Genomic DNA, 55,895 nt, shown 5'->3' with positions numbered 1-55,895 from the left:
CTTACCGATAACGTGAACTTCATGGCGTCCAACCTGACCGGCCAGGTGCGTAACATTGCCGAGGTGACGACGGCGGTGGCGAATGGCGACCTGTCCAAGAAAATCACGGTGGACGTGAAGGGCGAGATTCTGGAACTGAAAGACACCATCAACGTGATGGTGGACCAGCTCAGCTCATTTGCGTCGGAAGTAACGCGGGTGGCGCGCGAAGTCGGTACCGAGGGTAAATTGGGCGGCCAGGCTTTCGTGAAAGGCGTGGGCGGCACCTGGAAAGATCTGACGGAAAACGTCAACTTCATGGCGTCCAACCTGACAGGCCAGGTGCGTAACATCGCCGAGGTGACGACAGCGGTGGCGAATGGCGACTTGTCCAAGAAAATTACCGCCGACGTGAAGGGCGAAATCCTGGAACTGAAGAACACCATCAACGTGATGGTGGATCAGCTCAGCTCGTTTGCGTCCGAAGTAACGCGGGTGGCGCGTGAAGTGGGTACCGAGGGTAAGCTGGGCGGCCAGGCCAATGTGCCGGGTGTGGCCGGTACCTGGAAAGATCTGACCGACTCGGTGAACTCGATGGCGGGTAACCTGACTTCGCAGGTGCGTAATATTGCCGATGTGACCACGGCGGTTGCCAACGGCGACTTGTCCAAGAAAATTACCGTGGACGTGCGCGGCGAGATCCTCCAGCTGAAGGATACGATTAATACCATGGTGGATCAGTTGCGCTCTTTCGCATCGGAAGTGACGCGGGTAGCGCGTGAAGTGGGTACCGAAGGACGGCTGGGCGGCCAGGCCAATGTGCCGGGCGCATCCGGCACCTGGAAAGATCTGACCGATAACGTGAACTTCATGGCGTCCAACCTGACCGGCCAGGTGCGTAACATCGCCGAGGTGACCACGGCGGTGGCGAACGGCGACTTGTCCAAGAAAATCACGGTGGACGTGAAGGGCGAGATTCTTGAGCTGAAAGACACCATTAACGTGATGGTGGATCAGCTCAGTTCATTTGCGTCCGAAGTAACGCGGGTGGCGCGGGAAGTGGGCACCGAGGGCAAGCTGGGCGGCCAGGCGCAAGTGAAGGGCGTGGGCGGCACTTGGAAGGATTTGACCGAGAACGTCAACTTCATGGCGGCCAACCTGACTGAGCAGGTGCGCGGTATCGCTGGCGTGGTAACGGCGGTGGCAAACGGCGACTTGAAGAAAAAACTGACCGTGGCCGCACAGGGTGAAATCGCGTCGCTGGCCAATACGATCAATGAGATGACGGATACGCTGGCGGTGTTTGCCGATCAGGTGACAACAGTGGCGCGCGAGGTCGGCGTGGAAGGCAAGCTGGGCGGCCAGGCCAGTGTGCCGGGTGCATCCGGTACCTGGAAGGATTTGACGGAAAACGTCAACCAGCTCGCGGCCAACCTGAGTACGCAGGTGCGCGCGATTGCCGAGGTTGCAACCGCGGTGACCCGGGGTGACTTGTCGCGCTCCATTCAGGTGAGGGCGCGGGGGGAAGTGTCCGACCTGAAGGACAATATCAATGAAATGATCCGCAACCTGAAAGAAACCACGCAAAAGAATGCGGAACAGGATTGGCTGAAAACCAACCTGGCGCGCTTCACCCGGCTGCTGCAAGGGCAAAGGGATCTTGGTACGGTGACCAAGCTCATCCTGTCCGAACTGGCCCCGCTGGTATCGGCGCATCATGGCGTGTTCTACATGATGGATTCGTCCAACGATACCTCTTTGCTGGAAATGATCGCCAGCTATGGTTATCGCTCCAGTTCCAAATTGCCTACGTCTTTCCTGCCCGGCGAAGGCCTGGTCGGCCAGTGCGCGGTCGAAAAAACAAGGATATGGCTGACCAATGTGCCGCGCGACTATATCAAGGTCTCTTCCGGCCTGGGTGCGGCGCCGCCGACCAATATCGTCGTATTGCCTATCCTGTTTGAACAACAGGTGAAAGCGGTGATCGAGATTGCATCGCTGGACAGGTTTACGCAAACGCATATGGGCTTCCTGGACCAATTGATGGAATCGATAGGCGTGGTGCTGCATACGATTGAGGCCAACAGCCGTACAGAAAGCTTGCTGACACAGTCGCAGTCTCTGGCGCAGAAACTGCAGCAGACCAATCAGGAGTTGGCAGAGAAAGCACGCTTGCTGTCCGATCAGAATATCGAGGTGGAGCGCAAGAACCGCGAAGTGGAGCAGGCCAAGATCGCGCTGGAAGAGAAGGCCACACAGCTTACGCTATCGTCCAAATACAAATCAGAGTTCCTGGCGAATATGTCGCATGAGCTGCGTACGCCATTGAACAGCCTGTTGATACTGGCGCAGCAATTGAGCGACAATCCGCATGGAAATTTGTCCGGCAACCAGGTGGAATATGCAAAGACGATATTCGGATCCGGTAGCGACTTGCTGACGCTGATCAACGATATCCTTGATCTGTCCAAGATAGAGTCCGGCACGGTGACGCTGGAACTCAGCGAATCACGTTTCCCCATCCTGGCTTCTTATGTGGAGCGTACTTTCCGCCACATGGCCGAAGCGAAGAAGATCGATTTTTCCATTGCTCTCGATCAGGGTTTGCCTGCGTCCATGCGTACCGATACCACGCGCTTGCAGCAGATTCTTAAAAACCTGTTGTCGAATGCCTTCAAATTTACCGCGCATGGCGAGGTAAGGCTCAGCATCGGTGTCGTGCAGTCGGGCTGGACGCCAGATCACCCGCAATTAAGCCATGCCGATGCCGTTTTGGCTTTTTCAGTCACCGATTCCGGCGTGGGTATCGCCAGCGATAAACTGCAACTGATCTTCGAAGCCTTTCAGCAGGCAGACGGTAGCACCGCCCGCAAATACGGCGGTACCGGCCTTGGATTGTCCATCAGCCGCGAACTGGCACGTTTGCTGGGAGGGGAAATCCGCGTCACCAGTACGGTAGGGATGGGCAGTACCTTCACCTTGTTCCTTCCTTATAGCGGTGGTGGAATTATCAGTTATGTTCAGCCGCAAAATGCGATGGCGGCCCAGCCCTTGGCGCAAACCAGGGAGCTGGAAAACCACGCGATACCTGCCGGCCATATTGCCAAAGGTACCGGCAATGAAATGCTCTCGATCGCATCAAGTTATGAAGAGGGGGAGCCGGCGCAGGACGACAGGAATATCATCGCCGCCGGCGACCCGGCCTTGCTGATAGTCGAAGACGATACCCGGTTTGCCGCCATATTGCTGGCCTATGCCAGGGAAAAAGGCTTCAAGGGCATCGTCAGCCATAGCGGTGATGCCGCACTGACGCTGGCGCGCGACTACACGCCGACTGCCATCCTGCTGGATATCGATTTGCCGGACTGCGACGGATTCACGGTACTGGACAGATTAAAACGCGATCCGGGAACCCGGCATATTCCCGTCCATATCATGTCCAATTCCAACGAGCGCGAGCGGGGGTTGCAGCACGGCGCCATCTCTTACCTGACCAAGCCGATCAAACGCGAGCGGCTGGAAGAGGAGTTCAACCGCATCCAGCAATTCCTGGCGCGCGGAAAACGCAGCCTGCTCGTGGTGGAAGACGAAGATTTACAGCGCCGCCGCATCATCGAGCTGATCGGCGAGAATGACGTGCAGATCACTGCAGTGGAAAGCGGCCAGAAAGCCCTGGATGCGCTGAAATCGACGCATTTTGATTGCATGGTACTGGATTTGACGCTGCCGGATATCGACGGCTTTGAATTGCTGGAAATGATCAGCAAGGACAAGAAGCTGAGGGACTTGCCCGTCATTATCTATACCGCCAAGGAGTTGTCTCGCAAGGAAGTGACCAAGATACGCAAGGTTGCGAAGACGATCGTGGTCAAGGATGCGCGCTCGCCGGAACGCCTGCTGGATGAGACGGCATTGTTCCTGCACAGGTCTCCGGCCAATCTGCCGGAACTGCAAAGGCGCATGCTGGAAGATATGCATGCGTCCGAAAGCGGCCTGGCCGGCCGTAAAGTGCTGGTGGTCGATGATGATTTGCGCAATATCTTTGCGCTGACCACGGTGCTGGAAAGGCAGGACATGCAAGTCGTTTTTGCTGAAAACGGCAGGGATGGCATTGAGCTGCTGCAACAGGATCCCGAGATAGAAATCGTGCTGATGGACATCATGATGCCGGAAATGGATGGCTACGACACGATGCGCGCCATACGTAAAATCCCCGAATTCAAGACCATGCCCATCATTACACTGACGGCCAAGGCGATGAAGGGTGATAGGGACAAATGTTTTGAGGCCGGAGCGTCCGACTATATTACCAAGCCGGTGGATAGCGCCCAATTGCTGTCCTTGATGCGAGTCTGGCTCACAGAATAGGTTGCCGCCGATGAATGCATCCGTGGTGGAAGAAATAGAGCTGGACCTGTTGCTGGAGGCGATCTATCGCTGCATGGGAGACGACTTCCGGGGCTTTGACCGCGCCGTGCTGATGGCCAAGCTCGGCAAATTCATGAGGGGCCATGACATAGCGACAGTTTCAGCGCTGCAAAACATCATTTTGCATGATGGCGGAAAGAGAGAACTGCTATTACGCAATCTGGTCTTGCGGCCGACTGCCTTGTTTGATGATCCGGCTCGCCTGCTGTCGCTACGGCAGCAGGTGCGGCCCTGGCTGAGATCGCACGCGCTGCCAAGGATATGGCTGGCCGAATGCGCCAGTATCGAAGAAGTGTACACGCTGGCCATTTTGCTGGAGGAAGAGCATTTGTATGACAGAACGCAGATTTATGTGACCGTAGCGAACGAATGCCTGCTTCAGGAAATCAGAAGCACAGGCTTTGCGGCTGACAAATTGGCCGCATATGAAAAGAACTACAGGGGCAGCGGCGGCCAGCACAGCCTTGGCGACTATCTGACATTGGAGGATGGCCGCTTTTTATTGAAAGAGCCGCTGCTGAGAAACATCACATGGTCTCAGTTCAGCCTCGTCACCGACACGTCTTTCAATGAATTTGAACTGATTATCTGTTGCGAAACTTTAAGCGATTTCGGTATCGGTTTGCGGTGGCGCGCGCTACGCTTGTTTACCGATAGCCTCACAGCCTTTGGCATGCTGGCCCTTGTGCCGGTCAAAGGAGAAACAAGCGAACTCGAGACCGTTCCCTTTTCCTTGACTTATAAGCCGCTTGTGGCCGAGCACGGCATCTACAGGCGGAACGGCTAACCGGACCGGTGCAAGTGCTTTTTTTAAAAGAAACCATGAGATATTTTTATTTCGGAGTATCCCGACAATGAACCCTAAGGTTGATGCGTTCTTGAGTAAGTCGAAAAAATGGAAGGAAGAGTTTGAGGCCTTGAGGGAAATCATTCTCGGCTGCCAACTGACCGAGGAATTGAAATGGGGCGTCCCGTGCTACACCTTCCAGGATAAGAACGTGGTGTTGATTCACGGGTTTAAAGAATACTGCGCAATCCTGTTTTTCAAAGGGGCATTGTTGAAGGATGCCAAGAATGTCTTGATCACGCAGACCGAGAACACACAGGCGTCACGCCAGATACGCTTTACCAGTGTGCAGGAAGTGAGCAAGCTGCAAGCCGTGCTGAAGTCCTATATAAAGGAAGCCATTAAAGTAGAAAAAGACGGCTTGCAGGTTCCTTTCAAGAAAACCGAGGAATTCAATATGCCTGAAGAATTTCAGCGTAAATTGAAGGAGTTTCCAAAGTTAAAAACCGCTTTTGAGGCTTTGACACCAGGAAGGCAAAGAGCTTATCTATTACATTTTTCCGGTGCCAAGCAATCCAAGACCAGGGAGTCCAGGGTGGAGAAATGCATGCCGCAAATTCTTGAGGGAAAAGGCCTGGACGATTAGTTGTTGCGTTTCCTCCATTCCTACAAGGTGGAGTGAATTTGTCTTATCTACTTCACTTTTGCCGTGTCCTAAGCTGAATATTTCGGTTTATAGGTGTTGCCACTTCGTGAGCGGCACTTTCTGAGCTGAAACCAGCCAAGGAGATCATCATGCCTAGGAATGCGTGGAGTAATAAACGGGAACGCCAGTATCAGCACATCAAGCAAAGCGTCAAGGAAAGAGGCGGTAGCACCGAGCGGGCTGAAGAGATCGCCGCCCGCACAGTCAACAAGGAACGTGCGCAGCATGGCGAATCCAAAACCGCCAGCAAATCCAGTCTTGACGATGTATCTGCGTCGCACAGGGGCGGCAAGCGCTCGCACACCGGCGCTGCCGGACGCACTTATGCACAGCTATATAACGAGGCCAAGAGCAAAGGCATCAAGGGCCGTTCCGGCATGAACAAGGAACAACTGCAGCATGCGGTCAATAAGAAATAGACGTACCGCAATACTCAAGGTTTTCGAGGTTCCCTTTAAGCCGCAACGACCGCAGGCGTGCGTACGACCAACGCCTCCTTGATAGGCAGATTCACCAATGCGGCCAGCAGCGCCAGCGCGATATCGGCGTACCACATCCAGTTATAGTTGCCGCTCTGGAAGCGGGCAATGCCGCCCAGCCATGCGCCGAAGAAGCCGCCTATCTGATGCGACAGCAGGGTCAGCCCGAACAGCGTGGCCAGGTAGCGCAGGCCGAACAGCTTGCCGACCAGGCCGGCAGTGGGCGGCACCGTGGCCAGCCAGGTGAAGCCCAGCGTCGCGGCGAAGATATAGAAAGTCAGCGCAGTTTTCGGCGCCAGCAGATAGGCGACGATAATGACTGCGCGGCTGAAATACATCAGCGCCAGCAGCGACTTCATGCGGTAGCGTGAACCCAGCGCGCCGGCTGTCAGGCTGCCCATGATATTGAAGAGGCCGATCAGCCCCAGGGATGTGGCAGATACGCTGGCCGGCAGGTTGCACAGCGCCACTTCGCCCGGCAGATGCGTGACCAGGAAAGCAATGTGGAAGCCGCAAGTGAAAAAGCCTGCATGCAGGCACCAGTAGCTGGGGTTGCGCAGCGCTATCCTGATTTGCTCGCCCAGCCCGATTCCGGCGGCGGCAGGTACGGCCGCACTTGCCGCTGCAGGCCCGGGCACGGCAACTGCCTGCGGCTTACGCAAGGCCCAAGTCATCGGTATCGTCAGCAGCGTGCTGGCAGCCAGCGTCAGCATCGCCGCGATCCATCCTGCGCTGCTGATGATGGCCTGCATCAAGGGCGCAAACACAAATTGTCCGAAAGAGCCGCCGGCATTGATGAAGCCGGAAGCAAATGCACGTTTTTCGGGTGGCAGGCGTTGCGCAGTCGCACCAATCAGGATGGAGAAACTGCCTGCACCGGCTCCCGCCGCGCTCAGCACACCCATCGCCAGCAGCAGCGACCATTCAGAGCGCACAAAGGGCGTCAGCGCAGTGCCGGCCGCCAGCAAAAATGCACCGACGATGATTACCTTTACCGGCCCATACTTGTCGGCGATCGCGCCGCAGATGGGCTGCGCCGCGCCCCACACGAACTGGCCAATGGCGGCAGCGAAACTGATTGTGACTATGCCCAGGCCGGTGGCGGTATTCAAAGGCGAGATGAACAGGCCGGTCGTCATGCGCGCGCCCATCGTAATCATAAGGATGGCGGCAGCAGAAACTATCAGCAGCCAGCCGGCGTTGGGTTGTACCGTGATTGCTGGGGAAGGGGCGGGGGAGGCGGTGAGGCTTTCTGTGTTGGTTTGCATGGTCTCTTCCATCTCTGGGGTTTGTTATAACTTATCTGCTTAGTTATCTGCTGATTTTGGACTCTTCTTTTCTATTTTCTCTATCAAAGGATGCAGTTGCTCCAGTGCAGTGTCCACGTCCAGGTGCAGCGCGCGCACCATGTCCATGCCCAGCGTTTGCTCCAGTTCTGTTTGCGCCACGCGCCAGGCTTGCTTTGCGGCTTTGATGCTGCTGCGGCCTGTATCGGTGATGGTAACGATGCGCTGCCGCGCATCCTGGCCCGGTAGCAGTGTCACCCAGCCTGCGTCTATCAAAGGCTTCAGGTTGCGTGTCAACGTGGTGCGCTCGGCACGCATCTGCAGCGCCAGCTCGGCGACCGGCAGCGCCTGGTAAGCGACATGCCGCAGCAAAGAGTATTGGGTCGTCTTCAGGCCAGCCTGCAGCATATGAAAATCATATAGCCGCGTGACCGTACGCGTCAGCTTGCGCAATGCAGAGCAAGTACAGCCCGGCGAGGATAATTCAGTGGCGCTAGGCGTGGCGATGGGCATGGTGGCTGAATTGTGGGCGGGCGTGTCATGGAAAAGGTTTGATTAAATTATAGTGTATATGCACCTAATTTCCAGCAAATCCGACGCGATGTTGCGATTCCGTCTGTTCCCGCGCATAACGTGTTGGCGGCAGCCCGACATGGCGGGTAAATGCAACGCTGAATGCGCTTGCCGAACTGTAGCCGACGCGTTCCGCCACTTCGGCGACACCAGCTTGCTTGCGCCACAACAGGTTCTTGGCCATTGCCATGCGCCAGGCGATCAGGTATTCCATCGGTGCCACGCCCACAGCACGGTTGAAACGCTCGAAGAAGGTCGAGCGTGACAGTGCGGCCTCTTTCGCCAGTTGCGCAACCGTCCAGCGCCGGGCAGGGCTTTCGTGCATGCATTTTATTGCAAGCGCCAGGCGTTCATCGGCAAGCCCGCGTGACAGACCCGGCGACGCCGTAATGCCGGCCATGGATCGAAGGGCTTCAATCAGAAGCACTTCCAGCAGGCGCGCCAGGACGACATCTCGCGCGGGTTTTAGTGTGCGTGATTCTTCACCTACCAGTTGCACGATGGTGGTCAGTCTTTTCTCGCCGCGAACATGCACAAGTTGCGGCAACAGCGAAACCAGCAAGGCTGCATCTGGCGAGCCGAAGACGCAGTGACCCACCAGCAATAAGATATCAGGCGGCACATTTTGCGTCCCGAGCCTGAACTCCCCGTGAAGCAGCGCAACTGGGGCAGTATCGGCTTCCTCCGCTGGGGCGGGCTCCAGGCTGGACATCGTGAAACCATATGCCGCAGGGATTAGTACAAAATCTCCATCCTGGAGCGTGATCATTTCATGCCCATCAACCGCCAGGCTGCATGAACCGTCGAGTATCACGCAGTAAAAGGGCTGTCCGGCTTCCGAGCGGCGCACCCGCCAGGAACCCGCGCCGCTGACGACCTTTGAGAATGAAGCTCGTGGCTGGAGGAGGCCGACAACCTCTGCTAGCGGGTCAATCATATTCGGACTCCTGCGAATGAATTCTGGATTGTGGATTGTAGCAAGTCCGGCTTTGGCAATCTATAGTGGCTGTGTCGCAAATTACATGGAGATTTAATGAAAACGGTTTTAATCACGGGATGCTCGTCCGGTTTTGGCCTCGACGCTGCCCAATACTTTCTCGATCGCGATTGGAAGGTCATCGCCACGATGCGCACGCCGCGCGAAGAAGTCCTGCCACGTTCAGAGCACCTGCGCGTGCTTGCGCTTGACGTTACTGACGCGGATAGCATAAGGCAGGCGGTAGAAGCTGCCGGCCCCATTGACGTGCTGGTCAATAATGCAGGAATAGGCGTACTTGGGGCGCTGGAAGGCACCTCAATGGCTACAGCCCGCGAGATTTTCGAAACAAACACCCTTGGTAGTATGGCGATGGTACAAGCAGTATTACCTCAATTCAGGCAAAGGAAGGCTGGCGTTATCGTCAATGTCACATCCAGTGTCACGCTGAAGCCACTCCCGCTGCTGTCGATATACACGGCCAGCAAGGCGGCAGTCAATGCGTTCACGGAGTCTCTTGCGCTGGAATTGCAGCAATTCAACGTGCGGGTGTGTCTGGTGCTGCCGGGACGGGCTCCAGATACACGCTTTGGTGAAAATGCACAGTCGCGTATGCAAAATGGCATCCCCGAAGCATATGTCGACCTGGCGCAGAGCGTCTTTAAGGAGTGGGGGCAGTCGACTGTTGTTACCCGGATGCAGGATGTGTCAGAAGCGGTGTGGCGTGCCGCTACCGATCCATCATCTCCGCTGCGCATTGCTGCCGGCGCTGACGCTGTTGCACTGATGTAAGCGGGCTAACTCGTATTCCTGTTCCAGCGTTTTGTAGATTCTTGGTTGAAATTCACAAATCCTGAATTGTTCGTGAATATCTTGATCATTGTTGCCGGTGTTTGTGAAGCATATAGTGGCTTCACACACCGGGTGTCAGGACAAATACCTCAGCCTGGTTTGCCGCTGCAGCCATTGGGCTCTGGCGCACCATCTTCACCGACCAGAAAGAGGAACATCATGAATCGCTTAAATGGAAAAGTAGCCATCATCACCGGCGCCAGTTCAGGCATAGGCCGTGCAACAGCCAAACTGTTTGCGCAGGAAGGCGCCAAGCTGGTAGTGGGTGCACGCCGCCAGGCAGAGTTGGATAGCCTGGTTGCCGAGATCGTTGCTGCCGGCGGCAGTGCAGTGGCGCTGGCTGGCGATGTGCAGTCTGACGCTTATGCACAAGCATTGGTGGAATTGGCTGTCAGCAAGTTCGGCCATCTGGATGTTGCGTTTAATAATGCCGGCACTCTGGGCGAAATGGGACCTAGCACCTCCGTGTCGGCAGAAGGCTTTATCAATGCACTGAATGTGAACCTGACCAGCGGTTTCCTGGGCGCCAAGCATCAGATTGCAGCAATGCGAAAGAACGGCGGCGGTTCCATCATCTTTACCTCCACCTTTGTCGGCCATAGCTTTGCGTTTCCCGGTGTGGCAGCCTACGCAGCGAGCAAATCCGGCCTGATCGGCCTGACGCAAGCACTGGCAGCGGAGTTCGGTCCGCAAGGCATACGCGTCAATGCAATATTGCCGGGCGCAGTGGATACCGACATGTATCGCGACATGAACGACACGGCGGAATCGCAAGCCTTCATTACCGGCCTGCATGCCTTGAAACGCGCAGCGCAACCGGAAGAATTGGCGCGCTCGGTCCTGTACCTGGCGTCCGATGATTCTTCTTTTGTGACCGGCACGGCGTCGCTGGTGGATGGCGGCGCTTCCATTACCCGCACTTGAGAAAAGTAGAGGTAAGCAAGCTTTGCATCTGCACGTATCCTGCGTGAGTCCTGCAAAAGGATGGACGCAATGATAAAGTGCAGCTTGCCGACGCAAGCTTGCTCAGCATGGCGGCTGGTCCTATAGGATCAGTCGCCTGTTTGCATTCACAACGACCACCTATTGTTTATTCCCAGAGAGCCCTTATGCCTCGTTCCCTTTCCCTATTACTTTCCAGCCTGTTGCTGGCAGTATCCTTGTCCGGCGCGAATGCGCAGGCACAGTCCTCCGCTCAGGCAAGCGCCTCCAGTCCCTCCTATGGCATTGAGCTACAGGGCTTTGCCTATCCTTATACCTTGAAGAGCTATGAGTTCGACAGCCAGGGCCAGCACCTGAAAATGGGTTATATGGATGTCGCTGCCGCAGGCACGGCTAATGGACGCACGGTTGTGCTGATGCACGGCAAGAACTTTTGCGGCGCCACCTGGGAAGAGAGCATCAGGCAACTGAGCAGCGCCGGTTACCGCGTAGTGGTGCCGGACCAGATCGGCTTTTGTACTTCAACCAAGCCCGCCAGCTACCAATATAGCTTCCAGCAACTGGCGATCAATACTCATGGTTTGCTGGCGCAACTGGGCGTACAGCGCGCCACCGTGCTGGGCCACTCCACCGGCGGCATGCTGGCTGCGCGCTATGCACTGATGTATCCTGAACAGGTAGAGCAACTGGCGATGGTCAATCCTATCGGCCTGGAAGACTGGAAAGCGCTGGGCGTGCCGCACCGCAGTGTGGACCAATGGTATGAGCGCGAGCTGAAGCTGTCTGCGGATGGCGTGCGCAAGTATGAACTCGGCACTTACTATGTAGGCCGCTGGAAGCCGGAATACGAGCGCTGGGTGGATATGCTGGCCGGGCTGAACCAGGGGCCGGGCCACAAGCTGGTGGCATGGAATTCTGCGTTGATCTATGACATGATCTTTACGCAGCCTGTCGTGTATGAATTCCCTCTGCTGAAAATGCCGGTGCTGCTGCTGATAGGCGATGCCGATACGACCGCGATAGGCAGCGATATCGCACCGCCTGCCATCAAGGAAAAGGTGGGGCGCTACAATGTGCTGGGCAAGCAGGTCGCAAAAATGATACCCAATGCCAAGCTGGTAGAGTTCCACGGCATGGGGCATGCGCCGCAGATAGAAGATCCGGCGGGCTTTCATAAAGCCTTGCTGGCGGGTTTGCAGGAGCTGAAATAATTGTCGTGGCGGCGCGTGAAACGGTAAGCGGTTTTCTATGGTCTGATGCTTGAGTAGTTAAATTTCTCGGAGCTTGAATGGACACAAGATACGATGCAATCGTGATAGGCACCGGCCAGGCCGGTCCTTCTCTGGCAGTAAAGCTGGCCAAATCCGGCCGCAAGACGGCGATCATAGAAAGAAAATTATTCGGCGGAACCTGCGTCAACGTCGGCTGCATACCGACCAAGACCCTGATTGCCAGCGCCCGCGCGGCCCATATCGCGCGCCATGCTGCCGATTATGGCGTGCAGATAGACGGCAGCGTACGGGTGGATATGCAAAAGGTGAAGGCTCGCAAGGATGCAGTCGTACGCGACTCCAATCAGGGCGTTGCAAGCTGGCTCAAAAACACACCCAACCTCACGGTGATAGAGGGCCATGCGCGCTTTATCGGCCCCTATGCGCTGAGCGTGGACGCGGCGCATACGCAATTCCAGATGCATGCGTCGGAAATTTTCATCAATGTAGGCGGCAGGGCGCTGGTGCCGGATATTCCCGGCCTTGCCGAGATCGACTACCTGACCAATTCCAGCATGATGGACGTGGATTTTCTGCCGCCGCACCTGCTGATCATAGGCGGCAGTTACATAGGTCTGGAGTTTGCGCAGATGTATCGCCGCTTCGGCAGCCAGGTGAGCGTGTTTGAAAACGGCTCGCGCCTGATCAGCCGCGAAGATCCCGAGGTGTCGGCTGCAGTGCAGGCCATACTGGAAAAAGAGGGTATCGCCGTACATTGTAATGCCAAGAATCTGCAATTGCGCAAGAATGGAAAGGACGTCGTGCTCAGCTATGCTGCCGATGGAGCCGCAGTGCGCAAGGAAATCAGCGGCTCGCACATGCTGCTGGCGGTGGGCCGCGTGCCGAATACGCAGGACCTGGGGCTGGATAAGGCCGGCATCGCCACCGATGCGCGCGGCTTTATTACCGTGGATGATCAGTTGCACACCAATGTCACCGGCATCTGGGCGATGGGCGATGTGAATGGCCGCGGCGCATTCACACATACTTCGTATAACGATTATGAAATCGTGGCCGCCAATCTGCTGGAGCAGGAAGAGCGTAAGGTGACCGACCGCATCCCGGCCTATGCCTTGTTTATAGATCCGCCGCTGGCACGGGTGGGCATGAACGAGCAGGAAGCGCGCGCCACCGGGCGCAAGATACTCAAGGCTAAGATGATGATGACGCGGGTAGGGCGGGCAAAAGAGCGCGGCGAAACCCAGGGCTTCATGAGCGTGCTGGTGGATGCCGCCAGCAAGAAGATACTGGGCGCCAGCCTGCTCGGCATAGAAAGCGATGAGGCGATCCACTGCATCATGGATGTGATGTATGCGGGCGCGCCGTATACGACCATCACCCATGCAATGCACATCCATCCCACCGTGTCCGAGCTGATTCCTACCATGCTGGGGGATTTGAAGCCGCTGGAGTAATGCCGGCGGCTAGGCTTATGTAGCTGATTGCTCTGCAAGCCGGGAATCGCGCCGGTACTGGCCGGGACCCACGCCGAAGCTGCGCTTGAATACCCGGTTGAAGGCCGCCTCGGATTGGTAGCCGACCGCTTCTCCAACTTCACCCACGGAACGCCGGCCTTGCGCCAGCCACTGCGCCGCCTGCGCCATGCGTATCTGTAGCAGCAACGTGGCCGGCGTGATGCCTGCCACCTTGTTGAATACCCGCGCAAAGGTAGCGCGCGACATGTGGCAGGCTGCCGCCATATCCTTGAGTTCCCAGGGTTTTTCCGGTGCGGCCAGTATCTCCTGCAGCAAGCCCTGCAGGCGTTCTTCGGCCAGCACCGCCAGCAGGCCGGATGCGGATTGCGCCTGCTCCATCCAGGCCCGTATTACCAGCGTAAAGAGCGCGGACGACAATTGCGATACCACTGCGGTAGCGCCGGGCCGCATCGCTTCGGTTTCCACGCGCAGCATCGTCATCAATGTCTGCAGGCCGGCAAAATCCGGCCGCTGTGCGGTGCGCACCAGCATCACATCGGGTAGGGCATTCAATAGCACTGCCGAGGCCTCGGCATCAAACCTGAATTCGCCGCACAAGATATCGGTGGTCGGGCCCTGGCCTGTATTGCTGATATAGGTCACGGATTGCGATTTATCCGGCTCGTGCCATGGCGCTCCGCCTGCTTCGGCATCCATGTGCAGCCGGTGCGCATCTCCTTTTGGAAAAACAATGATGTCGCCGGGCTGCAATGCAATGCCTTTTTCTCTGGCCGCATCCAGCCAGGCCGTGCCACTGACAATCAGGTGATACGGCGCAATTCCCAAGAGAACCCCATCATGATCCAGTATCCAGGGAGCTTTGAAATGGCAGCGTACGTCCAGAGCAGTGCGCAGGGGGTAGAGCGCCAGCAAGTGGCTTAAAGTATCCATAATGAGTATGTTTGAGACGTTTGAGCAAATTATAGCGCTTTTCAAGCATTAAAAAATACATGGTCCTTGCCTATACTTCCTCCATGCCAACACGACGTTGACATCGCAAAACTCTCAAACTTTTTAAGGAATTATCATGACACGTCTTTTCAACCAACCTGTATCCGAAGCCACTGGCCAAGCTGCTCAATTGTTTGGCGCGATTAAAAGCGCAGTCGGAATGGTGCCAAATGCCTACGCTTCTCTGGGCAACAACAGCCCGGTTGCACTGGAAGCGGTATTGACACTGGATGGCGCTCTGAAAAAAAGCAGCCTCAATGCCAAGGATATCGAAGTGATCAAACTGGCCGTCAGCGAAGCAGTGAATTGTGATTATTGTATTGCTGCCCATACCGTATTCGGTAAAAAAACGGGCCTGAGCCGCGAAGCTATCCTGGCAATCCGCCATGGCCAGCCTTCTGGCGATGTGCACAATGATGCGCTGGCAAGTTTCTCGCGTTATCTGATCACTGCCCACGGTACTGTGCCTGTAGAAGTATTGGCTGCCGTCAAAGCGGCTGGTATCAGTGATACGCAGATTGCGGATACCTCCATGGTTATTGCTGCCATCACCTTCACCAATATCTTCAACCGCATCAATGATACTACTCTTGATTTCCCAGCGGCTGACTAAGCTGATTGGGCTGATTAGGATGACTAATGCATGACAAGAACACATCCGGGAGCAGTGTGACCCTACTTGCACCGCACCCGGACATGGCTTGATGAAATTAATGGAGGATATATGGAAACCACAGCAACAGTAACCGTCTACAGCACCAACACCTGCCCTTATTGCGTGATGGCCAAGCACCTGCTGGGCGCCAAGGGCGCTGCGATGACCGAGATTGATGTCGGCAGCGACTATGAGCAATTGCAGCAAATGATGGCCCGCAGCGGGCGCCGCACCGTGCCGCAGATCTTTATCGGCGATGTGCATGTCGGCGGCTATGATGATCTGCTGGCGCTGGACAGGCAGGGCAAGCTGGACACGATGCTTTGATTTGACTAGGATGTGGGCGCCACTTCAGGCTATCCGATAGCCGGCTGATACATAAATACACAAGTCCCATCCCGGTCTATAATCTTTCGCACCAACCCGGCTCATGCTAGCAAGCAGATGCCGGCGAACCTAAACGCGAAAGAGCAGGCCAGCATGAACGCAGCAATAGTAATCCTCAGCATCAGCGGCGCCATCACGATAGGCGCGATGAGCCCCGGCCCCAGTTTTGTGATGGTTGCGCGTACCGCAGTCACCTCCGCGCGCGCCAATGGCCTGGCGGCAGCGCTGGGCATGGGCATAGGCGGCAGCCTGTTCGGCACTGCCGCGCTGCTGGGCATGCAAACCTTGCTGGCTTCAGTGCCGGTGCTGTATATGGTATTGAAAGCTGCCGGCGGTGTTTACCTGGCTTATCTGGGTTACCGGATCTGGAAAGGTGCCAATGCACCGTTGACGATGGCGGCCGACGGTGAACAGGTGCCGCGCAGCAGTGCAAAACGTTCCTTTCTGCTGGGCCTGGGTACGCAGCTCAGCAACCCCAAAACGGCCATCTACTATGCCAGTATCTTCGCATCGTTGTTGCCTCGCGAGGTACCGCTGGCGCTGATCCTGGTACTGCCCGTTATTATTTTTATCATCGAAGCCGGCTGGTACAGCATCGTCGCGATGGTGCTGTCGTCAAGCTCACCGCGTGATGCCTATCTCCGCTATAAGGCATGGATAGACAGGGTGGCAGGCGGCGTGATGGGTTTGCTGGGCTTGCGGCTGGTGGTGACGGCTGCAGAAGTTTAGCTTTGATAGACTGAGAATCCTTCAGGCGTAATACGACTGTATTCAAAGATTTTATTTTCGAGTTATTGATGTAGGACTCGATAGGTACCCAGTTTAGTCATACTTTCATTCTCAAAATTTGCAACAAACTTATATCCCTTATACCTATGAATAAAAAATTGAAATTATTCCTTCCTATGCCAGATGGCAGTGGGAATAGAGAAATTGAGCACAATGGATCTGTGGTTATAGTCGGTGCTAATGGTTCCGGTAAGAGTCGTCTAGGAGCATGGATAGAAAAAAATCCCCCGGAGGGTGTAATTGTTCACCGAGTTTCTGCACAGAGGGCACTGGATTTACCCGAATTCGCAATTGTTAAATCTTTGGAGCAGTCTGCTAACGATTTGTTATGGGGGAACGAAGACCCAAGATTCGCGAATATTCAACATAAGTGGGGGCATCGATGGGGAAACCGTCCAGAAACTCATATGCAAAACGATTATGGGAAAGTTCTCTCGACTTTATTTGCGCGGAATGCAGACAGAGATCGGAGACATACTGCTGAAACCCGTGAAAAACAACAATATGTACCTGTGCCTGATGGACCAATTGAAAAATTGGTGGATCTTTGGAGCGAAATCCTTCCTCATAGAGCGTTAAAGCTCGAAGACGGAAAGGTTAGCGTTAGGCATGTAGCACTAGGCCAGGAATATCACGGCAAAGAAATGAGTGATGGGGAACGGGTTGCCTTGTATTTAATGGGGCAATGTTTATGTGCACCACCTGATTCAATTTTAATCATCGATGAGCCAGAAATTCACCTTCATTCGTCAATAATGCAATCGTTGTGGAACAAGCTTGAAGAGGCGCAGCCTGATTGTCTGTTTGTATACATCACTCACGATTTGAATTTTGCTTCTACTAGAATAAGTACGACCAGTATTTGGATTCGAGAGTTTGACGGAGGAAATAGATGGAGCTGGGAGGTGGTGCCGGAAATTGACGAGTTCCCTGAAAGTCTTTTGCTCGAATTATTGGGGAATAGGCGGACTATTGTCTTTGTAGAGGGCGAAAAAGGAGGAAAAGATCATTCCATTTATCAGTCGATATATAGAAACCATCATGTGGTTCCGAGAAACGGCTGTCAAAAGGTGATCGAGTCTTCAAGAGCCTTGCGTCTTAATGCCGCATTCCATCATATAAACGTATTCGGCCTTATTGATAGAGACTACAGAACTGATGACGAAATTAAAGGATTGGCGGAATCAGGCGTGCACTGTATCAATGTAGCCGAGATTGAAAACATTTTACTTAGTGAAGAGATTTTACGTCTTGTCGCAAAAAATCAACTTATTGATCCAGATGACGTCGTAAAACGAGCGACTGAAATGGCGAAAAAACTTCTTGAGAATGACGTCATGCGACAGGTGTCTCAAAGAACCTATCGCATCGTTGAAGATAAATTGAGGCAAATAAATACGAAAATAGAAGGTTTGGACGCCATAAAAAAATCTATAGCTGACTCAGTAGCTTCGATTAATGTAGATGTTATATTTGAAGAGAATTTAGTTCTTTACACAAATTTGGTCGCTAACGGCAATTTGAATGAAATTCTGAAGTATTACAATAATAAAGGATTAGTTTCGAGTATTAGTTCAATTTTCGAATTAGGTAAAAATGGGTATGAAAAACTTGTGCTGCGGATGTTGAATTCCGATGAAAGAGAAGATGTGTTGGCAGGTATGAAGCAATATGTTCCCCAAATATGAGGTTATGATTTAAACATATAAGATTCGTAAACGGTTTACGGATCCGGTTCATCCTGAACCAGAGACGCATCCAGCACTTTTTCAAACTCTGCCGTTCTCTCCACCATGGGCACATGGCCGGAGCCGGGGATAACGGTCAGTTCCGCATTGCTCAGCAAGGCTTTCAAGTGCACTGCCTGCGATAGCGGCGTGATCGTGTCTTCCTTCCCCCAGATCAGGTGTACCGGAAATTTCACTGCCAGGTAAGAATCCAGCTTGTCGCTAAGCCAGGTGCCCCGCTCGGCCAGCAATTCAGGCAACCATAGTGCCACTGCCTGGTAAGTGCCGGACAAGGAGAGTGGTTGCTGGTAAACCTCCACCCAGGCTGGTGTGATCTTCTCCTTGTCGGAGACAAAGGATTTCATCAGCGTGCTGGTAAATGCCGGGTTGGTCAGCATCGCGGCGCTCAGCGTCTGCGCCAGCCATTGATGGCGCAGCGCATGTTGCAAGCCAGTGTCGGCGCCATCGGTTTGCTCCGTATCCAGGCCCAGCGCGGCGCAGATCAGGATCAGTTTGTTGACCCTTTGCGGTTCGCGCAGCAGGGCTTCCATCAGCGGGGCGGAGCCTATCGAGTGCGAGACAAACACGGCCTTTTGCACGCCCATGCTGTCCAGTGCGGCGAGAATGCGGGTGGCTTGCGCGCCTTTGTCATATTTGCCGGATGCCGGCGGCACGGAATAGCCGAAAGGCGGCAAATCAATGGCGATGGCGCGATAGCCGCGCCTGGCGGCAACCTTCATTGAATTGCGCCAAATCTCGCTCCACGCGCCGGTGCCATGCACAAACACGATGGCGGGCGCATCTTCTTTACCCATCGTCTGCACGAATATCCTGGAGTCTGCGGCGGCCACGTAAAAGCCGCCGACAGGCTTGCTTTGCTGCCGGTCTTCGCTCTGGTGCAGCATGCTGTAAGTGACGGCGAGCAGCACCAGTGCGAAGAGGGAAAACATCAGGAGCAGCACCGTTGCTGCAAGTATTCTGCCTATTTTTCGGGTAGAGGAAATAGCCGCTTTATTCAGTTTGGCACCATGCTGGTATCTTTGAGGATGTTTATCCGGTAGATTTTACGTGCAATTTTACGGGCAATGCTAGAATGTTGGTCTACATTGCCGGCACGCCCTCAATACATATCAATTTGCCTTCAAAGCCCGCTTCAATATTTTCCCGGTTGCAGTCATCGGCAATGCAGCGACTACTTCTACTATCCGTGGATATTTATAGGCTGCCATTTTTTCCTTGCCCCAGGCCAGCAGTTCTTCCGATGTAGCCTGCATGCCGGGTTTCAGTGTGACCACGGCCTTGATTTCTTCTCCGTGCGTATCATGCGGCACACCGATGACGGCGACCTGGGCCAGCGCAGGGTGGCTCATCAGCACTTCTTCCAGCTCACGCGGATAGACGTTGAAGCCGCCACGGATGATCATGTCCTTCAGCCTGTCTACCACATAGAAATTACCCTGCTCATCGGTCTTGCCGATATCGCCGGTATGGAACCAGCCATTGCGTATCGCCTCGGCAGTTGCTTCCGGCCGCTTGTAGTAGCCCTTCATCACATTGTGGCCGCGCACGACAATCTCGCCGCGCTCGCCGGGTGGCTGCGGTTCGTCGTTTTCATTGACGATGCGTACTTCCACGCCCAGCGCAGGCTGGCCTACGCTGCCGGGAATGGACGGCACATCCATATAGCTGAAGGTGGCAACCGGGCTGGTTTCAGACAGGCCGTAGCCTTCCAGGATCTTGATGCCGAATTTTTCTTCAAACTGGTGTATTACTTCCACCGGCAACGCCGCGCCACCGGATGCGCCCAGCCGCAGATGGGAGGCAATTTCTTTCAGGTCGTGCCGCTGTTCTGCGCCGGGCAGGTTCAGCAGCGCGATATACATGGTCGGCACGCCGGCAAAGATGGTGACCTTGTGCTTTTCCATCGCAGCCAGGGCGGCATCCGGATCAAAACGCGCCAGCAATACCATGGTTGCACCGGCGGCGATGCAGGCATTCATCTGTACGGTCTGGCCGAAAGTATGGAATAGCGGCAGCACCAGCAATTGCGTATCGCGGCTGTCCATCTTCATCAGGTGCAGGCAGATGTGGATATTCATCAGGATGTTGGAGTGCGTCAGCTCTGCGCCCTTGGGCGTGCCGGTGGTGCCGGAGGTATACAGGATGACGGCGGTATCGTTGGCATCGGTCAGTTCTATGTCAAACACCGGCGAGCGGTTCTTCATCAGCATGCCCAGCGTGCTGCAGCCTTCAATTGGCGATGGCAAAGCAGGGTTGGCGGTGATCATCACAAAATGTTCGCAGCCCGGCGTTTGCTGGAATCCCTCCCAGCCTTCCTTGCCCATCGGCAGTTCTGGCGTACCTTCAAAGCACAGGAATGCCTTGGCGTCGCAGTCCTGCAGGTGGTAGGCCACTTCACGCGCTTTCAGCAGCACGTTGATCGGCACCAGCACCGCGCCCAGCTTCAGTACGCCGTAATAGATGATGGGGAAGTAGGGCAGGTTGGGGCAGGACAGTACGACCTTGTCGCCCTTGCCTATGCCCAGTGCGGCCAGGCCATTGGCTACCTGGCTGGTGGCAGCGTCCAGTTGCGCATAGCTGATGGTGGTATCGCCAAAGCAGAGTGCGATTTTATTCGGCATCAGCGTCGCATTGCGGCTGAGGTTGGCTGCGTAATTGATCATGCTGGTCTCCTGTCGACAGTGTGGGATTTCCCTGTTTTTTTATGTGCGACTGATGTGCGTCAGGTGGATGAACTCCTGCGCTACCGATCTGGCGTCGGTTGAAATGATTCTACCCGAACGCGTTGACAGCCTGTGCAAAAAATGCATGACTGCCTGTTCGTGCGATATTTACTCACAAAAAATGTGAGCAATCCTGTGGATAAGTTGGATTGCTTGTATTCAAGTGCTTGATTTTAAATAATATTGTTATCCTGCCTAAAACTCAGGCAAAGCCGGCAGTGTTGCGAGCATGCAGAAACAACGGAGCCGGCATCCAAGCTCGTGCAGGTGTTGACCGATGCCGTCAACTTGGCATACACTCCGGCTTCAGGTGTTTAGGGACGCCTGCCCGCACAAGAGGCTCTCACCCTAGGATTGCTCATCTTTCATTCTTGATGTCATTGATATGATAAGCGCGTGTTTCGTTTGGCGACAGCGGGGTAGCCAAAAAACGAACAGGAGCATTGTCATGTTATCCCAGCAGCACCCTTATACCCCGCAGCATCCAGATAGTCCCTTAGCGATTGTGACCGGCGCCGGTTCAGGCATAGGTTACGCACTTTCCCTGGCTTTATCGGCACGGCAAATCGACGTGCTTGCCATCGATTGCGATATCAGCGCGCTGGCCGGTTTGCCGCGCATCCACGCCCATCAGATCGATGTCACCGATATAGCCGGCATGCAGCAGCTTGCCGATAGCCTGGCCCACAGGCCGGTACAGTATGTCTTTGCGAACGCAGGAACCGGCGCGCCCGGCAGCATGCTGTCGGCACCCTTGCCCGCCTGGCAGCGCGCCTGGGACGTGAACGTGATCGGCGTTTTGCACACGCTGCGCTGCTGGTGGCCGCATCTTGTGGCGGGCCAGGGCAAGGCAGTCGCAACGGTCTCCACCGCCGCGCTGCAATGCTATCCCGGCGCGGCCTTGTACCGTGCCACCAAATCCGCCTTGCTGAGCGCGCTGGAAAGCCTGCACTATGAGAGCAGGGGAAGCAGCGTCGCGCTGCATGCGCTGTGCCCCGGCCTGGTGCAAAGCAATATCGCTGCGAACAGTATTAAAAGCGGCATCAAAAGCAGCGGAGAAACTGCTGCAGAGACCCGCCCGACTGACCCTTTCTCCACGTGGCTGCAGCAGGCGATGAAAACTGCGGAAACAGCCGAACACTTTGCTGCAAGGGTCTTGGCGCAATTGATAGACGATGACGATCCGCCGCCGTTTTACTGGCTCACGCATGCAGAGAGCCTGCCCTGGATAGAAGGAAGGCACCGGGCGGTGCTGGCGGGCCAGCCGTTTGCCGATTTTGGAGTGGGACCATGAACGCCGTCCTGAACGCCACCCTGAACGAACTGAAAACCCGTGCGCGCTTGTTGCTCAATGCGCTGGAAAGTGTGCAGCTGCAAGCACTGGCCCGCGCGCAGCGCATCAGCAAAAAGCGCCGCTGGCCGCTGCCGGATGAATGGCAGCTCAAGCATTGCCTGAATATCGTCGCTGCCGAAGCAGGCTTTACCCAATGGGACCATGCGCGCATGGTGCTGGGCGGCGAGGCCAGGCCGGGTGATGATGTCGGCGAATTCTGGTGCGAATCAGAAGGCGCTGTTTTCCTGAACCACTGGTTTGCCGATTACCAGTTGGCGCTGGAATGCCTGAACAATGAGGCTCGCCGTTATCTGCTGCCTTACCGCCGCCAGTTTGTCGTCACCAGCGAACATTATTTGCGGCATCTGGGCCTGGACCCGGATGATGCCGCATGGGATAGCATAGGCCGCAATCTGGTTACCGGCTACGGTAGCGAGGCCTGGCAGCACCTGAGCGAACAGCGCTTGCGTGCCAGGCGACCGGCACTCGCAGCAGATGCAGCAGATGCAGCAGGCAAGCAGGGAGGCGGGCATGGACAGGCTTAGGAAATCGCAACTGAAGTTTGCCTACAAGATGGCTTTGCCGCCGCATGGCCTGTATGTGATACGCAACCTGGCTACCGGCGCCTGCTATGTGGATATCAGCACCAATACCACCAGCATGTTGAACCGCCACCGTTTTGAGCTGGTGCGCGGCAATCATCGATGCAAGGCGATGCAGCAAGACTGGAAGCAATACGGCGACGCCGGCTTTGTGATGGAAGTGTTGCAGCCTTTGGAGGAAAGGGCAGAGCCGGATTTTGATTATGCGGCGGCACTTGCCGAAATGCTGAAGCAGTGGCGCGAAAACAATCCGGCACTGGTGGAGAAGCTATACAACAGTTAAAGCAGCAATAAAAAAAGCCCGGAGAACCAAATTCTCCGGGCTTTTTTCATCAGGCTTGCGGCGGTGTATAGGGGCCGAGATAATCGCGCTTGCCTATGGCTACTCCATTGTGGCGCAGGATGTCATGCGCGGTCGTCACGTGAAAGAAGAAATTGGGAATGGCGAAGGTGAGCAGATAGTCATCGCCCTTGAAGCTGGGCTTGAATTCGCCAAAACTCAGTGTCACGGTGCGGGTTTCGCTTTCATTCAGCAAGGCCGTATCCACGCTTTCCAGATAAGTGATCGTGCTGGCTATGCGCTCTTCCAGCTCGACAAAGGTGGTTTCCTTGTCGGCAAAGTGCGGGGAGGGGATGCCTGTCAGCCGTTCTATCGCCAGCTTAGAGGTGTCGCTGGCACGCTGTACCTGCGCCGACAGCGGCAGCATATTCGGCGCCAGCCTGGCGTTGATCAGCACTTCGGAAGGGATGCTGTGCTCTTGCGCATGGGCGCTGGCCTTTTCCAGCAAGCTGGACAGCACGCGCAAACCGCGCACAAAGACCGGTACAGAAACGCGGTACATGGAAAGGGACATGGTGGGCCTCCTCATCGTTGGGGATTTTAAACACTCGGCTGAGCGATTCTGCAATTTCGGATAGAGTAGCAGCTTAGTAATTTTCGTGCTCATCTCGCTAAAAGGATAATGAATGAAAGTCATCTTGACCGGACACACCCGCGGCCTGGGCGCTGCCATTGCCAAAAAACTGTTGTCAAGCAACATACCGGTGCTGGGTCTGGCGCGCGCCCGGAATACCGAACTGGCAACCAGCTTCCCAGAGTTGTTGACCCAGGTAACGCTGGATTTGTCGGATACCGCTGCGCTGGCAACATGGTTGATAAAAGATGTATTGCAGCAATTTATCGGCGATAGCAGTTCCGTGTTGCTGATTAATAATGCCGGTATGTTGCAGCCAGTTGGCCCGCTGGAAGTGCAGGACCTCACTTCCATTGCCCGCACCGTCAGCGTGAATGTGACAGCGCCCTTGATGCTGAGTGCCGCCGTTGCTGCTGCCAGCAAGGAAGTCGCAGACAGGCGTATTGCCCATATCTCCAGTGGCGCGGGCCGCAATCCCATGCAGGGCTGGAGCATCTATTGCTCCAGCAAGGCTGCCGTTGACCAGCATGCGCGTGCCGCAGCGCTGGACCAGAGCAATGGCTTGAAAATCTGCAGTATTGCCCCCGGCATCATCGACACCGATATGCAGACTGAAATCCGCGCAACGCCGCTGGAAAAATTTCCGCAGCGGGCAAAATTTGAAGGATTTAAAAGCAACGGCGACCTGGTTAGTGCGGACGATTGCGCGAGGCGCCTAGTGGATTATCTGCTGGGCGACAAGTTCGGCGAACTGGCCATCGCGGACTTGCGCGAAGTAAATCCCTGAGTGCATCCTTGCGTACGCAGACCGGGAGCGTCTGCCATACCGGAAGCAAACATCTGCAAACATCAGCAAGGAGAAGAAATGCCGGAATTTACATGGGTGATGGATGATGCGGAGGTGGATTGGGACGAGCTATCGGAGTTATACCGCATCGCCCCGCTGGGGATCAAGCCGGCGCAAAACCTGAAGCTGGTGTTTTCCAATAGCCGCTACAAGTGCTTCATCTACGAGCAAGGCCGTCTGGCAGGCGCGGGGCGCGCACTGGCCGACGGCCTGGATTGTTCCTATATCTGCGATGTGGTTGTGCACCCCGATTTCCAGGGCCGGCAACTCGGCAAGGCCCTGGTCGAGAAACTGGTCGCGCTGTCGCAAGGACACAAAAAAATCATCCTGTATGCCAATCCCGGCAAGGAGGGTTTTTATAGCAAGCTGGGATTTCGCCCGATGAATACCGCGATGGCGATTTTTGCCAATCAACAGCAGGCGATAGAGTCCGGCATACTCAGCTAGTACACTGCAGCAGAGGCTAGCTGCGCCTGCGCCCGGGATCCAGGTAGCCGATAAGCACGCCCATGAGCAGGCCGCCGGTATGTGCCCAGTTGGCAATCGCACCCAGCAGGCCAGTCCAGCAAAGCACATACCAGATCAGCATCATCACGACGGTATTTTTGTGCAGCTCGAATCCCAGGCCCGGCCGGTAGCGCGACTGCATCCATACATAGCCCAGCAGACCGTAGATAACGCCGGACATGCCGCCAAAGTAGGGCGAGTGCGTGACGCTGTATTGCAGCACATTGGAAGCAATCCCTACCAGCAGGATGAAGACAGCATAGAAGGCTGCACCCTTGATGCCCTCTATCATGCGGCCCAGGTCCCACACCCACATCAGGTTGAAGAATATGTGCAGCACAGAGAAATGGATGAAGATGGGTGTTACCAGCCGCCATATCTGGCCGTTCATCACATCCTGGTAGCCCCCGTGGCTGCCAGGGCCGGCGATAAACAGGTCTTGCAGTACAGCCTGGGAAGATCCCAATCCTGAGAGCAGTGCGACGATGCCGCAGATGGCGATCAGTATGACGGTGACGATGGCGTTTTTTATGATGGGCATTGCGTTCCAAAATGTTTAAATAAATTGTTCAAGTCAATGATGCCGGTTGCTGCTCAGTATGCGGATGACTTCCTCATCTTCCACCTGCGTAAAGTCCTGGTAGTAATGGCCTACGCTGACAAAGTGATCGGGGATGTGCAAACAATATACTGCATCGGCGATAGGCCTGATTTTTTCAAGCGTGAGGCGCGGCGCAACCGGCACTGCGCTGATCAGACTTGCCGGCCTTTTTTCTCTGAGAGTATGCAACGCGGCGATCATGGTAGCACCTGTCGCCAGTCCGTCGTCAACGATGATCACTACCCGCTGCGCCGGATCAGCGGGCGCTCTCAGCGGCGTGTACTGCCTGCGCCGCTCTCTAAGTATCTGCACCTGCCTGGCCTGTTCCTGCTGCAGGTAAGTTTCCGTTGCGCCGGCTTCAGCGGCATACGGCGTCAGGTAGGTCCGGCCGCTTTCATCCAGTGCGCCTATCGCGTATTCGCTATTGTATGGTGCGCCTATCTTATGTACCAGCACGACATCCAGTTCTCCATGCAATTGCTGCGCGATCAGGCTTGCCATCGGAACTGCACCGCGCGGTATGGCCAGTATCAACGGTGAGCCTGCGCCATACCTGCTCAGCTTTGCCGCCATCAACTGTGCCGCATGCATTCTGTTTTTGAACGGACGCCCGGGGTGCTGGCCCTTGAATGGATTTTTCATCGCGAATACCTCCGGCATACATGCGGGCGCTGCAGATTTTATCCGGTCTTTTTAACCGGCCTGTCTGTAGCTAGCTGCCTGACCACGCGCTCTGTAGCCTGCCATGGAGAGTGACCGCATCATAGCGTAACTCCTTGTCCAGGTATTGCCGCAGGATGGTATGTCCCAGCTCATTGACCCTGGCCTCCAGTGCCTTGCAATCCGGCATTTCCGGCAACGCTAAAATGGCTTTATCCACCGCAGCAGCGGCCTCGCGCCCTATGTCGTAGTGGCCCAGTTCGTGCACACGCAGTTCCGACAGGTAGTTGCTAAACTCCATTTGCTGGTCCGCGTTCGCGTTCTCCAGCTTGGGCAACAGGATCTTGCCCGACAGATCGACCTTGAACTTCGTCAGCCGGCAACTACGGTTTGGATTTTCAACCCAGCGCATCGTCCATTTTACATACCAGTTTGTATGACCGTGGAAAATCTGTCTCTTTTGCCGGATCGGCGAGGCCGCACTAAGTACGTCGAACAGGCTGCGCCTGGGCTCTGCATGCGCGGTGTAATAGTCATACACGAGGCTTTCGCTGACTTCTGCGTGGCAGGCTTGCGCAAGGCTCAGTAGAGAAAACAGGAGTAGTTTCTGCATTCAGTGCTTTTGGATTGGATCGTCGGCAGGAACGAAAGGGCCCTGGGCGCGTGCTTTCAGATAGCGTTCTCCATAGTGCGAATTCAATGCACGGAAAATTTTTACCCTGAACCATATGCCAAGCGGAAGTATTAGCAAGACGACGGCAAGCGTCATTGCGGTGCTGTAGCTCATGCGGGCTCCTCCGGCTTAAAAACGAGATGCAAAGAGAAAAAGTATTAATTTTACAATGTTTCGTTATAATAATATCAGATGCGCCTATAGGCATAATGATAGGCGCATGATAAATGCCAGAAAACCTGTGATCAGCGCATCACCTAAAGAACCGCGACTTAAGCTTAGAGCCTTTATGCACAATGATCACCCTGAAACTGCAGTCAATGGCGAGCCGCGCGCGTCTTCTCTGCCGCCGAGTATTTCCAGCCATACCTTTCACGATACGGGCCATCCCGCCCCTCCGCCCCTGCCGCCGGCACGCAAAGAAAAACATGCTTTCGTTTTCACCGGCAGCGGCAGCGAGTATTTCCGCATCTGGATAGTCAATCTATGCCTGACGATCGCTACGCTGGGCATTTATTCCGCGTGGGCCAAGGTACGGCGCTTGCAATATTTTGACCGCAATACGCAGTTGGCCGGCGCGACCTTCAATTTCCATGGCGATCCCAAGGCGATACTGAAAGGGCGCATCGTCGCACTGGTTCTGTTGGCGGCATATCATTACGCATTCGGCTTTTCCAAGATTTTTGGCATAGTCGTTATCAGCTTCCTGCTACTGGCCTTACCCTGGATGATGCGTAGTGCCTTGCGCTTCAGGCTGCGCAATACTAGCTACCGGGCGCTGCGTTTCAACTTTGGCGGTTCCCTTGGCGGTGCTTACGCCACCTATCTGCCGATTTTGGTGCTGTTCCTACTGCCGGGCGTGGCGGCAGCAGTCGCTCCTATGCAGGCCAGATGGATAGGGGGCGCCAGCCTGCTTTACCTGGCATGGCCCGTCATGCACGGATTCATCAAACGCTATCAGCATGCGAATCTGCAGTTCGGCGCTTCTTCGGCTACCTACACGGCGTCGGTCTTCCGCTTTATCGGTCCTTATTTCCTGGCTTTCTTGCTGGCCGTGCTGAGCACGATAGTGGCCGGCATTTTTATCGCGATAGCCATGGGCGGCATTGGTATCTTCGGACGCCTGAAGTCGCATGGACTCGCCGGCGCCGACATCTGGCTGGCGGCCAGCTTCATGCTCAGTATTGTCATCACCGCCTATGTGTTTTATCTGGCGACAGGGCCCTATCTGCAAGTACGTATCTATAACCTGGTGTGGTCGCATACGCGTTTCCCGCAAGTGGAGATCACATCGGAATTGCGCGCCTGGCCTTATATACGCCTGCAGGCCGTCAATTTGTTGCTGACCTTGCTGACGCTGGGTTTATACCGTCCCTTTGCCGTGGTTCGTATTTACCGTTACCGCCTCGATCATATGTCGGTTGTGACCGAAGGTGATTTTGAACAATTGGCGAGCGGCGAGCAGCAGCTCGAAGTAGGCGCCAGCGGCGACGGCGCGGTGGACTTCCTCGGTTTTGACCTTTCCTGGTAAGGGCAGCATATGATTTCAGCAAATTATTTTGATGGCCGCAACGGCAAGTTGCACCAGGTGGATGTCAGCGTGGACAAGGAAGCCATTAGCTTGTTTGGCGTGGATATCACCAGAAGCTTTCTTAAGACCGCGACCCAGGTACTGGAACCTTTTGAGCGCGCACCGTGCGTATTGAGTTTCCCCGATGGCTCCCGCTGCGAAGTGCATGAATCTTCTGCCAAGGCAGAACTGCTTGCCTTGCTTGCATACCGCAAGTCCTTTGTGATGCGCTGGCAAGATAAATGGCCCGGTGCGCTACTTGCCCTGGTGGTGATGCTGTTTGCGCTGTTTGCCGGCTACTGGTGGGGCATTCCGTGGGCGGTAGACCAGGTCGTTCCGCTCATTCCCGATTCAGCCGAAAAGAAGCTGGGTGATGAAGTGCTGGCAGGCCTTGATTCAGGCTTGTTCCAACCCAGCAAATTAAGCAAGGAGCGCCAACAGCAGGCACAGGATATTTTTGCGGCAATCAAGCCTGCCGTCACCCGCATACCGGTACGGCTAGTTTTTCGTGATGCGAAAAGCGTGGGGCCGAATGGATTGGCACTGCCGAACGGGACGATAGTTGTCACTGACGCGATGGTGGATCATATTACCGGAGTTGGCAGCGACCTGAGTGGTTTTCTTGCCGATGAGTTTGCCGGTGTGCTGGCCCACGAAATGGGTCACATCCAGTACCGGCATTCGCTGAAAAATCTGCTGCACGGCTCTGTGCTGGCGGTTGCAACGGGCACCTTGTTCGGTGATTTCAGCGCATTGGCGGCTGCCGCGCCAACATTGGTATTGCAAGGGCAATATTCACGCGAGATGGAAACCCAGGCGGACGACTATGCGGTGATGTTGCTGAAGCAGCATGGTATCTCGCCATCGCATATGGCAGACTTGTTTGAATCGCTGGAAAAAAGGAATAAGCGCAATTTGGCCAGCGGTATCCCGCTCTGGATGCGGGCGACGACAGACTATCTTGCCAGCCATCCGCCGACGGAACAAAGGGCCGCCAGATTGCGGCAAGCTGCCGGGCAATAGGGTTGCAGCGTTGGCCTGCTCAGGGGATGCCGGATACCGGCGTCAGGCAAGATCTTTGCCGCGCAGTACAATGCATCAATGAGCCAGGGCAGGGGCAGGCTTTACTTGCCGCGTTACTTTGAAGGGAGTTTCATCATGTCCAAGCATATATGGGGTTTTTGGGCCGGCGCCGCTTTGCTGGCTGCCTTATCCGGCTGTGCTGCTACCGGGCAAAAGGCTGCCGCACCGGTGACTTATCAGTTTGCTCCCGATTGGAGCGAACATAGCAAGTCCCTGTTCAACCAGGGGCCGGGCGTCAGCGCAGGCACGACTTCCTGGTGGGTGCCGACTATCTTGCCGCGTGGGACCTATCGCGTGATTCAGCGCGTGGATGGCAAGCCGCAGGTGGTGGATGGCTACCGCTTCGAGATCGACGGCAATGTGAACAAGGAAATCCATCTGATGCTGCCTGCAGCCTATAGCAATGTGGAAGCGCTGGATGAAAAATACATTATCGATGTAAAACCCGGCACCCAATAGTAGATAGTGCCGGGTTGAACTCCGCATCTATGCAGCGCGGCGGGAAGCACTGATTTTTTTCAGGATATTCGCCCGGCTGGAAATGTGACCGGCGCCCGCATCATCCTGTTCCAGCGGGTATAGGCCAGCAGTGCTGCAGCGATAGTGCTGAGTCCGCCCAGCACGGACCAGGGAAGGGGGTAAGCGAGCTGGCGGATAAGGAAAAAGATACACACTACTGTCGCCGGCAACATCATCACGCCTACGCTGAACAGGGAGTTCACCGGTGTTGCCGACTTGGAAAAATCACCCAGCACCAAGCCCGGCAGCAGTAAAAAGGCAGGAGCTGCGCTCAGTGCGAAATTGAATAGTTCACTGTCGGCATCCAGGATCAGCAGGGAAATGGCGATACAGGCGGTTCCTGCGCCCCATGCGGCCAGCATCCTGGCCAGCAGGAATTTTCCCAGCGTGAGATTCAACTGCCTGTTTTGCGGTATCGCCGGTGTTAGCCTGAGCAAAGCCTGTTCCGTGGATAGACGGTATATCGTGGCGGAAAAGCTGTTCACAAATATCATCACGGGCAGCATTGTATAGAAAACCAGCATGGGTGAAACGAGAACATGCATTGCTTCGCTCTTTTTAAAGCCTCCCCACAGATTGACAAGTATTGCCGCCAGAATGAGGAGGCAGGGGATGATCAGCATCGTGACCCAGTGCGAACTTACCCCCAGCACATAGGGCAAGAGTTGCTTGCCCGACGCACGCTTCCTGCAATCGCGTTCCAATGAAGAGAAGTAGCCAAAATTGGATGCCTTGCTGATCATCGTATTTGACACGCCCATGTCCGAGCAGGAAGCTCCGCTGCGCAAAGCAGTGCCTATGCGCTTCATCTGTTCATGCCAGGCCCAGTGGCGTTCCCCTCCCTGCGGGTAAAGCACATGCAGCGTGAATGCCGCCAGAACAATATCCAGGCCGCCGATGATAAGGATGCACCGCGTTTCGCCCAGCGTTGCCGCGATGCTGGCAAAGGATGGCGTCAGGCTACTCAGCATCTGGTTCGAAATGATCCAGACGATAGGTAAAAAACGCATCCATGTGTAGCGCACCATCAGGCTGGCGCACAGAATTGCCAGCACGACCAGTACGAAAATCAGATCGCCGCGATCTTTTATTATTGATAGCAGGCCGCTCAATAAAAGCGAAAATGCCAGCCAGGTAGCCACAGTGAGCTTGATCAGGCGAGGGCGCAAGCCTGGCAATAGCCTGGCGTTGATGGGGCTGTTCTGGAAGATCAGGCTTTTCAGCAGCAGCCCGCACCACATCAGCGCGGACATCACTACAGCGATGCCGGCTATGAACAAGGCCGCGTCATGCTTGTTCATCACCAGCCAGCTCACCAGCCCACCTACCGTGCCCAGGCCCAGTACCAGCCATGTCACCCATAAGCTGCTAACGTTCCTTTGTTCATGCAGCGGTTGCAGCAGCATCTGTTTATAGCTGTTCATTGTGTAACCTCGACAAACAGGTCTTCCAGGCTGATGGGCTCTATATGGACAGAGGTCTGCGCATGCAAGGTGGCGATATCTGCCGCATCGGTACAGGCGATGATGCTGGTCTGGCCATTGGCATTCTGGGCACGCGATACTTCACCCTTGATATTCAGATAGCGGAAAGCGGGCGTAGGTCCTGTGATGCGCTTTGCGCTTTCCATCAGATCGTCCAGCGGCGATTGCAGGCCGATCTTGCCGTCTTTCAGAAAGGCGACATCCATTGCTATCCTTTCCAGATCGGACAGGATGTGGGTGGAAAAAACAACCGTGGTTTCGCGCTCTATGACTTCACTGATCAGTTCCCGCAAGAAGTCGCGGCGGCCGGCAGGGTCCAGGCTGGAGACCGGTTCGTCCAGGATCAGCAGTTCAGGGTCGTGTGCCAGTGCGCGGATGATGGACAGGCGTTGTTTTTCACCGACCGACATTTTTCCTATCGGTTTGTTTTGCATCAAGGGATTGAAACCCCAGCGCTGTAGCAGTGCCTGTACCTTGGCTGTGTTCCAGCGCGGGTAGAGCGCCTTGAAGTAATCCAGCATCTGTGGCGGTGTCAGCCATTCAAATAAATCCGGCTTTTGCGGGACATAACCGATGCGCGCGCGGGTGCCGTCACTGAGCTGATTTACCGCTTCGCCAAACAGGCTGAGTGAGCCGCTGTCCGTTTCGCGCAGTCCCAGCAGGCATTCCATTAATGTGGATTTGCCTGCACCATTGCGCCCCAGCAGGCCGATGACCTTGCCGGCTGGAATATCCCACTTCAGGTCCTGCAATACCTGCTGGCTGCCGTAACGCTTGCTGACACCTTCCATTTGCACGATGTTCGTGTTCATTGTTTTTCCTCCAGGATTTTTTTGAATAGGGCGAGCACGGTTTTTGTATCCAGTTCCAGTTGCCTGGCTTCCGCCGCGGCGCGTTCCAGCGTGGGCAGCAACAGGCGGGCACGCTCCGTGATGTTGCCGCCGGCAGTATTGTGGCCGTCCGCCACCAGCATGCCCAGGCCGCGGTGGCGCAGCAGTATGCCCTCCGCCTCCAGCATGCTGTAAGCCTTGGACACGGTCATGGGGTTGAGCGCCAGTTCCTGGGCGACATCCCGTACCGAAGGGAGCGAGTCGCCGGCAAGCATCTGGCCGCCGATCACGAGCCGCCTGACCTGGTCTACCAATTGCCGGTAGATTGGTTCGGCTGAACCGGTAGAGATGGAGAACAGCGTAGGAGGGTGTTTGTTCATCTCATTGTCGTTTATGGTGTATATGTGTATTAGTTGATTAATACAGTAATGCGGTAAATGGCCCTAGTCAAGCCATTTTTAATTTTTGTGGTGGAAAAGCATGCGGCTGTCCGCCCCACTGAGCTTGGGGCCTCTCAGTACTTCGGATGAAAATTGGGGAGTAGCGGGCGAATCAGGGGCGGTTTCGGGGTGGATTCTCGGTGGATTCGGGGTAGCTTAATTCACGCGGGCGGGTTCCAGACATCGGCTTCGGTCCAACCCAGTTCGGCAAAATCGTCGGCACGGTGTTCGGCATCGTTGGAACAGAAAAAATCGTCCAGCTGAGGTGGAGCCACGCTGGTGCCCGACAGCATTGCATGTACCTGGCCGCGATGATGGATCTGATGCTGGAAGATATGCGCCAGCAAACGGGTGCGGGTGTCGCAGCGGGTCTTTCTGCCGGGGCTTTCTATGGAGACCAGCCGGTTCAGACCACTATCGTTTTGCTGTTTGCAATAGGCGATCATGCGATTGTCTGTCAGTGCCTGTTCGCGCTGCATTTCGGCTGCGGTATCAAATGGCTCCCGGTTCTCAAAGAAACTCCTGCATTCCAGGTTCGGGGCCTGGCCGCGCAATTCGCGTTCCAGCGCGTCCATGTAGAACCAGTCCACCGTCAGGATATGCCCCAGCGTTGCCCTGATGGTGGGGAAAAAACTGGTGCGCGGCGCGACAAATTCCTGCGGACTGAGCTGAGTGCAAGCTTTCAGCAGCCTGTAGTTGGCCCAGGCATTGTTATATGCCATCATCAGGAAATGGTGGGAGAGGGGATTTGCTGGCAGCGGGTTTGCCGGTGGGCTGGCTACAATCATGGGCGACAAATCAGAAGGTGGTTGCAAAATATCTTGTCAAATATAGCACACAAGATTTTGCGTCCTGCCTATATAAATGCTTGTCCTGGGGCTCTGACCTATTGCGCTTGGGCTTGCCGGCTACCATATAAGCTAATAATGGTACCGGAAGTACTAAAAACCGGTTCTTCTAATCAATTTATAGCAATATCGCCCCATTCGAGTAAGATGGAGCAAATGCCTGGAAATCAGTCTTCAAGGAAACTGGTTTTCCGGCAAATAGCCGACCACGGTGATGTATCGATATTTGCTGCCGATATGTGCTGATGTTTGTTGCCACACATCAGGTTTTGACATGGATCAATAGCGGTATGCTGAAGCGGGTTTATAGTTAATCGCTACTGCAATATCTGCTGCAGCGGGCTGCTGCCGATTGCCGTCTATCGATATTCGATTTGCAAACACTCAAAAGAGGGGTAAATGGAAGCTTTACTGTTTTCTGGCTTAATGAATTTGCCATGGTGGGGAAATATCATCGTGGCCTTGGTGTTGACGCATATCACTATTGCGTCGGTCACTATTTTTCTACACAGGCACCAGGCGCACCGCTCGCTGGACCTGCATCCTATCGCGAGCCATTTCTTCCGCCTGTGGCTATGGCTGACCACCGGCATGGTCACCAAGGAGTGGACTGCGATACACCGCAAACATCACGCCAAATGCGATACCGAAGAAGATCCGCATAGCCCGCAAATCCACGGCATCAATAAAGTGCTATGGGGCGGCGTAATCCTTTATGTGAAAGAAAGCCATGTTCCCGACACGATGGAACGTTACGGCCATGGCACGCCGGATGATTGGCTGGAGCGCAATGTCTATTCGCGTTTCATGATCTTGGGGCTGACCCTGATGGGCTTGACCAATGTGATCCTGTTCGGCCTGATCCCTGGCTTGCTGATCTTGTTGACGCAGATCGCCTGGATACCATTCTGGGCCGCCGGCGTCATCAACGGCATAGGCCATTTCTGGGGCTACCGCCATTGGACTACCGAAGATTCCAGCACCAATATCGCCCCCTGGGGCATCTTGATAGGCGGCGAGGAGCTGCACAATAATCATCATGCGTATCCGACGTCTGCCAAGCTGTCCAACAAATGGTATGAGTTCGACATAGGCTGGCTGTATATCCGCATCCTGGAAACCCTGGGCCTTGCCAAGGTCAAGTACGTTGCTCCCAAGCCGCAGTTCGCCACAGCCAAGCATACGCTGGACACTGACAGCTTGCAGGCCGTGATCCGCCATCGCTATGATGTGCTGGCTAAATACACGAAATCGCTGAAGCGCACCTATGCAGAAGAACTGGGCAAGCTGCGCCAGCATTCACCTGTGGATGCGCAGGCATTGCAGACGGTAAAGCCGCTGCTGAGGCTGGATGACAAGACGATGCAGGAGCCGGACCGTACACGGTTGGAGGCGGCGCTGTCCAAATCGCATGCGCTGCAAACCATGGTCGCCATGCGCAATGAGCTGGCGACGATATGGGGGCGCTCCACTGCCACTTCGGAGCAACTGGTCAAGCAATTGCAGGACTGGTGCCATCGCGCGGAATCCAGCGGCATCAAGCCCTTGGTGGAATTTTCGCAGCGCCTGCGCTGTTATTCCTGAGCCTGATTGCAGCACTGCACAAGAAAAGGCCGGCGTTTGCCGGCTTTTTTATCGCCTGTACTTTTCGTGCTCCAAGCCTGAGGTCAGCCTGGATTATCCAGTCGGCAAGCGTTAGCTAGCGTACAGAGTTCTTGCACGCAGAGAAGTAAAGTTCACTGTATAGCAATAATTCTTTTAACCTATGGGACGGGATCTATCATGAATGCCATGACCACTTTCAAGCTTCGCTCCGCTACCGCAGCAGCCATCACTGCCAGCGCTTTTCTTGTATTGTTGTCCGGTTGCAATAAGACCCAGGATCCGGTTACAGCCGCTCCGCCAACCACGGTCGGCACCCAGGTTGATGATTCCGTGGTCACCACCAAGGTAAAAGCTGCGCTAGTGCAGGACGAGCAGGTGAAGAGCATGGACGTCAAAGTGACGACTAATAAAGGGCAAGTCATGCTAAGCGGCTTTGCCGACAACCAGGCACAGATAGATCGCAGCATTGCGGTGGCCAAGGGGATTGAGGGCGTAACCGATGTGGACAACAAACTGAGCCTGAAAGAGGGCAAGCAGACTGTCGGCAACAAGATAGACGATAGCGTAATCACTGCTCAGGTCAAATCGGCGATGCTGGCAGACCCGGACATGAAGAGCCTGGATGTGTCTGTAACGACCAGGAAAGGCGAAGTACAATTAAGCGGCTTCGTGAATAACGATACGCAACTGAACCATGCCGTGGATGTCGCCAAGACGGTAGATGGCGTTGTTACCGTGGTCAATCACATGAGCCTGAAGAAATAATAGCTCGCTGTCCCGCTCTTGACATCAGGAAGGCATGTAATGAATACAGAAACTACCCCACCCGCTGTCAAGCCTGGAGAGCAACAAGTCAAGGCACCCGCCGGCGAAAGCAGGCAAAAGAAAAAACATGATGAAGAGGCATTGGATGAAGGACTGGAAGAAAGCTTTCCAGCCAGCGATCCTGTCGCTGTCTCTATTTCAAAAACGCTTCCAAAGTAAGGGGGGGCGAAGTCAAAATACACAGGCCTCGCCCAGAAGGTCCTGCTGCCTGCTTACAACCTGTCTCTGATCGAAGAACGCCGGTTGCCGTAACGGCTGGTATCTTCCGACAAATCCCTTGGCGTATTGCCGTCACTGTCCCTGACTGTCGTTGGCGCACCTGCAGCCAACAATGTTTCTATGACCTGATCGGTATTGCGGGCCTTGGCAGCAAGGTGCAGTGGGGTCTTGCCAGCCTTGTCCTGATCGTACACTGATGCACCTGCAGCCAGCAGGGCAGTTACTGCGTCGTTGCGCCCGTCTTTGGCTGCCTGATGCAGCGCCGTGCGTCCACTGCTGTCGACAGCGCTGATATTGGCGCCGGCGCTGATCAGCACCGGTATCGATTTCAGTGATGCGTAGTGCATGGCTTGCCGCCCCAATAAGTCGACATCGTCGATTTTCAGTCCTTTGGACATGAACAGCGCCAACGCACGATCGTCGAGATCGCCCGCTGCTGCGATGTGGATCAGGGTCCTGCCATCGCTGGTCCGCGTTGTTGGGTTAAGCCCAAAGCCGAGCAAATAGGCCATCCGGTCATATTGCGGCAGTTTTGCAGCCCTTTGCAGCAGGCTCATGTCTTGCAGCGTGCCGATATTTTTAGGATCTGCGCCATTGGCTACCATCCATTTCATTGCCGCCAGCGAGATAGTGGGTGCGGCGTCGTACAGCAGGCGGTCCATACGCGCCGGCCCGATTTTTTTGGCAAGCTCGGTAAGGTCCTGGGTGCCATTATTTGCCAAGCCGTTTTCATAAAACAGGTTTTGCAATTCCACTGTCATTGGTGCCACCGCCTGTTGTGCGTGGCGATGCACGGAATACCAGCCCAGCAACAGACAAATAATGACGGCGCCTGCGATTCTGCTGGTCCAGAATATCCTGGACTTTTCTTCACTCATCCCGCTACTCCCTGATATATTATGTTGCTTATATGACAGTATTATACGCAAGCTGCCGCGGCACAAAGACGTATTTGGCAAGGGAAATAGTAAATAAATCCTGTACGCAACACTTGTTCTATAAATTCGGCGCCGATACGTGGCAGGGGTATTAAAAGCGGGCTGCTTACTTTATAGTATAAGGACGCATCTCACTCCTATTGATGAAGTGAGTTCTAGAGATAAAAGCTATAAATCTAAACAATTCCTGGTCCGCATATTTATGAACAAGCCTGTATCTTTTCACGGCCTGGCGTTTGCCATTGCCTGTAGTTCGCTATTGATGTCTTCAAGCAGTTTTGCCGGAGTCAATAAGTGTACCGATGCCGCCGGTGTAGTGACCTATTCGGACCAGCCATGCCAGGCAAAAGAAGGCCTGAAAACTGCCGAGGTGAAAAACTCGCAGGCTTTTGCTGCCATTGCTGCGCGCGAGGATGACAAGAAGATCGCCCAGACTTGCCGCGCGCTGGCGGATCGCAGATCGCGCTGCCGCATTTCGGTGGACTACATGCTGAATACGGCGTTCACGACCAACTGCGAGGGGCCGCTGAAGCGCGATGCCAGTGACCAGATGCGGGACCAGCGCCTCAATATGCGCCGGGATCGCTACAATCGTGTTTACCGCGACAGGGATGATGCGGACAATACCGATAAATCCGAAGCCAGCTTGCAGTGTGAAAGTTTGCAGTCGAATATGTGGAAGTTCGTCAAGGAAAAATTCAGCCCCGCAATGAGGCCGGAAGATATCAAGGCGATCGACTACCGCCTGGCAGCGGTGAATCCTGACCGGCGCGAAACATACAACGGCAAGATCCGGCATACCGGCGATTAGTCAAAGGCAAGAATAGCCTTTCGTTCCAGATATCTCCACTACACTCACTACACATAGCCCGGCGGTCAAAGCGAAGCCTTCCGCCCGGGCTATGGAATCAAATCTTCCTTTTGTGTCAGATTTCCGCCTGTTCTATACGGGCATGAAATTAGTCTCCCGTCCAATAAAAACGCAAGCAATGTAGGGAAAATTGCCGATAAATTTACTCCGATTACATTCTCTTCCAGCTTGATACTTAATGCGGGAATAGGTACGAATACGTTACAAATCATTCGGAAACACCCCTCTATTCTGAAGTTTGAAGCGCCGTTAAAAAATTGAATGGGTATAAAGTGAGCGTCATGTTTTCCTCCATCCGGAGGCGGAAAACAAGGCCCATCGGCGCATAAAAATTCAAACTTCAATCAGGGAAAAAACCATGTCCATATCACCTATAGGCGCAAGCAATTCCTCCATCTACACAACGCCATACTCCAGCCTGACTGCAACCGGCTCCAGCAGTGATTCCAGTAATACTTCCAGCAGCCGTGTTGGCGGCGCAGGCAGCGGCAGGTTTGCGGATGCAATCAAGAATGCATTATCACAGCTTGGCGTATCGTCGGATGGAAACGGCACCGACAGCACAGGTAGCACCGGTGCCAGCACTTCCGCTGCACCTGCCGCCAACGATGCTCAACAGGCGCTCTCCGCATTTGCGCAAAACCTTTTTGCAGCATTGCAGGCGCAATCGGCAGGCCAGACCGGTGCCACGCAAGGGACGGGTAGCAGTGGTGATGAGTCGGGTGCGAATGCGGTCAGCGGATCTTCCGGCGGCGGCGGGCATCACCACCATCATGGCGGTGGTGGAGTAGGCAAGCTGGAAAGCGGCTTGCAAAGCCTGATCTCGGAACTGTCTTCTTCATCCAGCCAGGATGCAACTGGTTCCAGCACATCGGATTCCAGTTCGTCTAGCTCCAGTAATTCTTCGCTGGATGCGCTGCAGCAGAGTTTTAATAACCTGTTGTCGGCCGATGGTGCCTCTGGTAGTGGTGCGACGCTGAGCAATTTCCTGCAATCGCTTTCGCAAAACCTGCACGGTGCGCCGGCAACAGGTAATGTGGTTAGCACCAAGGTATAAGCTGCGTTGGCAGAACTACCTGCAGAAAAAATAAATCCGCGCTATACGCCTGTATAAGCAGGCGTATAGCGCGGATATGATGGAAATAGGTAGCCGGTATTTGGCTGAATATTTCCTGGACTTGCCTTACTCTTTCATACGTTCATGCCTGCGCACTTCGCCGATGGCGTGCTCCGCTGCATGCAAGGCTGCATCAACGTGTTCCAGCGCCCGGTGCTGCAGGCCGCGCGTACCAGGGTCATCTTCTTCACGTGCGATATCGTTATGGACTTTGCGCAGCAAATCCACTGCCTTGTGCAGGCGGCCATCGCGTGGCAGCGGTGTGTCCACTTCAGGATGGTAGCGCACATCTTTGCCGTCATAGATCGCTGCACGCTTGATCTCATTGAAGGCCGCGCCGATTTCATCGCGGGCAATCAATTCGTCGTCGGCAATTGCGCCATCTTCAGGGCGACGATGTTCCAGCATCCAGTTTGCAGCCCGCAGGTCGGTCAGTGCATGCAGATAAGCCGGGTGGCGGCCCGGTTCGTCGGCAAAGGCATGGCCGGTGGAGCATGCAGAGATGGCAGCGACTGCGCTTAGCAGCAGCGGGAGAGCGAAGGCTTTATTCAGTTTCATCTTGATTCCTCTTTGTGCGGTTGTTTTGATTGGGAACACTATTGTTGTGCCACGCGATCATAGCGCGGTGGAGGTGCTTCAAGATGACCATCAATATGTGAATATTGTAACGAATCATTATTGGTCAGCCGTCTATTCCTGCACATCTGAAAATAAAAGCGCACCTGATTCATTCCGGGCGGGGATGTTTGGAATTTCATCTTCTTTGCCTGATTCGCTTACAATCCCCGCATTCCTGAAACTTATCGCCTGCAGTAAACAGTAAGCATGGCGGTCTTGCAGATTGTAAAAAATTTAATATGAAGATCCTGCTGGTCGAAGACGACCCCATGATAGGAGAGAATATCCAGATCGCGCTGGAGGGAGAGTCCATCTTGGTCGACTGGCTGACCGATGGCGCGGCGGCAGAAAATGCCTTGCGCCTGCACACCTATGACGCCTTGCTGCTGGATCTGGGTTTGCCGCAGCGGGAGGGGATAGACATCCTGCGCGACCTGCGTGCCAGGGGTGACGCTTTGCCTGTCATGATCATGACAGCCAGGGATACCGTGCCCGAGCGCGTACTAGGCCTGCAAAGCGGCGCCGACGACTATCTGGTGAAACCCTTCGACCTGGATGAGCTGATCGCCCGCATCCACGCGCTGGTGCGGCGCTCGCGCGGACGGGTGGAGCCTCTGTACAAAAACGGCGATGTGGCGATCAATGCGATTACGAAGGAAGTCAGCAGGCAGGGCGAGCAGGTGATCCTGTCTTCACGCGAATGGGCCATCCTGGATGCGCTGATTGCCCGCCCTGGCGCGATCCTGTCGCGCAGCCAGCTGGAAGAGCGCCTGTTCGGCTGGTCCGGCGAGGTGGAGAGCAATGCGGTGGAAGTGTACATACACGGCCTGCGTAAAAAACTCGGCCAGAAATTCATCGTCAATGTGCGCGGTGTCGGCTACATGATAGAGAAGACCTGATGAAATCCTTGCGCCTGCGTTTGATTCTTTTGTTTGGCGCCGCCATTGTCGCGGCGGCGGCACTGCAGTTCGCCACTTCCTTCCATGCAGCGATGCGGGAGGCCAACAAGCTGTTTGATTACCATATGCAGCAGCTGGTGCTGGCGCTGCAGGACAGGGATTTCGACCTGGCCGAATGGAATTCCTTGCCCGGCATTGAAGGCAATAGCTTTGACTTTGTGGTTCAGGTATGGGCCGAAGACGGTGTGCGCGTATACCAGTCGCGCCCTTATAAGCTGCTGCCCAAGCAGGCCGGCACGGGTTACTCCACGGTGACGCTGGATAATGGCGACTGGCGCATCTACACAGTGCAGGAGCACAAGCGGGTTGTGCAGGTGGCGCAAAAAATAGATGCCCGGCGCGATAGGGCGATTACGCTCGCCTTTAGCGCGCTGTGGCCGGTGATACCGGTATCGCTATTGCTCTTTGCTGCCGCATGGTGGGTGGTGACGCTGGCATTGGCACCGCTGAACCGGATAGGGAAGGAGCTGGCCAATCGCAGTGCGGATTCGATAGAACCGGTGTCGGACGAAGGCGTGCCGCAAGAGGTCTTGCTGCTGGTAACAGAACTGAATTCCTTGTTGACGCGCACCGGCCAGGCCCTGCAATTGCAGCAGCGCTTCGTTGCCGATGCCGCGCATGAATTGCGTTCCCCGATTACCGCTTTGCGCCTGCAGGTGCAGACACTGGCCAGGTCCAGGGATGAGGTGGCGCAAGCGCAGGCTGTGGGGCGCCTGCTGGGCGGCGTGGATCGCGCATCGCGGCTGGTGGAGCAATTGCTGGCGCTGGCGCGGCAAGACCCTTCCTCGCACAGCACGGATCTGAAACCCCTTTCGCTGACAGCCACTGTAGAGCAGGCGGTGTCGGATGTTGGTCCGTTTGCGGCCTCGCGCAACATCAAATTGCAAAATGACTTCAGCATACCGGTACAGATACTGGGAGACGCAGACAGCCTGCGCGTGATGATCTGCAATCTGCTCGACAATGCGATCCGCTACATCCCTGAAAACGGCGTAGTGCAGATAGCCATGCAAGTGACTGCGGGGCAGGTGGCGCTGACAGTGCAGGATTCGGGTGGCGGCATACGCCCGCAGGAGCGCACCCGCATTTTTGACCGTTTTTACCGGGTGCCGGGTACCAGCCCTAGCGGCAGCGGCCTGGGCCTGGCTATTGCCAAAACGATAGCAGACAGGCATAGGGCGACGATACTGCTGGATGATTCTACCTTGGGCGGGCTTGCGGTCACCATCAGCTTCCCGGTCTTATCTTAAGGTTAATGAAATTTAAAAAATTTCCTCAGAGCAGCATTCATTTAAGTTTCGCCTAAGTCTTTTCGGGCATGATGGGGCAGTTTTGAAATGGCTAATGCAATTCCATTGTCAAAACTTCACAATAGCCCAGACAACCAAGATATTCAGAAGGAATTTCAATGCGTGCGATAGCCACATTCACCACCGTCGTTTCCGGTGCCATTTTGTTAGCTGCGTGCAGCTCCCCAGTTAAAGTTGAAGAAAAACCGGCGGCTCCTGTTGCAGTAGAGACAGCAAAACCTGCTGCTCCTGATTCGCGCACTGTTGCTACCGTTGTAGCGCCTACAGTTGATCCTTTGACTGATCCTAACAATATCCTGTCCAAGCACAGCGTGTATTTCGACTTCGACAGCTATGCTGTGAAAAAAGAATTCAACCCAGTTGTTGACGCACATTCCAAGTATGTGGCTTCCAGCAGCACCCGCAAGATCCTGATCCAGGGTAATACGGATGAGCGCGGCGGCAGCGAATACAACCTGGCGCTGGGCCAAAAACGTGCAGAGGCCGTACGCAAGGCAATGGCTTTGCTGGGCACGCCGGATGCACAGATGGAAGCTGTTTCCTACGGTAAGGAAAAACCAAAGGCAACTGGCAGCGATGAAGCCGCATGGGCAGAAAACCGCCGCGCAGACATCGTCTACACAGCCAAGTAATTTATATAGCTAGCCTTTATATCGCTAACCGGTATTAGGTTGCTGCTTGCTGCACCGTCAGGGAGTTTCTAGCGAAGCTCCCTGACTTGTTTTAGGGCCGGTATTTTTCCGGCTTTGCGCATCCATCCCATGCGCCATCGGTAACGAGGATTTTTTCGTATAGACGACTACCAGGATGACGATTTCCCCCATGCTTGATTTTCTCTCGCCGTACATTTCCACTCGCCGCAAACTGGTCCGCCTGTTTTTCAGCCTGTCCCTTTCATCCGCTGCCTTCTGTGCGTCTCATGCTTCTTATGCTGCCAACGTCACCAAGGCGCCTTTCGGCTCGCAGCATGCGATGGTGGTAGAAGATGGTACGGGCAAGGTGCTGCTGGAAAAGAATTCGACTGAAAAGGTGCCCATCGCTTCGCTGACCAAGCTGATGACTGCGATGGTGGTATTGGACAGCAAGCCCGATATGGATGAAAAAATTTCCATTGAGCAGGCAGACGTGGATATGCTGAAGCACAGTGCCTCTCATGTGCCTGTAGGCGCTACGCTATCGCGCCGCGACGTGCTGCAACTGGCGCTGATGTCATCGGATAATCGCGCAGCAGCTTCGCTGGCACGCACTTACCCGGGCGGCAGGGCTGCGTTTGAAGCCGCAGTCCAGGCCAAGATTACTGCTTTGGGCATGCATGACACTGTGCTACAAGAGCCTACCGGCCTATCGCCGAATAATATGTCTACCGCCGCAGACCTGGTCAAGATGGCGGTCGCTGCATCCCGCTATCCGGATATCGCCGATATCACCACCGACAGTTCTGACCTGATCAAGATCAACGGACACAATGTGGAGTTCCACAACACGAATAAGCTGGTTGGCAAGAAAGGCTGGGACAGCATCCTGCTGTCCAAGACCGGATTTACCAATGAAGCAGGCAACTGCCTGATCATGCGGCTCAAGCTGGCCGGCCGGCAGGCGACACTGGTGCTGCTCAATGCCAGGGCCAGTTCGGTGCGCTTCCTGGATGCGCTGAACATCCGCCGCTTGCTGGCGAAACAAAAGGACAGCCATCCGTCTATCGTTTCAGTAAAGCAACGAACTCCGGATATCCGGTAAAATCAGCTGCTCCACGACAACTCACCGCTACTTGCTGCGCGCACCAAATACATGCGTGCAGCAGGCCCTCACTCCTTCATTGTCATTCACGCACTGCATGCGTTCTCCGGTGTTTACTGGGTGTGCATGTGATTGTGACTTATCGTTAAATAGCTTTCCAGTTGGCATCAAGCGTGCTTTGATGAATACATGAAGCTTTTATTGTATTGGCGGCCGGCATCAGGATTCTTTGCTGGATTTGATCTTGCTCCGCTGTCCGTGCTTCTTGAGCTTTTTATTTTTCTTTGTTGAAAGGAAATAAAATGAAGCTGGCTGATATAAAAATCGGAGTGAAGCTTGGCGCCTTGTCCGCTATTCTGCTGTTCGCTGTTATTGCTGTCGGACTGGGTGGGCAGAACGCGCTAAGTGAGAGCAATACGCGGGGCACCGAGATCATGGAGCAAGACGCCCAGGTTACTCAGGCCGTCAATACTGCGCGCAAGGCACAGGTAGAGTTCAAGAAACAGGTGCAGGAATGGAAGGACCTGCTAATACGCGGTAACGACGCAGAGGCCTTCAAAAAACATTCAGCCGCCTTCGTCAAGCAAAGCGAAACCACGCACGCCAATCTGCTGCAACTGAAAACCTTGTTCTCCCAATTGAAGCTGGATACCCAGCAGGTAGATGACGCGCTTGCGACGCACCAGGAATTGCAAACCAAATACCAGGACGCACTGAAACAATACGACCAGGCAGACCAGAGCAGTGGGCAGAAGGTAGACGTGCTGGTGAAAGGCATGGACAGGCCGCCGACGCAGAAGATTGACGGCATTGTCGATTTCATCCTGGCACAGGCAGAGCGTCTGGCATCGGAGGCGCAAAAAGATGCACTTGATCACTATCGGGCTTCATCGCGTTTGCTGTGGAGCGCTATTGTTCTGGCCCTGGTGCTCGGTGCAACGATTACCTACTGGCTGGTGCGCGGCATTACGCGGCCTCTGCACGAGGCCGTATCCATTGCGCAAACCTCGGCGTCCGGCGACCTGACTTCGCAGATACGGATCACCGGCAAGGATGAGATAGGCATGCTGCTGAAATCCCTGAAGGACATGAATGAGAGCTTGTCCACCATCGTCAACGAGGTGAGGGACGGAACAGAGACCATAGCCACCGCATCAACCGAAATTGCTACCGGCAACCTGGACCTGTCGTCCAGGACCGAAGACCAGGCCAGCTCGCTGGAAGAGACTGCCTCGTCGATGGAAGAGTTGACTTCCAATGTGAAGCAGAATGCAGGTAATGCCAGTGAAGCCAGCAGGATGGCGGTGGCCTCTTCCGAGATTGCTGCCAAGGCCGGCATGATCGTCACCCAAGTCGTGGAGATGATGGCGTCCATCAATGATTCGTCCAAGAAAATCGTCGACATCATCAGCGTCATCGACGGTATCGCTTTCCAGACCAATATCCTGGCGCTGAACGCGGCAGTGGAAGCGGCACGCGCAGGCGAGCAGGGGCGCGGCTTTGCAGTGGTGGCGTCCGAAGTACGTAATCTCGCACAACGTTCGGCCAGTGCCGCCAAGGAGATCAAGACACTGATTAACGATTCCGTAGAAAAGGTTGGGGCAGGTGCGCACCTGGTTGATCAGGCCGGCAAGACGATGGTAGAGGTAGTTGATAGCGTGAAGCGCGTCAGCGACGTGTTGATAGAGATTACCGCCGCCAGCCAGGAGCAGAACGAGGGCATAGAACAGATCAACCAGGCTGTCAGCAACATGGACAATGTCACGCAACAGAATGCAGCGCTGGTGGAAGAAGCTGCGGCAGCGACGGAATCGCTGCAGGAACAGGCGCAGCACCTGACCGAGATCGTCAGCATCTTCACCACCAGCAAAAAGCAGGGCAAGACCGTGCCGCTTGCCTATCGGTCCGCACCTGACTTGAAGCTGATCGCGAATGGTGCATGAGCTGCTGGCAAAGCTGATTTAATTGAACAAAGGCTTCCAGCCGCGAGACCTTGAATGACGTGCCCGGGGTGGCGGTTGACCCCAGGCACCGGCCGTAGGCGTATCTTGCTGGTGACCGATGCCGCCCGCCTTTAACGGTCTTCTCCTATTTGTCACAGTGGCAGACTCTCCCTTATCTTGGCCAACAGCATTTGCAGGCCCTCCAAACCTTCCTGGAACGCCAGCGTCGCCTGCGCACCCGCCACCCCAAACTCAACCGGGAATAGTACCTGGTAGCAGGGCATGCACAACGATGAATTCGCATGAGGCAGCAGGACCAAAACGAATGCCACGGGATTTTATACAGGCGACTTAATCGGCGGCGCTGTGCCTTTCAAGCAAGCTTTGGCAGAAACGCGTCTGGTTTTGTATCGCTTTTATGAACGAAACGATTTTTGTGTAACAAAAGATGTGGAAAGCTGCCAAATGCGCGTAAAGCCGCACCTGCAAAAGCTGTTGGTCGCAGAAGCAGAGAACTCTTAACAGCGTTTGACAAATGCTTACAAATTGTCGATGTTCAAAAGGCTTTTCTTCTCCTATCGTTCTTCTCAGCAACACAAAAAATAGAAGTCTCAAAAAATAAATAAAAACACAAACAATATCAAAATTGAGGGAAGTGCCATGGTTAGCTTGGAATCAGAACAAGATATCAGGGCCGAAGACAGTGTTGCAAACGCGTCTGTTGTCGCGCGAGCACTGCCTGCGGATAACACGATCAGCGCAGCTGCTGTCGCAGGTTTTAGTTCCAGTTTGCTGCTGGCAGCCTGCGGAGGTGGAGGAGATGCCGCGAGCATGGCAGTCCAGGCCAGCCAATTGGAAGCCGCACCGCGTCTTAGCGTCGGTGCCGCAGCGGTGGCAACGATCTCGGATGCAGACGCCTCCCGTTTCCTGGCGCAGGCATCAATGGGCGCCAGCCGCGCGCAGATTCAGCAGGTGCAGCAGCTTGGTTACGCCGGCTGGCTGGATGCGCAGTTTGCGTTGCCGGCTTCCATGTCGCGCTGGGATTGGCTGGTAGCCAAGGGGATGAATGCGATTACCTATCGCAATACCGAAGCCGGTTTCGATTCCTGCGCATGGCGCAAACTGCTCAGTTCTTCCGATACCTTACGCCAGCGGATCACGCTTGCATTGTCTGAAATTACCGTGGTAGCCATAGACGGCCTGGTTAACTCTGGCTGGCGCGCATTTTCTGCTGCTGCCTACCTGGATCTGCTGGAAGCGAATGCCTTTGGCAACTACCGCACGCTGCTGGGTCAGATATCCACCAGCGCGCCTATGGGCCAGTTCCTGACCTTCCGCGGCAATGTCAAATACAACACCAGCACCGGCGCGCAACCGGATGAAAACTATGCGCGCGAACTGATGCAGCTATTCACCATAGGCCTGCAGCAGCTCAATCTGGACGGCACGCCGAAACTGGTAAATGGCGCCACGCAGGATACCTACGGCCAGGATGATGTGACAGGCTTGGCACGCGTTTTCACCGGCTGGGATTTCGACATGGCAGGCCACGATGCGAGCACGCCGGATTTCCTGCGCCGGCCCATGATACAAATCCCCAGCCGCCATGAAACCGGTGCCTCCAGCTTTCTTGGAACTACCCTGCCGGCCGGCCTGAATGGCGCTGCCAGCATGAAGGCCGCTCTGGACTGGATCTTTGCGCAGCCGAATGTCGCCCCCTTCATTAGCCGCCAGCTGATACAAAAGCTGGTGACCAGCAATCCTAGCCCGGCCTATGTGGCGCGGATAGCCACGGTGTTCAACAACGACGGCAGCGGCGTCAAAGGTAACCTGAAAGCAGTCATCCGTGCCTTGTTATTGGATACGGAGGCCCGCATTGCACCGGCCGCTGCTAATACGACTGCACCTTCCTTCGGCAAGCTGCGTGAACCGATATTGCGCTTCACCGCATGGGCTCGCGCGTATGGCGCCAGTTCTGCCGCAGATACCTGGATCATCGGCGATACCTCAGACCCTTCCACCCGGCTGGCGCAAAGTCCCTTGCGTTCACCGTCGGTTTTCAATTTTTACCGGCCCGGCTATGTACCGCCGAATAGCGCGATTGCTGCAGCCTCCCTGGAAGCGCCAGAGTTCCAGATTACCAATGAATCTTCGGTAGTCGGCTACGTGAACTATATGCAGCGTGCCGTCAGCAAGGGCATCAGCGACGTCAAGGCAGACTACAGCAGCCTGCTGCCGCTGGCCGACAATCCTCAGGCGCTGCTGAACGAAATCAACACCGTGCTGGCGGCAGGGCAGGTCGGCAGCAGCAATCTTGCGCTGATGGTAGGCGCTATCAACGCGATGCCCACAGGCACTGACGCCCGGCGCAATAACCGCATTTATGCCGCGCTGACGCTGGTGCTGGCAGCGCCTGAATTCATCGTACAAAAATAAGAGGCCCATCATGACTGAATCTACAACGATGAATGTGTCCCGCCGCGCGTTTCTGCAGCGTGCATCTGCGATGTCGGTGGCCGGTGTGGCAACGCCGTGGGCACTGAACCTCGCAGCGATGGCCGAGGCCTCTGCGGCGAATGCCGCAGCCGATGACTACAAGGCCATTGTCTGTGTGTTTTTATACGGAGGAAATGATTACGGCAATACCCTGATTCCGTATGACAGTGGTAATTACAACGCCTACTATAATCTGCGCCCCACGCTGGCCTATACCCGCGACAGCCTGACCGGCACGGTGCTGGTGCCGACGGTAGCGCCGGTAGATGCCGCCGGCTTCAGCCGCCAATATGCAATGGCGCCTGAACTGGCACCCCTGCTGCCTATCTTTAATGCCGGCAAAATGGGAGTGATGCTGAATGTAGGCACGCTGGTGCAACCTACTACCAAGCAGCAATATACAAGCAAGAGTGTCGCCTTGCCGCCTAAGCTGTTTTCGCATAACGACCAGCAATCGGTATGGCAGTCTTCGGCACCGGAAGGTGCAGCCTCTGGCTGGGGCGGGCGCATGGGCGACCTGTTCGTGGCCGGTAACGGCAATACCACTTTTACCTGCGTCAATGTATCCGGCAATGCGGTTTTCCTGTCAGGGAAGACGGCGGTGCAGTATCAGATATCCACCAGCGGTTCCGTGCCTTTCAATGCGCTGCAGACGCCGCTGTTCGGTTCGTCCGCCGCCAGCTCGGCGCTGCAGACCCTGGTGACGCAGCCGCGCGCGCACCTGCTGGAAAACGAATATACCCGCGTAACGAACCGTTCCATCAGCGCCAATAACATACTCAGTACCGCACTTGCCGGAGCGGCGCAGATAACGACACCGTTCCCGGCATCCAATAACCTGGGCGATCAGTTGAAGATGGTGGCCCGCATGATTTCCAGCGCAAAAGCAATAGGCGCCAAGCGCCAGGTGTTCTTTGTGTCCATGGGCGGTTTCGATACGCATGACGGCTTATCCACCGTGCATCCGGGTTTGCTGAAGAGCGTGGCAGATGCGGTGTCTGCGTTCTATAACTCCACGGTAGAGCTCGGTATTGCCGACAAGGTCACGACTTTCACCGCCTCCGATTTTGGACGCACGCTGACCGTCAACAGCGATGGCTCAGACCACGGCTGGGGCAGCATGCATTTCATGCTGGGAGGCGCGGTCAAGGGGCAGCGCATTTACGGTACGCCACCGGCGGTTGCCAATGATGGGCCAGACGACGTAGGGCAGGGCAGGCTGTTGCCCAGCACATCGGTGGACCAGTATGCGGCAACCCTGGGGAAATGGCTGGGGGCTTCGGATACCGATCTGCTCAGCCTGTTGCCTAACCTGAGTAATTACAACCTCAGCAGCCGCAATCTGGGCTTCGTATAGCGGAATTTTCAAGGGAGATTCTTAAGCGAAGAATCCCCAGATGAAATGGCCGCCCAGTACCAGCATGCCGGCGAAGAAGCAGCGTTTGAACACGAGGGCATTCATTCTGTTGCGCAGCCACTGGCCCAGCATCATTCCGGCCATCGAGGGGAAAAGTGCAAAGAAGGATGCTCCGGCGCGGTCCGCATGAAAAGCTCCTGCAAAGGCCAGGTTGACCGCCAGCGCCACCGTGGAAACGGTGAAGGCCAGTCCCATCGCCTGCACCAAGTCATCCTTGTTCAAGCCCAGCGCCTGCAGGAAAGGCACGGCAGGGATCACGAACACCCCGGTCATCGACGTGACTATGCCGGTGAGCGCGCCTATAAGCGGCCCCAGCCAGCGCTCTGCCAGCGCCGGGATGCGCCATTGCAGCGACGCCAGGCCCATCAGCGCATACACGATCAGGGCCAACCCCAGCCCGGCAGCCGCCCACTCTGCATGGACATCGGGAAACAGCGCCGCACCGGCGAAAGTGCCCACGCAAACGCCGAGCAGCATGGGCCACATGCGCCGTATCTGGCCCGAAAAGTCCGGTCCCGCCAGTAATTGCCAAACATTCGTAAAAAACGAAGGTACGATCAATAAGGCCGCAGCCTCCATCGGCGACATCAGCAGGCTTAACAGGCCCACGGCGACGGTAGGCAGGCCCAGGCCTATAGTGCCTTTGACGGTGCCCGCCAGTACGAATACGAGGCTGGTCAGCAGCAGGCTATGCGCAGTATCCGGCACGAAAAGTGAAGAGAGTGTGTCCATGCCGGGTAGTCTGCCATTCCTGGCATAACTTGAAAATCTGGAATAAACTCAGCATGCCTACGTATAAAGCGAAGGCTGACAACCTATTTTTACAGGATGGCCGATGCGCTTTGACCTGACTGACCTGCAACTATTCCTGCATGTGGCCGAGACCGGCAGCATCACGTCCGGTGCAGAGCGTTCCCACCTGGCGCTGGCCTCGGCCAGTGCGCGCCTGCGCGGCATGGAAGATGTACTCGGCGTGCCGCTGTTGTTTCGCAAGCCGCGCGGCGTGGAGGTGACTGATGCCGGCCGTACCTTGCTGCATCATGCGCGGGTCGTCACGCAGCAAATGGACAGGATGCGAGGTGACCTGGGCGACTATGCCAAGGGTTTGAAAGGGCACCTGCGCCTGCTGTGCAATACCTCGGCCATGATGGAGTTCCTGCCGGAAGCATTGGCCGGCTATATGCAGGCGCATCCGCAAGTGAATATCGCCGTGGAAGAGCGGCTCAGTTATGACATCGTCCAGGCTGTGACGGATGGGCAGGCAGATATGGGCATCATCGCCGATACCGTTGCCAGCGGCAATCTGCAGACCTTTGCTTTCCGGGATGATCAATTGGTCGTCGTGGCTGCACCGGGGCATGCAATGACAAAGACAGCACAAGCGTCGGCAGGCAAACGCAGTATTGCCTTCGAGGACATCCTGCAACATGATTTTATCGGCCTGGCTGGCGACAGTGCGCTGCAGCAGCATATAGGCGAGCATGCGGCAAGGCTGGGACAGCGCCTGCATTACCGGCTGCGCCTGAGCAGTTTTGATGCAATCTGCCGCATGGTGGAAAGCGGCATAGGCATCGCAGTGATTCCAGCCACTGCCGCTGCGCGCTACAAAAAGACGATGGCAATACGGCAGTGGCGGCTGAGCGATACCTGGGCCATGCGCCGCCTGCTGATCTGTGTCAGGCAGTACGACGATTTGCCGGCTTATGCGAGAGAACTGGTGGATACGCTTAGGATTACTCCTAACTAGAACGACAATTTTGCGCGGCGATGTTTGTCTGTTAATCTTGGCGAAATTTTAATGATGGAGACCGCGATGCGTTTCATGGTAATCAGAAAAACCGATCAGGACACCGAAGCCGGGGTTCTTCCTGCTGCCGGTATGCTGGAGGCGATGGAAGGCTTTGAAGAGCAATTGCAGGTAGCCGGCATCCATTGTGCGGGGATGGCCTTGCACCCCAGCGAACAGGCGGTACGCGTCAATTTTCACGATGGCAGTATCAGCATTTACGAAGGGCCTTTCTCCGAAGAAAATGAGCTGGTCGCCGGCTTCAGCATGATGGAAGCCGCATCAAAGCAGGAGTTGATCGAGGCATTGGAGCGCTGGCCCGCGCAACCCCACGACATGACGCTGGAAGTACGCGGCGGCGGCTGCCCCGGCGGGCTGGAGGGTATTGGACTAAAGAAGTCAGTGGTGAACGTGGGGCAAAACCAGGTGCACAAGCGCTTCCTAGTACTGCTGAAAGCCAATCCTTTGGCCGAAACCGGCGCCATCCCCAGCGACCAGGTACTGGCCGCCATGGCCAAAAGAAATGAAGAGGGCATCCGGGCAGGCAGGCTGCTTGCGGCTGAAGGCTTGCAAGTGACAGCCAGCGGCTCCCGGCTGAAGTTTGCTGGTGGCAAGCCATTCGTGCTGGACGGCCCGTTCAGTGAAACCAAGGAATTGATCGCCGGTTACTGGTTGCTGCAAGAGGAAAGCATTGCCGATGCGATAGACTGGGTCAAAACCTATCCCTATCCTTTCATTGAAGACGCGCAGGTGGAGATTCGCCAAGTGCAGCAAGAGGCAGAAAAAGCTGCAGCACTGATACCCGGAGCCGCCACTTCTGCTGATGTTGCTGCGGACTTGCCAGCCTGAAGCAGGGTGTACATTCAAAAAAATTTAAAAAATCTTGTCAGACCGTGTCGATTCCGGCGTGGACCGTTCGTCGTAGGTATGAGCGGCATGAGAATTTGCAGTAAAAATGGAATTCCAGCCCTTGATCAAAACATTTAAACCTTTTTAAGGAGCAGTAATGGCTACCCAGATATTTGTAAACCTGCCGGTAAAAGACCTGAACAAGTCGGTCGAATTCTTTACTCACCTCGGCTACACCTTCAATCCCCAGTTCACCGATGAAAATGCCACCTGCATGATCGTCAGCGATACGATCTACGTGATGCTGCTGGTGGAAAAATTCTTCAAGACCTTTACCAAGAAAGACATCTGCGATTCCAGCAAGAGCACTGAGGTACTGGTCTGCCTGTCCTGCGAAAGCCGCGCTCAGGTTGATGAGATGGTCGCCAAGGCAGTAGCTGCCGGCGGCAAGACGCCGAACGAGCCGAAAGACTATGGTTTCATGTACGGCCACGGCTATGAAGACCTGGATGGACATATCTGGGAGCTGATGTACATGGATCCAGCCGCATCCGGCCCGCACTAGTAAGCTGATAAGCTGATGCAGTGAAGGCCGTGCCTGCCTGGCATGGCCTCTGCATGGTTTCTATTCACCAAAGCATGACCAAAACCAGCCAATATCTGCACACTGCAGGCGATCCCGCACTGGCGGCGATCTTGCAGGAACTCATCAGCCGCGAGCCCATATTCCACAGGCCGGAGTGGGGTACATCGCGCGCCGATTTTGAGAAGATGATGGTGGACGATTTCTGGGAAATAGGTGCATCCGGCCAGGCCTATAGCCGCAGTTTTGTGCTGGACGAACTCGAGAGGCGGCATGCGGCGCCGCATGACGATGCATGGACGACGTCGGACTTCCAATGCCAGCAGCTCGCCGACAATCTATACCTGCTCAACTATATTTTGCTGCAAGGCAAGCGCAAGACGCGGCGATCCACAATCTGGGCGCGCGCAGATCAGCAGTGGAAGATCGTGTTTCATCAAGGGACTATCATCCACCAGGAATAGACTCTCTGCTGGCCGATCTTGACAGCTTCCAACCGGTTTTCCTGCAATGTGTAATCATTAGGGCTGGGAGAGCCCGCACCAGTGCAATGCCTCCCATCTCTTTCCAGGGAGCTGGCAGCCTCAAGTAGGTTTAGGCAGCCAGGCTCCTTGAACCGCAGCAAGCCCGCCTCTATGATGGTGGAGCATTCGTCAAATTTAACCAGGGAGTACCGCATGAAAGAAACGCTTACCGTCAAGGTTGCCGATGGCAGTTTTAATTGCTATGTGGCACGGCCAAGCGCCGCCGTCGCGCCTGTTATCGTTGTGATGCAAGAGATCTTTGGCGTCAACGCCGGTATCCGCAGCATTGCCGATGCCTATGCCGCCAAAGGATATATCGCGGTTGCGCCAGATCTGTTCTGGCGTGCCGAACCTGGGCTGGACATGTCCGAGAGCAAGGAAGGCGACTGGACCAAGGGTTTTGCCCTTTACAGCGCCTATGACTTCGACAAGGGTGTGCAGGACGTGGCGGCTACCATCGCTGCGGCCCGCACGATGACGGGTGCCAGCGGCAAGGTCGGCGTCACCGGCTATTGCCTGGGCGGCCTGATGACTTTCCTGTCTGCAGCGCGCGCCGATGCGGACGCTTTCGTCGCCTATTATGGCGGCAGCACCGAAAAATACATCCAGGAGAGCGTCAATATCAAACGTCCTTTGCTGTATCACCTGGCCGGTGCGGACGAGTATATAGGCACGGAAGCACAGGCAACGATCAATGCAGCGTTAAAAGCCAATTCGCATGCAGAAGTGCACACCTATCCCGGTTGCAACCACGCATTTGCCCGCCCAGGCGGCAATCACTATGATGCAAGCGCGGCCGAGCTGGCGAATGGCCGCACCGATGCCTTTTTCAAGAAGCATCTTTTCTAGGCCTTAAAGGGTTTTTGCCAAGGCATTTCTTGCAATGCCGGAGATGCGTGCAAAACGTGATAAAACGCTTTGCGCGCATAGTTTTACCGGCAGGGTTTGCTGCTTACTTATTAATCTTCGACGGCAAAACGGAACTCACCCTTCGGCAGCATCAGCTTGGGAACAGGCTTGCCAGCCTCTACGACAATCACATCGGCAGGTATCGCATCCAACGGGTCTTTCAGGTGGTAGGCATAGATTGCGCGCTGGCCTTTTTCTGGAAGTAGTTCCTTGGGGATGGGGTAGGGCGTGAAGCCTGCCATAGAGCTTAGCCAACTGGGTCGACCGGTCTTGGCGTCTATGCGATAGACAGGATGCACTACCTGCATATCAACGCGTGCTTCGGGTATGGCTAATTTGAGGTAGGTGTTTTCCCCTGACATCAGGACAAAGGCCTTGTTGCCCGGCTGTTTCTTCAGTGCCGCCTGATAGAGATCAAACTGGCGCTGCGTGTCGTATTGCTGGAACAAGGTAGTTTGATCTATCGTCAAAGGATCAATGCCAGTCAACCTTTTCAACTGTGCCGCCATCTTCGATTCATCGTTGTCCGATACCGCCTCTGGAAATTCGTTGGCGTGGCTATATCCAACATAAATGAAAACCCTTGCTTTTGGATTTTTTTTGAAAATTCTATCGACGAGATTTTTTGCCTGTTTGGATTCGCGCTGATTTGCCAGTGGCAATGAAGCTTCGTAGCTGATGAACTTCCAGTTTTGTTTTATCGCGTCTCGCAAGAAGTTTGCATACATGGGCTCTGCTGTGTAGTAGCCAGTGCGGTCATTCACGTAGTTTTTGGCAAGAGGGGAAAGATCCTCGCCAAGAAAGGTTTCGCAGGCCAGGTATTCAAAGCCTATTTTTCGCAACTCCCTTGCCAGTAGCATCGCAAAAGCGCGGTGCATCGGAACATGGTGTGCTTCATTTAAAATAACCACTTGCTTGCCACGAGCTTCGCGCAGGATTGCCGTCAGCGCGTCCTCCGCTATTGCCGGTGCAATTTTATTTTGGATGATCTCATCCACTGAATCTGTTTGAGCGGATGTATCCGCCTTCCCTGATTTCTTGCTTCGCTCGGCATCGTCGTCATAATAGATGCGATCACTTCGACTAAAGTCTTGCATCGCACCTTCCGTATTGCCTACAAAAGATTTGTCTGTCCCCAGCATTTGCAATTGCGTGGCTATTTGAAGATTCTTTGCGCGCGAATTTTCATTCAATGAAGATTCCGCCTTTTGCAGCTTGGCCTCACTTTTTCTCAACTCTAGCAGCCTGATGGTGCGGGGAGCGGCTGGTTC

The 55,895-nt window shown here is 55.1% G+C and carries 56 protein-coding genes (2 of these 56 only partly in view); 37 read left to right on the top strand and 19 right to left on the bottom strand.

All coding sequences use genetic code 11. The annotated features are described in order from the left end of the window. From IEW12_RS06705 to IEW12_RS06690, 4 genes are all read left to right on the top strand, one after another. Nucleotides 1-4,347, top strand: the 3' portion of a protein-coding gene (locus IEW12_RS06705; RefSeq protein ID WP_443098504.1) for a HAMP domain-containing protein. It extends 1,770 nt beyond the left edge of the window; the window shows 4,347 of its 6,117 coding nt (coding positions 1,771-6,117); the start codon falls outside the window, past its left edge; its stop codon occupies nucleotides 4,345-4,347. A gap of 10 nt (nucleotides 4,348-4,357) precedes the next feature. Continuing rightward, entirely contained in the window at nucleotides 4,358-5,194 is an 837-nt protein-coding gene (locus IEW12_RS06700; protein WP_188565156.1) for a CheR family methyltransferase, read from the top strand. 67 nt (nucleotides 5,195-5,261) lie between these two features. Then, a complete protein-coding gene (locus IEW12_RS06695) occupies nucleotides 5,262-5,840 on the top strand; it encodes a YdeI/OmpD-associated family protein (RefSeq protein WP_188565155.1) in 579 nt (192 codons plus the stop codon). Between the two features lie 149 nt (nucleotides 5,841-5,989). After that, entirely contained in the window at nucleotides 5,990-6,319 is a 330-nt protein-coding gene (locus IEW12_RS06690) for a plasmid stabilization protein (protein WP_188565154.1), read from the top strand. A 35-nt stretch (nucleotides 6,320-6,354) separates the two neighbouring features. Here the strand turns inward: IEW12_RS06690 and IEW12_RS06685 are convergent, their stop codons facing one another. The 3 genes from IEW12_RS06685 to IEW12_RS06675 all read right to left on the bottom strand — a co-directional run bounded on the left by IEW12_RS06685 (nucleotide 6,355) and on the right by IEW12_RS06675 (nucleotide 9,175). Further along, a complete protein-coding gene (locus tag IEW12_RS06685) occupies nucleotides 6,355-7,539 on the bottom strand; it encodes an MFS transporter (RefSeq protein ID WP_371874517.1) in 1,185 nt (394 codons plus the stop codon). Nucleotides 7,540-7,686: 147 nt separating this feature from the next. Beyond that, nucleotides 7,687-8,178 carry a MarR family winged helix-turn-helix transcriptional regulator gene (locus tag IEW12_RS06680; RefSeq protein ID WP_188565152.1) on the bottom strand — a complete coding sequence of 164 codons (492 nt, stop codon included), beginning with the start codon at nucleotides 8,176-8,178 and terminating at the stop codon, nucleotides 7,687-7,689. A 64-nt stretch (nucleotides 8,179-8,242) separates the two neighbouring features. Continuing rightward, nucleotides 8,243-9,175 carry an AraC family transcriptional regulator gene (locus tag IEW12_RS06675; protein WP_188565151.1) on the bottom strand — a complete coding sequence of 311 codons (933 nt, stop codon included), beginning with the start codon at nucleotides 9,173-9,175 and terminating at the stop codon, nucleotides 8,243-8,245. Between the two features lie 96 nt (nucleotides 9,176-9,271). Between IEW12_RS06675 and IEW12_RS06670 the strand changes: the two genes are divergently transcribed. The 4 genes from IEW12_RS06670 (at nucleotide 9,272) to IEW12_RS06655 (ending at nucleotide 13,694) form a co-directional block, all read left to right on the top strand. Further along, entirely contained in the window at nucleotides 9,272-10,006 is a 735-nt protein-coding gene (locus IEW12_RS06670; protein WP_188565150.1) for an SDR family oxidoreductase, read from the top strand. A 219-nt stretch (nucleotides 10,007-10,225) separates the two neighbouring features. Then, complete coding sequence (locus tag IEW12_RS06665; RefSeq protein ID WP_188565149.1) at nucleotides 10,226-10,990, top strand: SDR family oxidoreductase; 765 nt, start codon at nucleotides 10,226-10,228, stop codon at nucleotides 10,988-10,990. 185 nt (nucleotides 10,991-11,175) lie between these two features. Beyond that, nucleotides 11,176-12,219 carry an alpha/beta fold hydrolase gene (locus tag IEW12_RS06660; RefSeq protein ID WP_188565148.1) on the top strand — a complete coding sequence of 348 codons (1,044 nt, stop codon included), beginning with the start codon at nucleotides 11,176-11,178 and terminating at the stop codon, nucleotides 12,217-12,219. A 77-nt stretch (nucleotides 12,220-12,296) separates the two neighbouring features. Continuing rightward, the gene (locus IEW12_RS06655) at nucleotides 12,297-13,694 is read left to right on the top strand and encodes an FAD-containing oxidoreductase (protein ID WP_188565147.1); all 1,398 of its coding nucleotides are present in this window, start codon (nucleotides 12,297-12,299) and stop codon (nucleotides 13,692-13,694) included. Between the two features lie 15 nt (nucleotides 13,695-13,709). Here the strand turns inward: IEW12_RS06655 and IEW12_RS06650 are convergent, their stop codons facing one another. Further along, nucleotides 13,710-14,645: an AraC family transcriptional regulator gene (locus IEW12_RS06650; RefSeq protein WP_188565146.1), complete on the bottom strand. Its 936-nt coding sequence runs from the start codon at nucleotides 14,643-14,645 to the stop codon at nucleotides 13,710-13,712. A 136-nt stretch (nucleotides 14,646-14,781) separates the two neighbouring features. Here IEW12_RS06650 and IEW12_RS06645 point away from each other — a divergent pair, with 136 nt between their 5' ends. From IEW12_RS06645 to IEW12_RS06630, 4 genes are all read left to right on the top strand, one after another. After that, nucleotides 14,782-15,318: a carboxymuconolactone decarboxylase family protein gene (locus tag IEW12_RS06645; RefSeq protein ID WP_188565145.1), complete on the top strand. Its 537-nt coding sequence runs from the start codon at nucleotides 14,782-14,784 to the stop codon at nucleotides 15,316-15,318. A gap of 111 nt (nucleotides 15,319-15,429) precedes the next feature. Further along, nucleotides 15,430-15,687: a glutaredoxin 3 gene (grxC, locus tag IEW12_RS06640; protein ID WP_188565144.1), complete on the top strand. Its 258-nt coding sequence runs from the start codon at nucleotides 15,430-15,432 to the stop codon at nucleotides 15,685-15,687. 153 nt (nucleotides 15,688-15,840) lie between these two features. Continuing rightward, a complete protein-coding gene (locus tag IEW12_RS06635) occupies nucleotides 15,841-16,476 on the top strand; it encodes a LysE family translocator (protein WP_188565143.1) in 636 nt (211 codons plus the stop codon). A gap of 146 nt (nucleotides 16,477-16,622) precedes the next feature. Beyond that, on the top strand, nucleotides 16,623-18,224 hold the full coding sequence (locus IEW12_RS06630) for a DUF4435 domain-containing protein (protein WP_188565142.1): 1,602 nt from the start codon (nucleotides 16,623-16,625) through the stop codon (nucleotides 18,222-18,224). Nucleotides 18,225-18,259: 35 nt separating this feature from the next. Here IEW12_RS06630 and IEW12_RS06625 read toward each other — a convergent pair whose 3' ends face one another. Both IEW12_RS06625 and IEW12_RS06620 read right to left on the bottom strand, forming a co-directional pair. Beyond that, entirely contained in the window at nucleotides 18,260-19,213 is a 954-nt protein-coding gene (locus tag IEW12_RS06625; RefSeq protein ID WP_188565141.1) for an alpha/beta fold hydrolase, read from the bottom strand. A 180-nt stretch (nucleotides 19,214-19,393) separates the two neighbouring features. Continuing rightward, nucleotides 19,394-20,947, bottom strand: a complete 1,554-nt coding sequence (locus IEW12_RS06620) for a long-chain-fatty-acid--CoA ligase (RefSeq protein WP_188565140.1) — start codon at nucleotides 20,945-20,947, stop codon at nucleotides 19,394-19,396. A 508-nt stretch (nucleotides 20,948-21,455) separates the two neighbouring features. Here IEW12_RS06620 and IEW12_RS06615 point away from each other — a divergent pair. Genes IEW12_RS06615 through IEW12_RS06605 form a run of 3 tightly spaced genes read left to right on the top strand, consistent with a single transcriptional unit; the run spans nucleotide 21,456 to nucleotide 23,225 of the window. After that, a complete protein-coding gene (locus IEW12_RS06615) occupies nucleotides 21,456-22,301 on the top strand; it encodes an SDR family oxidoreductase (protein ID WP_188565139.1) in 846 nt (281 codons plus the stop codon). Further along, nucleotides 22,298-22,885 (top strand): hypothetical protein, encoded by a 588-nt coding sequence (locus tag IEW12_RS06610; protein WP_188565138.1) that lies wholly within the window; start codon nucleotides 22,298-22,300, stop codon nucleotides 22,883-22,885. Before IEW12_RS06615 ends, IEW12_RS06610 begins: the two co-directional genes overlap by 4 nt. Then, complete coding sequence (locus IEW12_RS06605) at nucleotides 22,872-23,225, top strand: GIY-YIG nuclease family protein (protein ID WP_188565137.1); 354 nt, start codon at nucleotides 22,872-22,874, stop codon at nucleotides 23,223-23,225. Before IEW12_RS06610 ends, IEW12_RS06605 begins: the two co-directional genes overlap by 14 nt. 49 nt (nucleotides 23,226-23,274) lie before the next feature. Here the strand turns inward: IEW12_RS06605 and IEW12_RS06600 are convergent, their stop codons facing one another. Next, complete coding sequence (locus IEW12_RS06600) at nucleotides 23,275-23,784, bottom strand: DUF1993 domain-containing protein (protein WP_371874516.1); 510 nt, start codon at nucleotides 23,782-23,784, stop codon at nucleotides 23,275-23,277. 124 nt (nucleotides 23,785-23,908) lie between these two features. Here IEW12_RS06600 and IEW12_RS06595 point away from each other — a divergent pair, with 124 nt between their 5' ends. Together IEW12_RS06595 and IEW12_RS06590 are read left to right on the top strand one after the other, a co-directional pair. After that, nucleotides 23,909-24,643 (top strand): SDR family oxidoreductase, encoded by a 735-nt coding sequence (locus IEW12_RS06595; RefSeq protein ID WP_188565135.1) that lies wholly within the window; start codon nucleotides 23,909-23,911, stop codon nucleotides 24,641-24,643. Nucleotides 24,644-24,721: 78 nt separating this feature from the next. Next, nucleotides 24,722-25,150 carry a GNAT family N-acetyltransferase gene (locus tag IEW12_RS06590; protein WP_188565134.1) on the top strand — a complete coding sequence of 143 codons (429 nt, stop codon included), beginning with the start codon at nucleotides 24,722-24,724 and terminating at the stop codon, nucleotides 25,148-25,150. 16 nt (nucleotides 25,151-25,166) lie between these two features. On the opposite strand, the gene IEW12_RS06585 is transcribed toward IEW12_RS06590, so the two are convergent. The 4 genes from IEW12_RS06585 to IEW12_RS06570 all read right to left on the bottom strand — a co-directional run bounded on the left by IEW12_RS06585 (nucleotide 25,167) and on the right by IEW12_RS06570 (nucleotide 27,258). Beyond that, entirely contained in the window at nucleotides 25,167-25,751 is a 585-nt protein-coding gene (locus tag IEW12_RS06585) for a rhomboid family intramembrane serine protease (protein WP_188565133.1), read from the bottom strand. Between the two features lie 33 nt (nucleotides 25,752-25,784). Next, nucleotides 25,785-26,453, bottom strand: a complete 669-nt coding sequence (locus tag IEW12_RS06580) for a phosphoribosyltransferase (protein ID WP_188565132.1) — start codon at nucleotides 26,451-26,453, stop codon at nucleotides 25,785-25,787. A 70-nt stretch (nucleotides 26,454-26,523) separates the two neighbouring features. Beyond that, nucleotides 26,524-27,084 (bottom strand): DUF922 domain-containing protein, encoded by a 561-nt coding sequence (locus tag IEW12_RS06575; protein WP_188565131.1) that lies wholly within the window; start codon nucleotides 27,082-27,084, stop codon nucleotides 26,524-26,526. After that, on the bottom strand, nucleotides 27,085-27,258 hold the full coding sequence (locus tag IEW12_RS06570) for a hypothetical protein (protein WP_188565130.1): 174 nt from the start codon (nucleotides 27,256-27,258) through the stop codon (nucleotides 27,085-27,087). Nucleotides 27,259-27,433: 175 nt separating this feature from the next. Here IEW12_RS06570 and IEW12_RS06565 point away from each other — a divergent pair, with 175 nt between their 5' ends. From IEW12_RS06565 to IEW12_RS06555, 3 genes are all read left to right on the top strand, one after another. Beyond that, complete coding sequence (locus IEW12_RS06565) at nucleotides 27,434-28,675, top strand: YjgN family protein (protein ID WP_188565129.1); 1,242 nt, start codon at nucleotides 27,434-27,436, stop codon at nucleotides 28,673-28,675. Between the two features lie 9 nt (nucleotides 28,676-28,684). Beyond that, nucleotides 28,685-29,737, top strand: a complete 1,053-nt coding sequence (locus IEW12_RS06560) for a M48 family metallopeptidase (protein ID WP_188565128.1) — start codon at nucleotides 28,685-28,687, stop codon at nucleotides 29,735-29,737. A gap of 135 nt (nucleotides 29,738-29,872) precedes the next feature. Beyond that, entirely contained in the window at nucleotides 29,873-30,256 is a 384-nt protein-coding gene (locus IEW12_RS06555; protein WP_188565127.1) for a hypothetical protein, read from the top strand. A gap of 59 nt (nucleotides 30,257-30,315) precedes the next feature. Here IEW12_RS06555 and IEW12_RS06550 read toward each other — a convergent pair whose 3' ends face one another. The 4 genes from IEW12_RS06550 to IEW12_RS06535 all read right to left on the bottom strand — a co-directional run bounded on the left by IEW12_RS06550 (nucleotide 30,316) and on the right by IEW12_RS06535 (nucleotide 33,858). Next, entirely contained in the window at nucleotides 30,316-31,740 is a 1,425-nt protein-coding gene (locus tag IEW12_RS06550; protein WP_188565126.1) for a hypothetical protein, read from the bottom strand. Beyond that, nucleotides 31,737-32,612 carry an ABC transporter ATP-binding protein gene (locus tag IEW12_RS06545; protein WP_188565125.1) on the bottom strand — a complete coding sequence of 292 codons (876 nt, stop codon included), beginning with the start codon at nucleotides 32,610-32,612 and terminating at the stop codon, nucleotides 31,737-31,739. Before IEW12_RS06545 ends, IEW12_RS06550 begins: the two co-directional genes overlap by 4 nt. Next, nucleotides 32,609-33,010: a GntR family transcriptional regulator gene (locus IEW12_RS06540; RefSeq protein WP_188565124.1), complete on the bottom strand. Its 402-nt coding sequence runs from the start codon at nucleotides 33,008-33,010 to the stop codon at nucleotides 32,609-32,611. The genes IEW12_RS06545 and IEW12_RS06540 overlap by 4 nt, the downstream gene beginning before the upstream one ends. Before the next feature lie 221 nt (nucleotides 33,011-33,231). Next, nucleotides 33,232-33,858 (bottom strand): DinB family protein, encoded by a 627-nt coding sequence (locus IEW12_RS06535; protein ID WP_188565123.1) that lies wholly within the window; start codon nucleotides 33,856-33,858, stop codon nucleotides 33,232-33,234. A 459-nt stretch (nucleotides 33,859-34,317) separates the two neighbouring features. On the opposite strand from IEW12_RS06535, the gene IEW12_RS06530 reads away from it, so the two are divergent. The 3 genes from IEW12_RS06530 (at nucleotide 34,318) to IEW12_RS06520 (ending at nucleotide 36,507) form a co-directional block, all read left to right on the top strand. Beyond that, nucleotides 34,318-35,502, top strand: coding sequence for a DesA family fatty acid desaturase (locus IEW12_RS06530; protein WP_188565122.1), 1,185 nt, complete (start codon nucleotides 34,318-34,320; stop codon nucleotides 35,500-35,502). Nucleotides 35,503-35,700: 198 nt separating this feature from the next. After that, a complete protein-coding gene (locus IEW12_RS06525) occupies nucleotides 35,701-36,288 on the top strand; it encodes a BON domain-containing protein (RefSeq protein WP_229750952.1) in 588 nt (195 codons plus the stop codon). 39 nt (nucleotides 36,289-36,327) lie between these two features. Continuing rightward, nucleotides 36,328-36,507, top strand: a complete 180-nt coding sequence (locus IEW12_RS06520; protein ID WP_188565121.1) for a hypothetical protein — start codon at nucleotides 36,328-36,330, stop codon at nucleotides 36,505-36,507. Between the two features lie 53 nt (nucleotides 36,508-36,560). On the opposite strand, the gene IEW12_RS06515 is transcribed toward IEW12_RS06520, so the two are convergent. Beyond that, nucleotides 36,561-37,445 (bottom strand): ankyrin repeat domain-containing protein, encoded by an 885-nt coding sequence (locus IEW12_RS06515; RefSeq protein WP_188565120.1) that lies wholly within the window; start codon nucleotides 37,443-37,445, stop codon nucleotides 36,561-36,563. Nucleotides 37,446-37,707: 262 nt separating this feature from the next. On the opposite strand from IEW12_RS06515, the gene IEW12_RS06510 reads away from it, so the two are divergent. Then, a complete protein-coding gene (locus IEW12_RS06510) occupies nucleotides 37,708-38,316 on the top strand; it encodes a DUF4124 domain-containing protein (RefSeq protein ID WP_188565119.1) in 609 nt (202 codons plus the stop codon). Nucleotides 38,317-38,734: 418 nt separating this feature from the next. Beyond that, a complete protein-coding gene (locus IEW12_RS06505) occupies nucleotides 38,735-39,433 on the top strand; it encodes a hypothetical protein (protein ID WP_188565118.1) in 699 nt (232 codons plus the stop codon). Nucleotides 39,434-39,559: 126 nt separating this feature from the next. Here IEW12_RS06505 and IEW12_RS06500 read toward each other — a convergent pair whose 3' ends face one another. Further along, the gene (locus tag IEW12_RS06500) at nucleotides 39,560-40,051 is read right to left on the bottom strand and encodes a hypothetical protein (RefSeq protein WP_188565117.1); all 492 of its coding nucleotides are present in this window, start codon (nucleotides 40,049-40,051) and stop codon (nucleotides 39,560-39,562) included. Between the two features lie 299 nt (nucleotides 40,052-40,350). Here IEW12_RS06500 and IEW12_RS06495 point away from each other — a divergent pair, with 299 nt between their 5' ends. From IEW12_RS06495 to IEW12_RS06465, 7 genes are all read left to right on the top strand, one after another. Then, nucleotides 40,351-41,010, top strand: a complete 660-nt coding sequence (locus IEW12_RS06495; protein WP_188565116.1) for a response regulator — start codon at nucleotides 40,351-40,353, stop codon at nucleotides 41,008-41,010. After that, complete coding sequence (locus IEW12_RS06490; RefSeq protein WP_188565115.1) at nucleotides 41,010-42,320, top strand: ATP-binding protein; 1,311 nt, start codon at nucleotides 41,010-41,012, stop codon at nucleotides 42,318-42,320. The genes IEW12_RS06495 and IEW12_RS06490 overlap by 1 nt, the downstream gene beginning before the upstream one ends. Before the next feature lie 158 nt (nucleotides 42,321-42,478). Continuing rightward, nucleotides 42,479-43,012, top strand: a complete 534-nt coding sequence (gene pal, locus IEW12_RS06485; RefSeq protein ID WP_188565114.1) for a peptidoglycan-associated lipoprotein Pal — start codon at nucleotides 42,479-42,481, stop codon at nucleotides 43,010-43,012. Between the two features lie 190 nt (nucleotides 43,013-43,202). Continuing rightward, nucleotides 43,203-44,117, top strand: coding sequence for a serine hydrolase (locus tag IEW12_RS06480; protein ID WP_188565113.1), 915 nt, complete (start codon nucleotides 43,203-43,205; stop codon nucleotides 44,115-44,117). Between the two features lie 302 nt (nucleotides 44,118-44,419). Next, on the top strand, nucleotides 44,420-46,060 hold the full coding sequence (locus IEW12_RS06475; RefSeq protein WP_188565112.1) for a methyl-accepting chemotaxis protein: 1,641 nt from the start codon (nucleotides 44,420-44,422) through the stop codon (nucleotides 46,058-46,060). 660 nt (nucleotides 46,061-46,720) lie between these two features. Next, nucleotides 46,721-48,496 carry a DUF1800 domain-containing protein gene (locus IEW12_RS06470; protein WP_229750951.1) on the top strand — a complete coding sequence of 592 codons (1,776 nt, stop codon included), beginning with the start codon at nucleotides 46,721-46,723 and terminating at the stop codon, nucleotides 48,494-48,496. A 10-nt stretch (nucleotides 48,497-48,506) separates the two neighbouring features. Continuing rightward, entirely contained in the window at nucleotides 48,507-49,913 is a 1,407-nt protein-coding gene (locus IEW12_RS06465) for a DUF1501 domain-containing protein (protein WP_188565111.1), read from the top strand. 21 nt (nucleotides 49,914-49,934) lie between these two features. On the opposite strand, the gene IEW12_RS06460 is transcribed toward IEW12_RS06465, so the two are convergent. After that, complete coding sequence (locus tag IEW12_RS06460; protein WP_188565110.1) at nucleotides 49,935-50,705, bottom strand: sulfite exporter TauE/SafE family protein; 771 nt, start codon at nucleotides 50,703-50,705, stop codon at nucleotides 49,935-49,937. A gap of 103 nt (nucleotides 50,706-50,808) precedes the next feature. Here IEW12_RS06460 and IEW12_RS06455 point away from each other — a divergent pair, with 103 nt between their 5' ends. From IEW12_RS06455 to IEW12_RS06435, 5 genes are all read left to right on the top strand, one after another. Continuing rightward, on the top strand, nucleotides 50,809-51,720 hold the full coding sequence (locus tag IEW12_RS06455; protein ID WP_188565109.1) for a LysR family transcriptional regulator: 912 nt from the start codon (nucleotides 50,809-50,811) through the stop codon (nucleotides 51,718-51,720). Nucleotides 51,721-51,786: 66 nt separating this feature from the next. Then, a complete protein-coding gene (locus tag IEW12_RS06450; protein ID WP_188565108.1) occupies nucleotides 51,787-52,608 on the top strand; it encodes a YciI family protein in 822 nt (273 codons plus the stop codon). Nucleotides 52,609-52,765: 157 nt separating this feature from the next. Next, complete coding sequence (locus IEW12_RS06445) at nucleotides 52,766-53,173, top strand: VOC family protein (protein WP_188565107.1); 408 nt, start codon at nucleotides 52,766-52,768, stop codon at nucleotides 53,171-53,173. 74 nt (nucleotides 53,174-53,247) lie between these two features. Next, a complete protein-coding gene (locus IEW12_RS06440) occupies nucleotides 53,248-53,655 on the top strand; it encodes a nuclear transport factor 2 family protein (protein ID WP_188565106.1) in 408 nt (135 codons plus the stop codon). Nucleotides 53,656-53,868: 213 nt separating this feature from the next. Further along, nucleotides 53,869-54,564, top strand: coding sequence for a dienelactone hydrolase family protein (locus IEW12_RS06435; protein ID WP_188565105.1), 696 nt, complete (start codon nucleotides 53,869-53,871; stop codon nucleotides 54,562-54,564). Between the two features lie 110 nt (nucleotides 54,565-54,674). Here IEW12_RS06435 and IEW12_RS06430 read toward each other — a convergent pair whose 3' ends face one another. Then, nucleotides 54,675-55,895 carry the 3' portion of a hypothetical protein gene (locus IEW12_RS06430; protein ID WP_188565104.1) on the bottom strand. Its footprint extends 84 nt past the window's final position, so 1,221 of the gene's 1,305 nt are visible here — the last part of the coding sequence; its start codon lies off the right edge, out of view; its stop codon occupies nucleotides 54,675-54,677.

It is taken from the genome of Parundibacterium terreum (genome assembly GCF_014636315.1).
GTDB lineage: Bacteria > Pseudomonadota > Gammaproteobacteria > Burkholderiales > Burkholderiaceae_D > Undibacterium > Undibacterium terreum.
The sequence above is the reverse complement of the archived record's forward strand: the minus strand, read 5'-3'. Positions and strand labels throughout refer to the sequence as shown.

Excerpts from the sequence above, each read along its gene's own strand:
- IEW12_RS06665 (WP_188565149.1), top strand. The coding sequence starts at position 10,226 with ATGAATCGCTTAAATGGAAAAGTAGCCATCATCACCGGCGCCAGTTCA.
- IEW12_RS06650 (WP_188565146.1), bottom strand. The coding sequence starts at position 14,645 with ATGGATACTTTAAGCCACTTGCTGGCGCTCTACCCCCTGCGCACTGCT.
- IEW12_RS06540 (WP_188565124.1), bottom strand. The coding sequence starts at position 33,010 with ATGAACAAACACCCTCCTACGCTGTTCTCCATCTCTACCGGTTCAGCC.
- IEW12_RS06530 (WP_188565122.1), top strand. The coding sequence starts at position 34,318 with ATGGAAGCTTTACTGTTTTCTGGCTTAATGAATTTGCCATGGTGGGGA.
- IEW12_RS06450 (WP_188565108.1), top strand. The coding sequence starts at position 51,787 with ATGCGTTTCATGGTAATCAGAAAAACCGATCAGGACACCGAAGCCGGG.
- IEW12_RS06635 (WP_188565143.1), top strand. The coding sequence starts at position 15,841 with ATGAACGCAGCAATAGTAATCCTCAGCATCAGCGGCGCCATCACGATA.
- IEW12_RS06565 (WP_188565129.1), top strand. The coding sequence starts at position 27,434 with ATGCACAATGATCACCCTGAAACTGCAGTCAATGGCGAGCCGCGCGCG.
- IEW12_RS06600 (WP_371874516.1), bottom strand. The coding sequence starts at position 23,784 with ATGTACCGCGTTTCTGTACCGGTCTTTGTGCGCGGTTTGCGCGTGCTG.
- IEW12_RS06515 (WP_188565120.1), bottom strand. The coding sequence starts at position 37,445 with ATGAGTGAAGAAAAGTCCAGGATATTCTGGACCAGCAGAATCGCAGGC.
- IEW12_RS06645 (WP_188565145.1), top strand. The coding sequence starts at position 14,782 with ATGACACGTCTTTTCAACCAACCTGTATCCGAAGCCACTGGCCAAGCT.
- IEW12_RS06480 (WP_188565113.1), top strand. The coding sequence starts at position 43,203 with ATGCTTGATTTTCTCTCGCCGTACATTTCCACTCGCCGCAAACTGGTC.
- IEW12_RS06590 (WP_188565134.1), top strand. The coding sequence starts at position 24,722 with ATGCCGGAATTTACATGGGTGATGGATGATGCGGAGGTGGATTGGGAC.
- IEW12_RS06435 (WP_188565105.1), top strand. The coding sequence starts at position 53,869 with ATGAAAGAAACGCTTACCGTCAAGGTTGCCGATGGCAGTTTTAATTGC.
- IEW12_RS06570 (WP_188565130.1), bottom strand. The coding sequence starts at position 27,258 with ATGAGCTACAGCACCGCAATGACGCTTGCCGTCGTCTTGCTAATACTT.
- IEW12_RS06700 (WP_188565156.1), top strand. The coding sequence starts at position 4,358 with ATGAATGCATCCGTGGTGGAAGAAATAGAGCTGGACCTGTTGCTGGAG.
- IEW12_RS06495 (WP_188565116.1), top strand. The coding sequence starts at position 40,351 with ATGAAGATCCTGCTGGTCGAAGACGACCCCATGATAGGAGAGAATATC.
- IEW12_RS06555 (WP_188565127.1), top strand. The coding sequence starts at position 29,873 with ATGTCCAAGCATATATGGGGTTTTTGGGCCGGCGCCGCTTTGCTGGCT.
- grxC (WP_188565144.1), top strand. The coding sequence starts at position 15,430 with ATGGAAACCACAGCAACAGTAACCGTCTACAGCACCAACACCTGCCCT.
- IEW12_RS06465 (WP_188565111.1), top strand. The coding sequence starts at position 48,507 with ATGACTGAATCTACAACGATGAATGTGTCCCGCCGCGCGTTTCTGCAG.
- IEW12_RS06500 (WP_188565117.1), bottom strand. The coding sequence starts at position 40,051 with ATGAAACTGAATAAAGCCTTCGCTCTCCCGCTGCTGCTAAGCGCAGTC.
- IEW12_RS06445 (WP_188565107.1), top strand. The coding sequence starts at position 52,766 with ATGGCTACCCAGATATTTGTAAACCTGCCGGTAAAAGACCTGAACAAG.
- IEW12_RS06670 (WP_188565150.1), top strand. The coding sequence starts at position 9,272 with ATGAAAACGGTTTTAATCACGGGATGCTCGTCCGGTTTTGGCCTCGAC.
- IEW12_RS06490 (WP_188565115.1), top strand. The coding sequence starts at position 41,010 with ATGAAATCCTTGCGCCTGCGTTTGATTCTTTTGTTTGGCGCCGCCATT.
- IEW12_RS06475 (WP_188565112.1), top strand. The coding sequence starts at position 44,420 with ATGAAGCTGGCTGATATAAAAATCGGAGTGAAGCTTGGCGCCTTGTCC.
- IEW12_RS06680 (WP_188565152.1), bottom strand. The coding sequence starts at position 8,178 with ATGCCCATCGCCACGCCTAGCGCCACTGAATTATCCTCGCCGGGCTGT.
- IEW12_RS06595 (WP_188565135.1), top strand. The coding sequence starts at position 23,909 with ATGAAAGTCATCTTGACCGGACACACCCGCGGCCTGGGCGCTGCCATT.
- IEW12_RS06605 (WP_188565137.1), top strand. The coding sequence starts at position 22,872 with ATGGACAGGCTTAGGAAATCGCAACTGAAGTTTGCCTACAAGATGGCT.
- IEW12_RS06630 (WP_188565142.1), top strand. The coding sequence starts at position 16,623 with ATGAATAAAAAATTGAAATTATTCCTTCCTATGCCAGATGGCAGTGGG.
- IEW12_RS06615 (WP_188565139.1), top strand. The coding sequence starts at position 21,456 with ATGTTATCCCAGCAGCACCCTTATACCCCGCAGCATCCAGATAGTCCC.
- IEW12_RS06610 (WP_188565138.1), top strand. The coding sequence starts at position 22,298 with ATGAACGCCGTCCTGAACGCCACCCTGAACGAACTGAAAACCCGTGCG.
- IEW12_RS06620 (WP_188565140.1), bottom strand. The coding sequence starts at position 20,947 with ATGATCAATTACGCAGCCAACCTCAGCCGCAATGCGACGCTGATGCCG.
- IEW12_RS06455 (WP_188565109.1), top strand. The coding sequence starts at position 50,809 with ATGCGCTTTGACCTGACTGACCTGCAACTATTCCTGCATGTGGCCGAG.
- IEW12_RS06585 (WP_188565133.1), bottom strand. The coding sequence starts at position 25,751 with ATGCCCATCATAAAAAACGCCATCGTCACCGTCATACTGATCGCCATC.
- IEW12_RS06560 (WP_188565128.1), top strand. The coding sequence starts at position 28,685 with ATGATTTCAGCAAATTATTTTGATGGCCGCAACGGCAAGTTGCACCAG.
- IEW12_RS06690 (WP_188565154.1), top strand. The coding sequence starts at position 5,990 with ATGCCTAGGAATGCGTGGAGTAATAAACGGGAACGCCAGTATCAGCAC.
- IEW12_RS06545 (WP_188565125.1), bottom strand. The coding sequence starts at position 32,612 with ATGAACACGAACATCGTGCAAATGGAAGGTGTCAGCAAGCGTTACGGC.
- IEW12_RS06675 (WP_188565151.1), bottom strand. The coding sequence starts at position 9,175 with ATGATTGACCCGCTAGCAGAGGTTGTCGGCCTCCTCCAGCCACGAGCT.
- IEW12_RS06550 (WP_188565126.1), bottom strand. The coding sequence starts at position 31,740 with ATGAACAGCTATAAACAGATGCTGCTGCAACCGCTGCATGAACAAAGG.
- IEW12_RS06580 (WP_188565132.1), bottom strand. The coding sequence starts at position 26,453 with ATGAAAAATCCATTCAAGGGCCAGCACCCCGGGCGTCCGTTCAAAAAC.
- IEW12_RS06695 (WP_188565155.1), top strand. The coding sequence starts at position 5,262 with ATGAACCCTAAGGTTGATGCGTTCTTGAGTAAGTCGAAAAAATGGAAG.
- IEW12_RS06440 (WP_188565106.1), top strand. The coding sequence starts at position 53,248 with ATGACCAAAACCAGCCAATATCTGCACACTGCAGGCGATCCCGCACTG.
- IEW12_RS06470 (WP_229750951.1), top strand. The coding sequence starts at position 46,721 with ATGGTTAGCTTGGAATCAGAACAAGATATCAGGGCCGAAGACAGTGTT.
- pal (WP_188565114.1), top strand. The coding sequence starts at position 42,479 with ATGCGTGCGATAGCCACATTCACCACCGTCGTTTCCGGTGCCATTTTG.
- IEW12_RS06520 (WP_188565121.1), top strand. The coding sequence starts at position 36,328 with ATGAATACAGAAACTACCCCACCCGCTGTCAAGCCTGGAGAGCAACAA.
- IEW12_RS06460 (WP_188565110.1), bottom strand. The coding sequence starts at position 50,705 with ATGGACACACTCTCTTCACTTTTCGTGCCGGATACTGCGCATAGCCTG.
- IEW12_RS06660 (WP_188565148.1), top strand. The coding sequence starts at position 11,176 with ATGCCTCGTTCCCTTTCCCTATTACTTTCCAGCCTGTTGCTGGCAGTA.
- IEW12_RS06625 (WP_188565141.1), bottom strand. The coding sequence starts at position 19,213 with ATGTTTTCCCTCTTCGCACTGGTGCTGCTCGCCGTCACTTACAGCATG.
- IEW12_RS06685 (WP_371874517.1), bottom strand. The coding sequence starts at position 7,539 with ATGATTACGATGGGCGCGCGCATGACGACCGGCCTGTTCATCTCGCCT.
- IEW12_RS06505 (WP_188565118.1), top strand. The coding sequence starts at position 38,735 with ATGTCCATATCACCTATAGGCGCAAGCAATTCCTCCATCTACACAACG.
- IEW12_RS06510 (WP_188565119.1), top strand. The coding sequence starts at position 37,708 with ATGAACAAGCCTGTATCTTTTCACGGCCTGGCGTTTGCCATTGCCTGT.
- IEW12_RS06655 (WP_188565147.1), top strand. The coding sequence starts at position 12,297 with ATGGACACAAGATACGATGCAATCGTGATAGGCACCGGCCAGGCCGGT.
- IEW12_RS06535 (WP_188565123.1), bottom strand. The coding sequence starts at position 33,858 with ATGATTGTAGCCAGCCCACCGGCAAACCCGCTGCCAGCAAATCCCCTC.
- IEW12_RS06575 (WP_188565131.1), bottom strand. The coding sequence starts at position 27,084 with ATGCAGAAACTACTCCTGTTTTCTCTACTGAGCCTTGCGCAAGCCTGC.
- IEW12_RS06525 (WP_229750952.1), top strand. The coding sequence starts at position 35,701 with ATGAATGCCATGACCACTTTCAAGCTTCGCTCCGCTACCGCAGCAGCC.